Genomic DNA, 52990 nt, shown 5'->3' on the forward strand with positions numbered 1-52990 from the left:
TGACTATGAAAAATTATATGCAAACTACAAGAAAAAGGCAGCTTTGATTGCTGGATAACTGATTGATAGAAACCTCAATTTAATTTGTACTCAAACTTGACATAGGACCACTTCTTTGACCTCTTGGCATAGGGGGTCAGCTTTACTGCGTTCATCGAGTTCCATATAAATATCTTCAAGATTATCAGAGGATGTACGGATGTCCACCTTGGAAATCACGCTTGATAACCCTAGTTTTTCAATAAACCCACTCATTGCAGAAATCTTCTTGCCATGCTTGTCCCCATTAGGGATTGCTGCACAGCTTGCACCCGCACCGAGAATCACAACATGAGGTCTGTTTTTCATATATCTTTCGTAATCTTCATACTCATTTTTCATTCGTTTCACCCCAATCTCTGTTTGTCCAGTATCATTAAATTATCTGTCCAAATATTTTCAATATTCCGCTGTCACATAGTCCTCATAGGCTCCCGCAATTTTGGCGATCCGCTTATGGACTGCGCTGGCGGTCTTGTAGCCAACCTTGTCTGCAATCTCCTGTTCAGTCAAGCCGTCCATGCGCAGCTTCAATATTTCCCGGTCTTTCTCGCTAATGCTCTGCTCGGCAAAGGCGGCAATCTGCATTTCAGAAATAACCTTCTGCTCAAACTCGCTCCGTGGATCGGCTACCTCGAAAATATCGCCGTCCTCGCTCTCCATCATCTCGTCAAGAGAAATTGGCTTGCCGGAGCGGTTGTGATGCCACTTCCGCATGAAATCCGTCTTGACGGTGCTGCTTGTGGTTTCGTAGTCCTCCACGGTGCGGTTCTCCCAGATCGCATCGATCATCGGCTGCCAGTTCTGTTCCGCAATCACCATGTCGGTGACATTGCCGACCAGATTGCTGAACTGCTGATAGGTCAGCCACGGCACTTCCACGCCCTGCGGGATGTTGTATAGGTTCTGGAAACCCAATCCGTTCTGTTCAAACTTCATGCGGATGTAGGGGATGATGCTGTACGACAGCCGCCACAAAGGGAAATATCCTGCATACTGATTCCAGCTGCCGGGAATGTCGCGGTAATTGCCCTTGCGGTCTTTGACTTGGAAGAACTGCCATGCGCTCCATGCGTAGCAGTCCCACACAAGCAACTTGAACATATCATCACATACGATGTGGTCATATTTATCCGTCCGCAAGACCTCATACGGGCAGCGGGGCAGCTCATAGGCTGGCTTCCACTTCTCCGCAAGCTTTCGCGGCAGACTGTAAAACAGTGTCAGCCATGATTTGTCGCTATCCTGTGGTATCTCGATGATCTCACCGGGCAGCACCACAAGAAAGCCTTTCGGGTCTTTTTGCTTGTCCATCAGCGTCACCTCCAATCGCTTCTGTATTCAGCCCTCCACCATATATGGCATGAGAAGGGCTGAATTGTTCCAATGCTTTCAAACTTTTTTGAGATTTTTTGAAAAAATCTCGGAATGGATGGGATAGGATTGATTTAAGACAATTATACCTGAAAGCTGTGAATAAATCTATTGCTTTTCATGGCGGCAAAAAAATAACGGGTATCCGATTTTCACCGGATACCCGTTATTTCGTTGCCAATCCCGCCTGACAGATGCCATAATCGTAATTTCTGGAATTACTTTCTTATGAGCACCCGTGTAATGCGACAGGCCTTTTTTACACTGTAGGGATCGCCACGTGCAAGCCCCTACACCGATGTACGTCTTACAACGAACGACGGACGATCACTTCGTTCCGAAGATGCGGTCCCCGGCATCGCCTAAGCCGGGGACGATATAGCCTTTGTCGTTGAGTTTGTCATCGAGAGCAGCGACGTAGATGCGGACGTCGGGATGGTCGGCGTTGACTTTCTGGACGCCCTGGGGCGCTGCGACAAGGCACATGAGCTTGATGTTCTTGATGCCTTTTTCTTTGAGCAGCGTAATGGCAGCCGATGCACTGCCGCCAGTAGCCAGCATAGGGTCGACGATGATGAAATCACGGTCTTCTACATCGGGCAGCTTGCAGTAGTATTCGACCGGTTCCAGCGTCTGCGGATCACGGTAGAGGCCGATGTGGCCGACTTTGGCCGTCGGGATAAGGTTGAGCATGCCCTGTACCATGCCCAGGCCGGCGCGCAGGACCGGGACGATGCCCAGTTTCTTGCCGCTGATCTGTTTGCCTATCATCTTGGCGACAGGCGTTTCGATTTCGACGTCTTCCAAGGGCAGGTCCCGTGTGATTTCATAGCCCATGAGCATGGTGATTTCTTCCAGGAGGTTGCGGAAATCCTTCGAGCCCGTTTCCTTTTTCCGCATGAGTGTGACTTTGTGCTGAATGAGCGGATGATCCATTACTTGTACGTGCATGTGTGAAATCCCCTTTCCTATTTATCCATTTCTGCAATCTTGGCGACGCGGACAGCGTGGCGGCCGCCATCAAAACCAGTGGAGAGGAAGATACGGACGATTTCTCTGGCCAGGCCCGGGCCGATGACGCGGCCGCCCATGGTCAGGATGTTGGCGTCATTGTGGCGGCGGCAGTATTCTGCCGAGAAGCAGTCGTGGCAGAGAGCGGCCCGGATGCCGTGGACTTTGTTGGCAGCAATGCCGATGCCGATACCTGTGCCGCAGACAAGGATGCCCCGGTCGAAAGTGCCGTCAGCGACGGCTTCAGCGACTTTCTTGGCAATGTCCGGATAATCGCAGCGTTCGCCCGTCAGGGTGCCGTAATCGGTGAATTCAATGCCTTGTTCCTTCAAATATTCTTTGATGTTTTCTTTCAGGTCAAATCCGCCGTGATCGGCGCCGAGTACTAATTTCATAATCAATTCCTCCCATATATGCTGATAAATTCAGTTTTATTATACCCCTTTCGGAGTCATGTGAAAAGGTTTAACCGACAATGACCACGTGGCCGCCGGCAGCTTTCTTCATGCGGTTCATGATAGCCAGGCCCAATCCCTCATCGTCGATGCCTTCGGCCAGGATGATATCGACCTGGTCGCTGTCGAAGGACAAGAGGCCCGTGTAGAGCTGGTTGGCCAGGGCTTCCTTGTCGCCATGGCGGCCCCAGATATACATATCTTTATGCGGGAACGAGGCCCCTACTTCTTCGCTGACCAAAAAGCCGACGGTCTTGCCTTCGCCCTTGGCCTGGTCGTATAAGGCCTGCAGTTTTTCCGTCACCTTGTCGACAGGGCCGACGACGACGGTCATCGGTGCCGACGGCGCATAGTGGCGGTATTTCATGCCCGGCGCCTTGGGGACGCCTTTACCCGTGACCAGCGTCGTATCGAGCTGGACGTGGGGTACGACTTCCTGAAGCATCTCGACAGTGACGCCGCCGGGACGCAGGATGGTGACGCCGTCGTCGCCGTTACATTCGACGATCGTCGATTCGACGCCGATGTGGCAGGGACCGCCGTCGATGACCATGTCGACGCGGCCGTCCATGTCGTGCATGACTTCTTCGGCCGTCGTCGGACTGGGCCGGGTCGACAGGTTGGCGCTGGGACCGGCTACGGGGACGCCGGCACAGCGCAGGAAGGCCCGGCAGATATCGTGGTCCGGGCAGCGCAGGGCTACCGTATCGAGGCCGCCCGTCGCCGCATCAGGCACGATGGGCTTGCGCGGCAGGACGATGGTCAGCGGTCCCGGCCAGAAGCGGTCCATGAGCTTCTGTGCCGTCGGCGGGATGACAGCCGCTGCCTGGCGGGCCCCTTCTTCGTCGGGTACGGTCAGGATGAGCGGGTTATCGCTGGGCCGGCCTTTGGCGACGTAAATACTGCGGCACGCGTCGGCGTCGAGGCCATTGGCACCGATACCGTAGACCGTTTCCGTCGGAAAGACGACCAGGCCGCCGTCGCGGATGATCTGGCCCGCTTCTTCGAGGATGGCTTTCTGTTTCTCTATATCCGTAATTTCTACAAGTTTCGTCTGTTTCATCGTCTCTACTCTTTTCTGGAAAATACGAGGACCCTGTCGATGCCGCCGTAATCCTTGACGGTCTGTTCGTGGTCATAGGCGCCATGGCGGCAGAAAACAGCCGTCACGGCGTCGGCCTGGCCGGCGCCGATTTCGACGGCACAGTGGCCGCCGGCTTTGACGTAAGCCGGGCTTTCTGCGGCGATGCGACGATAGAATTCCAACCCATCGTCGCCGCCGTACAGGGCCAGGGCCGGGTCATGGCGCACTTCCGGCTGAAGCTGTTCCATATCGCCCTTGGTCAGGTACGGCGGATTGGACACCAGCCAGTCACAAGCGCCTTGCGGAACCTTGGTGAATAAATCGCTTTCGATCCAGGTCACGCGGCCGTCGAGGCCCAGGGTACGGCCATTTTCAGCGGCTATGGCCAGGGCCTTGGGCGAGATGTCGACGCCCGTCCCCGTGGCCTGCGGCAGATAGTGGAGCAGGCTGAGGATGATGGCTCCGCTGCCCGTACCGATATCGATGATAGCCGGCGCCGTCCCTTCGGCAGCGGCGACGACAGTCTCGACGAGCATTTCCGTTTCCGGCCTGGGAATGAGGACGTCTTCACTGACCTTGAACTCGAGGCCCATGAAGGCCTTGGTACCCAGGATATGGGCCACGGACAGGCGGTCAGCCCGCTGTTTGACCATCGCCCGGTAGGCTGCCAGTTCTTCACCGTTCATGGGTTCGTCATAATGGGCGTACAGGTAGATGCGCTCTTTATGCAGGACGTGGGCCAGGAGGATTTCCGCATCGAGGCGCGGCGAATCGATGCCTTTGCCGGCAAAGTACTGTTGCGTCCATTGCAGCAAGGCACCGATAGTCCAAATCTTATTCATCTTCGGCTTCTTTCATCAATTCCGCCCGGCGGGCTTCGGCCAGGGCCTGGATGAATTCGTCGATATCGCCGTTGAGGATGTTATCCAGCTTGTACAGGGTCAGGTTGATGCGATGGTCCGTCACGCGGCCCTGCGGGAAGTTATACGTGCGGATACGTTCACTGCGGTCGCCCGTACCGACCTGGCTGCGCCGTTCTTCCGTCAATTCGGCATCGGCCTTCTGCTGAGCCTGGTCGAGGAGGCGGGCTTTCAGGACGCGCAGGGCCTTGGCACGGTTTTCCAGCTGGGACCGTTCATCCTGACATTCGACGACCATCCCCGTCGGGATATGGGTCATGCGGACGGCAGAACTCGTCTTATTGACGTGCTGGCCGCCGGCACCGGAGGCGCGGAAATAGTCGACGCGGACGTCGTCCATGTTGAGGTCGATTTCGACGTCTTCCGCTTCCGGCAGGACGGCAACGGTTGCCGTCGACGTGTGGATACGGCCGCCGGCTTCGGTGACTGGCACGCGCTGGACGCGGTGGACGCCCGATTCATATTTCAACTTGCCATAGACGCCAGAGCCTTCGACGGAGAAGACGACTTCCTTGAAGCCGCCCAGTTCCGGTGCGTTGGAACTGATGATGCTCGTCTTCCAGCCCGGCTGTTTTTCGATGTATTTCATGTACATGCGGAACAAGTCGCCGGCAAAGAGGGCTGCTTCGTCGCCGCCGGCACCGGCGCGGATTTCCATGATGACGTTCTTGTCATCCCGCGGGTCCTTGGGCAGCATGAGGACGTGCAGCTGGTCTTCCAGATCGGCCTGTTCCTTAGTGAGGCCGTTCATTTCTTCCTTGGCCATGGCGATGAGGTCGTCGTCGCTGTCGGGATCATCGATGATTTCCTTGTCGCCGTCGATGGTGCTGGTAATGTCTTTGTATTTGCGGAACGTTTCGACAATCGGCATCAGCGAAGCGTGTTCCTTAGTCAGTTTCTGCCATTCGTCCTGACGGGCGATGACAGACGGGTCGCTGATCTGCTGTTCCAGGTCCATGAATTTATTTTCTACGGCCTGGACTTTATCCATAAAAGAGCTCATAAGGTCCTCCTCATTTCAATTCGTTCGATTCATTTTCTTCATCAGCCGGCTTGGCGGCGTTGAGGGCTTCGATAGCCACTTCGATCTGGTCGGCATGGGGTTCCCGCGTCGTCAGATACTGGAGCCACAGGCCCGGACGGAATAAGGCTTGAATGACCGGATTCTGGGTGCGGCCGGCGAGGCGTATCATTTCATAACTGATGCCGGCGACGACGGGCATGAGCAGCACGCGGGATGCAATGCGTTCGACGAGATTCGGCCAGCCCAGGAAGGCAAAGACGAAAATCGACACGACCATGACGATGAGCAGGAAATTCGTACCACACCGCGGATGGAGGCGGCTGTGGCGCTTGACGTTCTCGACGGTCAGCTCTTCTCCCGATTCATACGTCCAAATGGTCTTGTGTTCAGCACCATGGTATTCAAAGACGCGGCGGATATCCGACGTCAGGGAAATCCCCCATATATATAATAGAAATATAGCGAGGCGCAGGACCCCTTCGACGATGTTCAGGCGAAAGGCACTGTCGGCCACGCCGGGAATGAACTTGGCTGCATACGTCGGGATGGCCAGGAAAAAGACGATGGCCAGGACGACGGACACGGCCATGGTCAGGGCCATCTGCGTGTTCGACAGCTGCTCATCTTCTTCACCGGCAGCCTGGGCCGAATAGGACAGGCTCTTCATGCCGTATACCAGGGACTCGCACAAGGCAACACTGCCCCGCAAAAAAGGCTTCTTCAAAATCGGATACCGTTCGGTAATGGAGTGAACGGCGTCTTTCTTTACAGTAATTTCACCGGACGGCGTCCGCACTGCTGTGGCAATGCTGACAGGACCGCGCATCATAACCCCTTCGATGACGGCCTGGCCGCCGACGTACGTCTTCGGTTTCTTCAAAGAGTTGCCTCCATTTCTGTACATACAAATAGAGCAGAGCATTTCTGCTCTGCTGCCCACTTGTACTGCTGCTTATTTAGCTGTTTTACCATAACGTTTATTGAACTGTTCGATACGGCCGCGAGCCTGCTGAGCGCGCTGCTGACCCGTAAAGAACGGATGGCATTTGGAGCAAATTTCAACACGCAGTTCCGGTTTCGTAGAACCTGTTTCAAACGTATTGCCGCATGCGCAAGTAACTTTCGCATTCGGGTAGTACTTCGGATGAATACCTTCTTTCACCACTTACACCTCTTTCTGTATCAATCATTCAAAACCTATGCTAGAATAGTTTAGCACATTGGCCCTTGAAATGCAAGGATTTTTTTCCCGCAAAAGGCGATACCGTATTTCCATACACGCTGAATTCCCCGCTGGCGGAATTCCGTCACATATTCCCGCTCTTCAATCTGCTGCAACGCCTCTTTGGCCTTCGCCGCCATGTCCGCTTCACTCGAAGCCACCTTGAACTCCATGATGACGCCGGCTTTAGACACGTCCTTGGGAATAATCGCCAGGTCGAAGCGGCCGTACCCGCTTTCCCGGTTCGACTCGACCGTATAATCCTTGCCCAGGAACAATGCTGTCATGCCCAGCATGAAACCGTGGTAAAAGCTCTCCTTATTGGCCGCATCATAGACACTGACGAGCTGCAGGATAAATTGCTGCAATTCTTCCGAAAAAATATCCGCCTGTCCCTGCAGCAAATGCCCCATCATGATATATAAGCGGGAAACATCCCCATCCACGCAAAAGCGGTCAAGGATTTCACTCTGAAACACATGGCGCACTTCTTCATTGGGAATCTTTAATTGGCAAAGCATCCCATTGGGAATATCCTGCCGCCAGACAGCCGTCAAATAGCCCGTTGTCAGCAACAGTGTATACAGGGCATCTTTATCCATGCGTATATCCTGATAAATCAAGCCTTCGCGAATGACAGCCGACACGGTGTTTCCTTGTAACAAAGCTAATAGCCGTTCTTCCTGCCTGTTAGAGGATCCCTGAAGCAGAGTCGCAATGATTTCATTGGCCGACGTATTGACCCAGTAGTCCCCGATCCGTCTTTTGGCAAAACAAGAAATGACCGACCAGGGATTATAAATCTCATGATGGCCGAAACGATAGCCGTCATACCAAGCCTTCAATTGCGGCAATAAGGCATCGGCCTGTAAATCGCCAGCCATTTTTTCGACTTCCGCTGGCGTGAACCCCATGACAGTACTATATTCGTCATCCATCACGGAATAGACATCGAGATTATTCAAACCACTAAAGATACTTTCCTTAGCAATGCGCAAGACGCCCGTCAAAATCGCAAAATTCAAAAACTCATTGCCCTTCAGGGTATTATTAAAAAACGTCCGGAAATAAGCGATAGTCTGATCATAAAATTGATGACTATAAGCCGTTTGCAAAGGCGTGTCGTATTCATCAATCAATATAATCGGTTTTACCCGATAATAGCGAAACAAATATTCTGATAAATTCAACAAACTGAGCTGATATTCTTCAGGAGTCGCCTGCTGCCAGATAACGCGATGAAATGCATTTTTCTCTACTTCGTTTAAAAGACTGCCTTGCAATAGAAATTCATGTTTATTAAACTCCCGCTGAATCCAAAGCCGAAACGACTGGAACATGCCTTGCCACGTATCCTGCTGCATCCCTTTAAAAGACATGAAAATAACCGGATACTGGCCGCGATGGGCCATGTAGGCAGCGCCGGCCCCTTCGATTGCCAGTCCGTCGAAGAGACGGCGGCTCTGTGCTTCTTTTTCGATAGAAAAGAAATACTCCAGCATACTCAGGGTCAAGGTCTTGCCGAACCGCCGCGGCCGCGTAATCAGCGTCACCGCACTGTGCCCGTCGATGAGCTGGCGGATAAAATCCGTCTTGTCGACGAAATAATAATGCTTGCTCCGTATATCAAAAAAATTATCGACACCAATCGGCATCTGCCACTTCATACCATCACCTGCTTTCCTAGGCGGGGCTCTTCTCCTGTTCTTTGTCTTTTATTATAACAAGAATCACGAGAAACAAAAAGAGGAGCCACGCCATGAAGGGCTCCCTCTCAGGCATGACTCCTAACGCCTTACACTTCTACGATTTTGACGTCTTTGACATATTTCCCCTGGCTCCGCAGCCACATTTCGATGCCCTTCCCGTAGACTTCCGCTTCCAGCTGGTACGTCCCGTTATCTTCACTCAGTATCTTCGCCGTCGGCAAACGGTCCAAGATGGCGTCGATATCATAGCCCGTATAGGTGAAGGTGACGCGCTGCAGCCGTCCGCCGTACATGAACTGGACGCGCTTGCGGAACTCGCCTTCCTGGAAACGCCGGTTATAAGGAATGTGGAAGGTCTCTTTTTCGACATCCAAGGTCTTGATCCGGTCCAAGCGGTAAATCGTCGGCGTAATGTCCCGGGCACTTTCATAAATCTTTTCGATATCCTTGTCGTCGATGAAGGCGATGAGATAAAAATAGTATTCCGAAAAGAGCAGGGCCAAGGGCTTCAGCCGCCGCTGAACGATTTTCCGGTCCTTCAGCCGGCCATAAGCCACATCGACATAACGGTGCTGCTGGATGGCCTCGCCGAGATGCCACATGGTGTCGAGGAAACTCGTCCGGTGCCGCGGTTCGACGTAGTGGAAGGCCTCATTATTGACCAGGCGGGTCACCATGGCCTGATTCGACGCCGGCACACAGCAGGAAATCACCTTGCGCAGCATCTCTTCCATTTCCGTCTTGACGAAAGCCCGGCTGTCAAGCAAAATCTTGCATAATGCCAAAATCTCACTATTCGACAACTTCTGGACCTGGCCGCCTTCCATGCGGTAGCCCTTTTCCACATAATCATAGACAATATCACAAGGCGTCCCGTCGCCGACAGCCATGCCATTGCGGCAAAACGCCCGGATATCTTCAATATCCCGCTGGATACTGCGCTCATTCACACCATACTGCTGGGCCGCCGCCGGCTTCTGAATCGTCTGGCCAGCCAACAGCTGCGAATACAGCGCCAGTACCCGCGAAACCTTATCTTCCTTCAAACAATCACCTTCTCCTCAAATCGTAATCGTCATCGTAAGGGGCTGGGCCAACCCATACCACCGGGCGATGATATAAAGAACCAGCACGTATAACAGCACATTGACAATCACACAGCGGACACGATGCCGATTTTCCTGGGCCTCCTTCTTGGGGGCAAAAATACCGACGAGCAGTCCTAAAAAGCCAAGGGTAATAAAAATCAGCACTCCTCTCGTAAGCCAATCGCCGCTGTTCCACCCCGTCTCATAGACAGCCAAGAAATTGACACCCAGACCGTAAATAAAAGGCCATAAAACCTGTATTAAAATATAAAATAAAGGTCGTAAAATAAACCATTTAATCAGCCAGGCAACGCCTTGAGCCACAGCCGTCCCCATCGTTTACGTCCTCACGCCCTTTTCAAATCTTACAGACAAACTGATTACACGATTGTACGCCCCGGGTCTTCATGTTCCGCACCATACACTGGTTCTCAGCCAGCGGATCATACTCCCAAAAACCGACAATCGGCGCCTTCGGCCGGATGGCCTGGTTCATCGGGTCATACCAGTGCTTACAAAAAGCACACTTATGTGAAGCGGGATGATTCAAATTCATGAGTTCCATCGTATATGACCTCCTTAATCCGCATCATCATGCGATACATTGATGACTTCGACAGCCACTTCCCCATTTTCCATGTGCCGGGCTTCCAGAATGAACATCTCTTTGGCCTTATCGCCGATAATCTGCGTAGAATAGGCATCGAAGCCGCCGCCAATCAGACCGCCAACGAGGGGAATGGCCTTCCCTAAATTAATGGCGCTCTTCGTCCCGAAACGCGACAACAAACGCATCGTAACCGTCCGATTAATGCGATTGAAGAGCACTGCCGACAACCGTTGAATCGCCTTAGCCGTCAACGTCGTCCCCACCTTGATGCCAGCCTGTTTCAATACTTCCTTGAGCTGGTTGCCGCAAAGACAGGCAATGACCAGCGTCCGCACCCGGTCGCTCTGCAAATCATAGCCGCCCATATGGGCAATGGCCGCAATCATCTGCAGCTGCATATACAGCACACTGAGGACATTGGCAGGCAGGGCCACGGGCAGCGTAATGGCGCCGCCTAAACTCGTCAAAAAGCCCGAAGCCCCGCACTTGATGACCTGATTGCGGATCAGCATATCCACCTGTTTCTCCAAATCATCGCCAGTCGCCATATATTCCGCCGCCAGCGCCTCGGCGCCCTTCATGCCGACAATGCCACTGAGGGCCTTATCATAAGACAACGACAAAGCTTTTCCCATAGCCGTTACATCCATAATATCACCTTACCCTACATATAAATTCTTCCTTTACCTACATCATAGCAGATGACAACGACAAATTCTGTCATTTTAAGAATTTATTCTACCGTAGCATCAATGGTTACTACAGGCGACTCATTTTGTCCCAAGATAAACAATTCCTTCGCTTTATTGCCAATGACTTTCGTAGAATAAGCATCTACGCCTCCTCCAATAAGTCCGCCAATGACCGGAATAGCCTTACTCAGATTGATGGCCCCTTTCGTCCCGAATTTAGTGAGCAGGCGGAAACCAACGGCCCGGTTGATGCGGACGATAAGTGCCGAAGATATTTTCTGAACGGCTCTTTCCGTCAGCTTTTTACCGATTTGGATGCCAGCCTGCTTCAAGATTTCTTTCACTTCATTTACCACACAAGCAGGCAATGACCAAGGTTTTAACGCGGTCATCATGTAAATTATAACCGCCCATACGGGCGATAGCCGCAATCATCTGCATCTGCATATAAATCACGCTGGCCACATTGGCCGGTAAAGCAACCGGCAGGGTAATAAAACCGCCTAAGCTAGTCAAAAAACCAGAAGTTCCACACTTAATAATCTGATTATTGATCAAAGCATCAACTTGTACTTCTAAATCTCCGCCATGAGCCATATAATCAGCAGCTAAATCAACTGCGCCCTTCATGCCCGCTACGCCATTTAGGGCTTTATCATAAGTGGTGCTAGCATATAAATAGGACAAGTCAAACTGAGGTTTTCCATAAAGTGATACAATAAAAGTATATATAGGGGGCCTTAGTATGACGAAGTTCGACAAACAATTTAAAATGGATGCTGTCCAATATTACCATGATCATCGTGACTTAGGACTGATTGGGTGTGCCCATAATTTAGGAATTTCCCAACAGACACTGTCCCGATGGCAAAAGCAATTACGGGATAATGGGGAAATGCCATATCGCGGATCCGGAAACTATGCATCTGATGAAGCCAAGGAAATCGCTCGTTTGAAACGTGAATTACGAGATGCCAAGGATGCCATCAATGTCTTAAAAAAAGCTATCAGCATTCTAGACAAATAATCCCCGCCATTTACCATAGCGTCAAACAGGAAGCCGAAAAAGCCCATCAGGGGAAACGCCATTTTTCGCTATCTGGAGTGCTGGCAGAATTGGGCGTTTCTACATCAGGTTACTATGGATGGAGTCATCGCAAATTATCCAAACAAGCTACGCACCGTAAGGAGGTAAAAAAACAGATTCAAACCCTTTACGAAGATTCAAAGCAAATCTATGGAGCACCCAAAATTACTAAATTGCTTCCACAGAAAGGTGAATGTATTTCCGAAAGGACAGTGGGCCTTTACATGCGGCAAATGGGGATTCGTGCTTGTTGGGTCAAGCATTATACCGTTACGACCCAGAGCCGTTGGTTTGATGCCATATTAGTTAATATTCTGCAAGAACCATTTAATCCGTCAAGACCAGACACGATCTGGTGCAGCGATATTACTTATATTTGGACTACTGAAGGCTTTGTGTATTTGGCCAGTATCATGGATTTGTTTTCTCGAAAAATCATTGCCTGGAATTTATCCCGGAAGTTGGATGCATCTGGCATTGTTAGGATGCTTCAAACGGCAAAGCAAACAAGGAATCCAGGCCGTCTGGTAGTAATTCATACTGACCGCGGTTATCAATATCTTTCGCAATCCTATATCAAGGAAACCGCACAGATGTGCCGCAGCTATTCGAAGAAAGGCTATCCATGGGATAATGCCTGCATAGAATCATTCCATGCCTTGATTAAGCGAGAATGGCTGAATCGATTTAAGATTGAAAATTATCAACAAGCCTATATGCTGGTGTTTGAATACATTAACACGTTTTATAATACCGTTCGAATTCACAGTCACTGTAACTATATGTCACCAAATGACTATGAGAAATTATATGCAAACTACAAGAAAAAGGCAGCTTTGATTGCTGGATAACTGATTGATAAAAACCTCAATTTAACTTGTACTCAAACTTGACATAGGACCAATCGCTTTGAGTGACCCTCGGCTCGTGAAAAAATAGTGGCTCGTGATTCGTGGCTCGTAAAAACCTGCCATCTGCGACCGACAAACTGCATTTATTTCATGAATTTGTTGCGGCGAAGCCACATCTGAGCCGAAAAAAGCCATGCATGATAGCTTAGTGATGTGACCCCAAAAAGTTAGACCTTGGTAACGAGACAGTTTTTACTGTCTCGTTACTTTTTTATGCTGTCTGTCGGAAAATTCTGTATTGTACAGGACTTTTCCAACCTAGTTTTTCTTTGATTCTTTGCTCATTATAGTATTTGATATATCGTTCGATAGCGGCTTTTAGTTCCTCATAGCTGTAGTAAATCACCCCATAATACATTTCTTGCTTCATTAAGCCGAAGAAGTTCTCCATGACAGCGTTATCATGACAGTTGCCCTTTCGAGACATGCTCTGAAAAATTCGTTCTTCTTTAAGATTCTGGGTATAGGCTTTCATTTGATATGCCCAGCCCTGATCGGAGTGAAACGTTCTTCGATACGGACAATCAGCCGTGATTTTGATTGCTTCAGCCTGCGCTTCCAGTATGCTTTTAGCTGAAGGATATTTCGCTATTCCATAACTGATGATTTCATTGTTGAACATGTCCAGGAAAGGATCCAGATAAAGCTTGTGCAGGGTCAGATGTCCCTGTGTATCTACTTCATAATATTTGAATTCTGACGTGTCGGTTGTAATCTTCTGGTGCGGAATAGTCGTGTTAAAACGACGTCGTATCCGATTCGGAGCCACGTTTCCTACCTTGCCTCTATAAGAGCTGTATTTACGGCTTTTTCGAGTAAAGGATGTTACCTGAAGGCCTAGTTTCTGCATGATACGTTGGACTTTCTTCTTGTTCACGCAATACCCTTGATTCTTTAATTCACCGGTCATGCGCCGATAGCCATAATCTTTATGCTGGCTACGGATTTCCTGTATTTTGTCTTCTAGTTCTTGATTGGGATTCTCACGGTCAAATCGTTTCTGCCAGTACATATAGGTTGCCTTGGGTATCTGCGTATAGGAGAGAAGATCGTTTAATTTGAATGATCCTCGGAGACTGCAGATGATTTTTGCAACCCTCTCGTTTTTGCTTCGTCCTCTAAACGCAGTCTCCTCAGTTCTTTAAAAAAAGCATTCTCTATCCGGAGTTTGAGATTTTCATCCTCTAACTCCTGGACATGTTCCACACTGGTGTCGACTACTGGCTTCTGCTCCTGAGTATCTGGTTTGCTGGTTCGTGATTTGCTCAAAGTTCTTTTCCTGCCTTTCCTATGTGGCCGTAATGCATCCGGCCCAGCTATTTTAAATTCATTGACCCATCTGGCAATCATTGTCGGATTGTTGATTCCTACTTGAAGGGCGAGTTCCTGATATGAAAATTCGCTTGTTAAGTAAGACTGTACCACAGAAAGTTTCTCTTTGAAAGAGTATATTTTTCGAGAGCGGGATCTTTTCAATCCATCATCTCCAAATGCTTTGTAGGCTGCAGTCCACTTTAGCAATTGGCTGCTACTTGCCATTCCATATTTACGTGAAATAGAAGTACACCCTTCGTCACTGCTCAAGTATTCCAGTACTATTTTTTTCTTAAATTCATAACTGTGTTTTGCCATAAAAAAACTGACCCCCAATCGTTAGATTTTTGGTCTAACTATTGGGGGGGCAGCTCATAGGCTTCCATGCATGGCCTCTTTATTTAGCGGTTCCCGTAAGGTACCCGATATGGACGAAAGGAAGGACAAAAATCGAGTTAGCCGGTAATCTCATCGAGAAGGTGATGCCCTTACGGAAAGACCGGCAGGTACTGCTTTAACTACCAACTGGGTTCTACACTGCTAACGGTTATTTTTGTATTTGGCCCTAAATCAATTTATTCTGCTTTGCAATGTCAGCAATAGCTTCTAAGGATAACTTAGTATACTGAGCAATCTTTTCAAAAGGTACACCATCTTTCAGCATTTCCAGTACGTCGTCTTGCTTCCCTAAATTCCAACCACGTTTTTCGCCTACTTCTTCACCTAGTTTACGTCCGCGTTTTTCCCCACGTCGTTCAATACCTTCACTCAAGTTACACATGGCTGCCACTCCTTTCTCCAAGTGCGGTGTCATTGTTACATTAAACTCTTTCGACAATAATTCCTGCTTTTCTTGGGAACTGATGTTGTCCAAGAGTAGCATATTCAGCAATCGTAGGATGCCTTTTAGCTGTTTATGGCTCTTGCTTCCCAGACAGACCAAGACAATATTGATTAAATCGTAATGGCTCCGTTCGGCCTGCGTATAGCCGATTAGATGTTTTTCTGTCAGTTGGTAACTGGAAATATTGTACTCCCATTTTCTCGTTGGCATCGTACAAATCCAGATGGAATAGACCTTCTGGATTTTTTCGTAATGGGATTTCACAAAAACCGTGCCATACTGACTGGAAATCATGCGACCGCAATAGTAAACGGCCCGCTTTAGCAGCGGATAACCCGGATTGAAATCGTTCTGCGCTTCCAGGTTAATGATGATTGGAATAAAGCGGCTCGTTGTTTGTGACTAGTGGTTCGTAAAAACCTGCCATTATGCTTGAATAGGCTATGGTCGAATCTCACAAGCGGGACGCCCAGCCACAGCTGTCCGTTTTGGCAGCCGTCCTGCACCTCCCGACGGTCGGCACCTGACGGGCCAAAAAGGCTTGGGACAGCCCCTACGCACAAGGCCGTTGGCCGTGATTTTTTTGCGGTCTGCCATCTGCGACCGGCGAACTGCGTTCATTTCATGAATTTGTCGCGACGAAGCCGCATCCGTAGGGGCCGTCCCAAAGCTTTCTGATTCGTCAGATACAGGGCAGTTACCCGGACGATTGGTAGCGGCGGGCGGCCCGCTACGCGCTGAGGGTTTCCCGAAGCGTCGTTGTCAGTTTGAGTTTATCGCGGCGAAGCCGCATCTGATTCCGAGGCGGCCTGCGCTCACTTATTTCCCACGGGGTGCATAACCGTTTATGGCGGCCAGATGTATCAGTTTTTCGCCTTTTTCGCAATCTTTCGAGACACCAATGCCTTCTTTATACATCTGGCCCAGCCAATATTGGGCCACGGCGGCTTCGACGTTGAGTTCACCGCCTTGCAAGGCTTGTTCAAAGTAATGGCGGGCTTTGGCGTAATTCCGTGTGACGCCGCGTCCCAGGAGATAGAGCATCCCCAGCATGGCCTGGGCTTCTGGCAGTCCCTGTTCGGCGGCTTTGGTGTACCAAAAGGCAGCTTTTTCATCTTTTTTGTAACTGTAAAAATAGGCATCGCTTAAATAGTTCTGAGCGTCCCAGTCACCCTGGGTGGCTGCATTTTCTATCAGCATCCAGCCCACTTTATCGGCATCTCGGACGTGACCGCCGTCAGAGAGGAGTTCTAAGCCCCACGTATACAAATTGATGGCCTGATTTTTCTTGGTCTGTTCGCTTATGTCCATGATGATCCCTCCTGTGAAATGCAAGTTCTATCTTCACTATAGCATCTGAGGAGGACAGGTTTTGTCAAAATGTACCATGCAGTATCTTTCCTTTCTCTGTATCTTCTGTCTTTGTGTTCTTTTTACTATCCCAGGGATACTTCAGGGACGGAAGGGTGCCGAATTCTTTCAGCCGGGCTTTGAGTTGTTTTTGAAGTCCATGTTGCCAGAGATAACGGTCGATCATTTCTTTTTGGGCATACAACACGCTGTCTTCGACTTGATGGCGCGTGAAGGTATTCAGGCCATCGATTTCTAAGAGGCATGTATTCAGGCGTCCCACCAGTTCCCAACAGGCCATCTTATCTTCCGTGACGGCCTGGTACTGTTCTTTCAACTCTTCGCGCATGCGGTAATAGTCCGTCAGCGAATGGACGTTGGAAAGTCTGTCTTTTTCCAGGACGGCTTCTGCTTTTTCGGCGACGCCAGTCCGTTCGAAGTCGTAGAAGTGGCAGTCGTCCAAGAGGTAGCCATGGATGTATTTTCCCAGTTGTTCGTTGAAATTCAGGGCAAAGACGGCATGGCAGCGTTCACATTCAACGGTCTGTACCATATTCGGCAGATTATGGATCAGCAGGTTCCCCCGTTCATCGCGGTGATGGCAGACGGGCTCCCAGGCGTAACGGCGCCGGCTTTCCTGCAAGGTCGTGCCAGCCTTTTTGAAACAGTCTTCGATAAGCGTGAGCGCTTCGTCCATATTGAGGCCCGGGATGTCGTCGAGGAGATTGACCGTACGGTCATAATAATCGAGGTTGCTAAAGATGGGCACAGAAAAGTTCAGTACCCAAAAGGTCCTGAATGTCATCTGCTTGTACAGGGGAAAGAGAATGCTGCGGATGTGTTTGGCTGAAAAGTCATCGTAATAGGGCAGGTCCAGGGTGATGTAATCCAATTTCTCTAAGATAGCCGTTTGTCGACGGATTTCACGCTGGAGCAGTTCGGCCTGGATTTTAAGATTGTTGTGGAAAAAGGTGACATCTTTGGGCGTGAACTGCTGCATCTTGTCCAAAATATGATTGGATTTTTCGAGGTGTGCTATGAAATCCGGCTTGAGAAGGTCATCCAGGCTGTTATATCTCAAGACTTCATTGTAGCTGTATTCGTGCGTATCCGGGTCAATTTTCAGCGAAAAAACAGTATGGCATTTTTTGCAGATATACGTATCATGACAATTCTTGGCGCTATCTATCATCGTCAGGGAGCTGGCATCCTCAAAGAGCAGATGACCGTCACTGTCGCGGTGTTCGCAGCAGTCGCGTTCTTTAAGGACGGCCCGGCATTCGTCCACGTCAAGGCCAAATCTCTTATAGCAGTCATAGATGAACTGGATATCTTGCTGTGCTTGTACTACATCAATCTTTTTCATTCCTATCGCCTCCTTGGACATATTATTATACATCAATAGGAGGACAAAATGTGTCTTGGCATAAAAAAAAACTTGTCGCCGTGCGACAAGTTTTTTTAGTGGTTAGTGATTAGTGGTTAGTGGCTAGCAATGGGTAAAAATTTTAAGCCATCTTCTACAAACTCCGTACTACAAACTATGTAAAAAGAGCAACCTCTCAGTCAGCTTCGCTGACAGCTCTCCTATGAGGAGAGCCAGGCCGTCGTGAATCCTGTTAACGAATGACTCGTGGTTTGAAAAAGCCTGCCATCATCCAGAATAGGTTATGCCCAAATCTCACAGCGGGCCGCCCAAGGCTCCCTTTATAGGGGAGCTGGCCGCCAAAGGCGGTCTGAGAGGTTAAAGGCCGGCCCCTACACACAAGGCCGCTGGCTGTGTTTTTTATTTCACTTTCATCGCCTGTATGCGATTTCGTAGGGGACGTCCTGTTAAGGCGTCCCGCCGTGACTCCTGGATACAGCCGGAATTTATGTCCACTGGTATACGGTCGTAATACCACCATGAGTCCGATGCGGCCGGCGGCCGGCGAACTGCGGCCTGCGGGCGGCCCATAGGCGGCCTTACGCGATTTTATATTTCTTTTCCAGGCGGTCCAGGAGTTCCATGTAGCCTTTTACGAATTCCGGGCCTTCTTCTTGTTCCATGTCTTTTACGGTCTGGTCGATTTTAGCTTTGATATCATCGGACAGGCCGCGGTCGGCTAAGGGGTAGACGACATTGTTTTCTTTTTCTACGTGCTGCTGCAGGCGGTTGGCATAGGCCATGGCTTCGGTCAGGACCTGGAGTTTATATTCCGTCTTCGGTTCCTGGGCGTAGAGTTTGAGGGCTTCGTCGAGGGCCCGGACATGGGCACGGATGAGGTCGTGTTCGACGAGCATGCCGTGCTTGATGATGATAGAGGCGACTTCTTCCAGGTGGTCGACCATTTCAGGGAAGAGGACGAGTTCTTCCCGGCGGTGATGGTGGCCATCGGCATAACGGCGGATGAAATCGAGGATTTCGGCAAATTCCTGCTGGTCGATTTCAGCCCCTTCCAGAATAGCGCAACATGATTCTTTGATGACTTTCAGCATCCGTGAAATATTGGCATGTTGTTTAACCATGACTTCCGTGCAATACATAAGGCTCCCTCTCTTTCGTTTAGGCAGATTTCTTGACGATTTCATACTGGCCTTCGGCCGGGCTGGTGAAGGCGTAATCCGTAGCCGACAACAGGCCGTCGACCAAGGCCTGGCGCAGGGCGTAGTAGCGGTCGCCGTGGCCCTGCCAGAATTCGCTGTGCAGGTCCATGGTCCGGTCCCAGGTGATGCGGCTGTCATCGCTTTCGCGGACGCGGTTGACCTGGTCGCAGGGCATCCCGTCCAGGAGCAGGTCGTCCAGGCGGTGGAAGGCTTCCGGGGCCGTAGCGGCATTGAGATGCTGGCTGGCACCGAAGTCATAAGCGGCCTGTTTCAGTGCCGTCAAGCGGTCTTCCTGGTCGCCGGCGACATCGAGTACCAAGGCGGCATAACGGCCTTCGGCATCGTGGATACGCGACTGGAGCCAGCCGTGGATGTTCGATTCGTCGATGACTTCATCGAGTTTGCGGCGGTCTTTGCTGCCGTATTTGTCGGCCAAATCGCTGTCGGACCAGCCCTGGCTGGATGCGTAGCGGATGAGTTCGTCGATCAGGCTTTCCTGGAACTGGATTTTATTGTATAACCAAAAATGGATGGGTCCTAAAAATGCGCTCATGATATGTCCTCCTCTTACTGTTTGTTCGCTTCAATGGCAACGTTGACGGCTTTGGTGACGATTTCCGGGTCCAGGCCGTGGACAAAGCAGGCATTGGCCAGGCTTTCCTGCTGCGACGACGGGCAGCCCAGGCAGTGCATCCCCTGAGAAATGAGGGTATCGACGACTTCCGGATGAAGGCGGATGATATCGCCCATGATCATATCAGACGTAACTTTTTCATTCATTGCGAATTTATTCAAAACAGATTTCAACATAGTACCTACCTCCTAAGTAAGTGGATGAATTATATCTTATCTCTAAGTGAGGTTCTCTCAACTTCTGAACGTAGTATACCATGGATAAACAGGACAATCGGTTGTTATTACAACGGTTTAGAAATTTTGGGGTTAAGGGCTAGGGGTTAGGGGTTAGGGGTTAGGGGTTAGGGGCTAGTGGCTCGTGGCTCGTAGCTCGTGGCTAGTAAAAAAGCGCTGTCTTTGCGACAGCGCCTTTTTAGGTTTGCAGCTTGTAGTTTGTAGTGAATGGTTCTAAATTTAAAGCCATTTACTAACCACTGACAACTAGTCACTAACCACTCTTATTCTTCTTCTTCCGGAAGTTCTGCGTTGTGGTATACGTCCTGGACGTCGTCGAGTTCGTCGAGGGCGTCTACGAAGCGTTCCATTTTTTCAGCGTCTTCTCCCGTGAGTTTGATTGTGTTTTCCGGAACCATGGTGATCGATGCGTGTTCCGTTTCGATGTTGTTGTCAGCCAGGGCTTTTTCGACAGCATCGAAGGCTTCCGGCGTGGTGATGATTTCGTAGTCTTCGTCGGAAACTTTTACGTCATCAGCACCGGCATCGAGGGCGACTTCCATGATCTGGTCTTCATCGGCCTGGTCGCGGTTGACGACGAAGATGCCCGTGTTGTGGAACATCCAGCTGACACAGCCCGTAGCGCCGAGGTTGCCGCCGGATTTGGAGAATTCGTGACGGACAGCAGCAGCTGCGCGGTTGCGGTTATCCGTGAGGACGTTGACCGTAACGGCAACGCCTGCCGGGCCGTAGCCTTCGTATACGATTTCTTCGTAGTTCTGGCCTTCTGTAGCGCCAGCGCCTTTCTGGATAGCCCGTTTGATGTTATCTTTCGGGATATTATTTTCCTTTGCTTTCTGAAGGGCCAGCTTCAGACGCATGTTGCCGACCGGGTCCGGACCGCCCATGCGGACAGCAATCGTGATTTCACGGCCGATCTTGGTCGTGATCTTACCGCGGATTGCGTCGTTTTTCCCTTTTTTACGTTTAATATTCGCCCATTTAGAATGTCCAGACATTCAAATGCCTCCCTTTATTTCCACCAATCTTCGCCGGCCAGGCGATCTAAGATGATAGCTGCTGCCGAACGGACAGATAAGTGATTATATTCCCCGGCCCCGTAAATCGGTTCCAGGATGAAATCAAATTTTTCCATCGTTTCTTTCGTCATCCCGTAGCCCGTGCCAAAGAGCAGGAGGATCGGCGTATCGTCTTCTTCCCGCTTCTGCCGCAACTCCTTATAGGAAATGGTGTTGGCATAGGTCCGCGCGTCCGTCGTGACGACGTAAGGGCGCTTCCCTTCTGCGGCGGTGACGGCTTCGACAGCCGCTTCGATGGACGGGCGGATGTCTACGATATCGAAAGCCTGGGTGCGGTAGCCGTTATAGTTGCGGCCCACCGGGCTTTCCCAGAAATCCATGATTTTATGCACCATATCGAGCTGCCCCGGAATATGGTGGATGATGAAATATTTCTTGACGCCATAGGTCTTGGCCGACCGCGAAATGTCATGCAGATCGTAGTTGGTAATGGCCGTGGCAATGACGTTGAAGTTCTTATCATATATGGGATAATGAACCAATCCGACATACAAAGGGGATTTCATCATTTCTTCGCCCCTTTCAGTTTAGCCAGTATCTTTTGGTCAGCTGGCGACAAATCGCAATGCTGCAAAAGGTCCGGCCGTAATTCCAAGGTCCGCGCCAGCGACGCTTCCCGGCGCCAGGCATCGATCTTGGCGTGGTCGCCGTTCCGCAGGACCTCCGGTACGGCCATGCCGCGAAAGACGGCAGGCTTGGTGTACTGCGGATATTCCAGGAGCGACGAATAGAAAGAATCGTCAGCGGCCCCGGCAGCTGCGCCGAGGACTCCGGGAATCATGCGGGCTACGGCATCGGTAACGGTCATAGCCGGCAGTTCACCGCCAGTGAGGACGTAGTCGCCGACGGAAATGGTCTCATCGGCCAAATCCTGTTCGACGCGGTAATCGACGCCTTCGTAATGGCCGCATAATAAAATAAGCTGGTCGTATGTCGCCAGCTCGCGTGCCTTGGCCTGCGTAAAGGTCTGACCTGCGGGCCCCATGAAGATGATGCGCCGCCGCGGCACCTGACGCCGCACGGCTTCGACAGCGGCATAGAGGGGCGCTGCCTTCATGAGCATGCCGCAACCGCCGCCATAGATGGTATCATCGACCATGTGATGACGGTCGTACGTGAAATTACGGGGATTGGTCACATCCAGATCCAACAGGCCGGCTGCCCGTGCCCGCCCGATGATGCTGTGTTGGAAGAACGCTTCGATGAGCTCCGGAAAGAGTGAGATAATGTCGATTCTCATTCGTCCACCCACTCCGGCGGATCGACGACGATCTTCTTGGCACTTTCATCAATGGACTTGATGACATCGGGAATGGCGGCCAGGAGTGTTTCCTTGCCGTCATCGGCAGTGACGACATAGACGTCGTTGCTGCCCGTGCGCAGTACGTCTGTAAGTTTTCCCAGTTCATGGCCCTGAAGGTCGTATACGGCCGAGCCGAGGATGTCGTAGATGTAGTGCTGGCCTTTCTGCAGGGGCACTAAATCTTCGCGCGGCACTTGCAGGTCTTTTTTGACCAACAGTTCCGCCGCATTGCGATCATCGACGCCGACAAATTTCATGAGGACGACCCGCTTATGAAGACGTGCGGATTCTACTTCATATTTCTTGCCGTCAATGTAACCGTATTTCATTTTCAGGAATCGTTTCGGAAAATCCGTATCGGGATAAATACGAACATCACCCCGCACGCCGTGCGGGGCAACGATTTGACCGATTGTGAAAAGATCTAATTCAGCCATCGTATTCTATTGGCGGATAGAAACGATCTTGCCGTCTTCAAGCAGGATTTCCGTTCCCATCAATTTTTCTAAATCATCGCCGACATTGACAACGACAGTCTGTTCAAGCGTGCCTTGTCTGATTTCGGAACCGATTGTCAACTGTTCAGCTTCTTCTCTGTCGTGCTGTGCCTTAGCCTTAGCTGCGGCGAGACGCTGTTTCTGTTCTTCTACTTTAGCACGCAAGGAAATCAACCCTTGTGCATCGATTTTAGCTTGTTCGGTCATCATGCGTTTGGCCTGGAATTCCAGGTTCTGCATTTCCCGATCGATGTCACTCAGGGCCTGGTCAGCACCTTTGAGGATACGATCCTTGAGGGCCTGCGTAACCTTTGCTTTGACAGCGACAGGAACGCGCAATGTAATCTGATCCATGGTTCCTCCTATACGATATCCACTGATACTTTCTTGTTAGCCTTCACTGCCGCAGCCTTGACAACAAGGCGCAATGCTTTCGCAATTTTACCCTGTTTGCCAATGACTTTACCCATATCTTCGGGTGCGACATGAAGCTGATAGACTTCGAGGCCTTTTTTTTGAATCTTGGTAACTGTAACCGCATCCGGGTTCTTGACGAGGGACCGGGCGATACATGCAATCAATTCTTCCATAGTATCCAGCCTCACTTACTTTTTGGATGCTTCAAACTGAGCCATGATGCCAGCTTTTTTGAAGATAGAACGGATCGTATCTGTCGGCTGTGCGCCTTTGCCGAGCCATGCTACAGCTGCTTCAGCATCGACGGTCAGACGATTGTCCATGTCTTTGGACGGATCGTACATGCCCAACGTAGCAACCGGGCGACCGTTGTTACGAGCATCGCGGGAATCAGCGACGACGACGCGGTAGATCGGTTTCTTTTTAGCACCTAAACGAGCCAAACGAATTTTAATCATTGAAAATCACCTCCTTGATATAGTATCTTATTTCCACAAAAAAGGGAAATCCATTTAAAAAGGCAGACGCGGCATGAAACCCCGTCGTTTATTCTTCTGTGCTTTCTTGGCCTGCTTCATCATCTTCTGCATTTCTGCGAACTGCTTGATGAGGCGGTTGACATCCTGGACGCGCGTGCCGCTGCCCTTGGCGATACGGCGCTTGCGGCTGTCCTTGATGAGCATTTTCGGATTGGCACTCGACCGTTCCTGAGCCGTCATGGATGTGATGATGGCTTCGATTCGTTTGAATTCTTTGCCGTCCATGTCGACTTTGTCGAGTTCTTTCTTATATTTCCCGATGCCCGGGATGAGGCTCAGGAGACTGCCCATATTGCCCATCTTCTTGATCATATGGAGCTGGGACAGGAAGTCATCGAAGGTGAAGGTACCACTTTTCATGGTCTTCTTCATGTTTTCCATCGATTCTTCATCGAAAGCCGCCTGGGCTTTTTCGATGATCGTTTCGACGTCGCCTAAGTCGAGGATACGCGATGCGTAGCGGTTCGGATGGAATTCTTCCAAGCCGTCGAGCTTTTCGCTGACGCCGATGAACTTAATCGGTTTGCCCGTGACGGCCTTGATGGACAAGGCGGCACCGCCGCGGGCATCGCCATCGAGCTTGGTCATGATGATACCGTCGATGCCGAGGGCTTTATCGAAGGCCGATGCAGCCGTAACGGCATCCTGACCGGTCATGGCGTCGACGACGAGCAGGATTTCATGGGGATGAACTTCATTCTTGATGTTGATGAGTTCGTCCATGAGGGTTTCATTGATATGTAAACGGCCGGCCGTATCGATGATAACGACATCGCGTAAATGGCTGGTCGCATAGGGAATAGCGTGCTGAGCAATGGCGACAGGGTCCTTGCTGCCCTCTTCGGTGTAGACAGGCATGTCCAGTTCCTGGCCGAGGACCTGCAGCTGCGTGATAGCCGCCGGACGGTAGACGTCGGCTGCGACCATGAGCGGGCTCTTGCCCTGGGACTTCAGCTTCTTGGCCAGTTTGGCGGCTGTCGTCGTCTTACCAGCCCCCTGGAGGCCGACGAGCATGATGATGGTCGGTGGCTTGGGAGAAATGGTGATCCGGCTCTGTGTCCCGCCGAGGAGTTCCGTCAGTTCATCGCGGACGATTTTGATGACCGTCTGTGACGCATTGAGGCTGCCGAAGACTTCTTCGCCGACGGCCTTTTCTTTGACTTTCTTTATGAAATCTTTGGTGACGGCAAAGTTGACGTCCGCTTCCAGAAGGGCGCGGCGCATCTCTTTCAGCGCTTCGCTGACATCCTCTTCAGAAAGCTTCCCTTTGCCGCGGAGTTTTTTAAATGCCGCCTGGAATCGTTCGGACAGACTTTCAAATGGCATAAGGGGCCTCCTTCTATAACTCTATTTCATGCAAAAGCTGTTTCGCTCTTTCAAGGGTTTGCGGTTCTTCCCGGTCGAGAAGCCGCTCTACTTCATCGATCTTATCCCGGACCGCATCGTAGCGGGCCAGCAGATGAAGGCGCTGTTCGTAACTTTCCAGCGAATGGGAAGCGCGCTTGAGCATATCATAGGCACCTTGGCGGGAAATGTGCAGTTCCTCCCCGATTTCGCTCAGGGACAGGTCCATATCGAAATACATTTCCATGCAGCGCCGTTGTTTCTCCGTAAGCAAAGGCCCGTACAAATCGAGGAGCCGTCCCTTGCGGACTACATCTTCAAGCATGGCTTCACCGCCTTTCAAACAGCGTACTTTGGTATTATAACGGAAAGCAGCCTATCTGTCAAGTATTTTTACTTGTCAGGAGTTAGCGGATGGAATAATGGATACACGGACGTCGTAGAAAGTGCTGCCGGCGCCTTCGTCGGTCAGGCGCTGGGACGTGAGGACGTTGACTGAGGCTCCCTGCCCTTTGACCCGTTCCCGCCACCAGACGCCTTCGCTGACGACCTGGCCCGGCACGGTCCGTTTAGAGATGACGACGGTGAAATCGGCCTGGCCCCGTTCATTGGCCAAGGTCACGGTCTGGCCGTCCTGCAGGCCATAGCGTGCCGCATCGTCGGGATGGACGAAGAGGTCCATCGTATGGCTGGCCGTCAGTTCGTCCCGTTCATTGAAGGACGAATCGAGGATGCGCATGTCCGGCCCATTGACGAAAGCCAGCGTGCCGTCATCTTCTGCAAGGGGCAGATAGTCCGGCAGGGCCGGCGTCAGGGCCGCGTTGTATATCTCGATTTTCCCCGACGGCGTGGCAAATCGCGTCTGGTAATCGTCCGGCATGGGCAGCGGCGTCGGCAGGCCCTGACTAAGGCGCTGCTGATCCACAGGCAGGGGCCATTTCGTCGTCGACGCAGCCAGGGCTTCGACGAGGTCCCGTTCCGAGCGATTGTAGAAATCATCGTCTATACCCATAGCATGGGCCAGGTCACAGGCGACGCGCCAGTTGGAACGGCTCTGGCCGACAGGAGGGATGGCTGCATAGCCGCACTGGATCGTGTAGTTGCCATAGGAATAATAGGCGTCGTCGTGTTCCAGCGACGTCGTCGCCGGCAGGACGATGTCGGCATAACGGGCCGTATCGGTCATAAAGCGTTCGTGGACGACGGTAAATAAATCGTCCCGACAGAGGCCCTTCAGGACCTGGTTCTGGTCCGGCGCCGTGCAGGCCGGATTGGACGAATAGACGAAGAGGCTGCGGATGCGGTCGTCACCCGTCAGTGCCTGGCCCAGGCAGCACATGTTGACGACGCGCTTGCCAGGCTGTTTCCAATCGGAATGGGTGACGATTTCTTTATCATAGGCTTTCGACGCCGACGCCGAAGTCAAGAGGCCGGCTCCCTGCTTCCCCCAGGCGCCGACGACAGCCGGCAGGCAGGTGATGAGGCGCGTCGTCATGGCGCCGTTGCGATAGCGGGACTGGCCGCTGCCGAGGCGGATGAACGGCGCCCGGGCCCGGCCGTAGGCGTGGGCCAATGCGACGATGATGTCGGCCGGCACGCCGGTGATGCCCTGCGTTTCTTCCGGCGTATACTTGGACAGGACTGTCTTTTTCAAGTCCTCCCAGCCGAGGACGTTCCGGGCCAGGAAGGTTTCGTCAGCCAGGCCGTCACGGTCGAGGACGTACATCATGCCCAGGGCCAGGGCCCCGTCCGTACCGGGGCGGACGGCGACGAAGTGGTCGGCCAGGTCGGCCGTCTTGTTGCGATAGGCATCGATACACCAGACGACGGCCCCTTTGGCCCGGGCCGCTTCGACGTCGTGGTGGAAGTGGATATTTGTGGCCAGCATATGGATGCTCCAGAGGAAGATGCAGTCGCTGTCCTGGGCTGCCTGCGGCGCCGTCGGCATGGTATTGCCCATGACATCCTTGAAGCCCCGCCCTTTGGCCGGAGCGCAGATGGTCCGGTCCAGTTCCGAAGCACCCAGGCGGTAGAACAGGCCGTGCAGGGCGTCGTGCTGGACGATGCCCATGGTACCGGCATAAGAATAGGGCAGGATGGCTTCGGCACCAACTTCGGCGATGATGGCCTTCCAGGTCCCGGCGATTTCTGCCAGGGCCTGGTCCCAGGAAATGGGCGCGAACTGGCCGCTTCCCTTGGGGCCAATCCGCTTCAGCGGCGTCGTCAGGCGGCGCGGCGAATGGACGGTCCGCTCATAATGGGCCATCTTCGGGCACAACGTCCCACGCGTAAAGGGATGGGACTTGTCGCCGGCAACGGATACGACGCGGCCGCCGTCGACCGTCACGACAAGCCCACAGGCATCGGGGCAGTCGTAAGGACAGACAGATGTACAGGTTTTCATAATATCACCTCTTGTTTCGTGGAAAAAAGGAGCTGTCGCATCGCGACAGCTCCTTTTAAGCAGTTAGCAGATGGCATAACCCTTCGTGCGACAGCGCCTTTTCTTGTAGGTGCGCCACGTGGGGCGCCCGCTCTGGGATAGGTACGATTTCCCGACCCGTTTGCTAGAAGAATCATCCAAATTCCTAACGGGTCGCCCACGTGGCCCCTACAAACTCTATACTACAAACTATAGGGCATAGGAACCCCGTGAGCGGTCCTTCTTCTTCCCAGGGGAAGCCTTAATGATGGAACAGGCGCAGGCCGGTCATGGCCATGGCGATGTTGTATTTATCGCACGTTTCGATGACATTGTCGTCGCGGATGGAGCCGCCGGCCTGGGCGATGTAGTCGACGCCGCTGCGATGGGCCCGTTCAATGTTGTCGCCAAAGGGGAAGAAGGCATCGCTGCCCAGGGCTACGCCGTGGAGCTGGGCAATCCAGGCTTTCTTTTCTTCCCGTGTGAGCGGTTCCGGTTTTTCCGTGAACAGGTCCTGCCAGATGCCGTCGGCCAGGACGTCTTCGTAGTCATCGGAGATGTAGACGTCGATGGCGTTGTCGCGGTTCGGACGGCGGACATCGTCGCGGAAAGGCAGGTTCAGGACTTTCGGGTTCTGGCGGAGCCACCAGATATCGGCCTTGTTGCCGGCCAGGCGCGTGCAGTGGACGCGGGACTGCTGGCCAGCGCCGACGCCGATGGTCATGCCGTCTTTGACGTAGCAGACCGAATTGGACTGGGTATATTTCAAAGTGATGAGGGCGATCATCAAATCGCGCTGAGCCGCTGCCGGGATATCCTTGTTCTTCGTCGGGATATTTTTGAAGAGGTCCGTCGTAATCTTGGCTTCATTGCGTTCCTGTTCAAAGGTGACGCCATAGACTTCCTTCGATTCGACGAGGCGCGGCTTGTAGTCCGGGTTTATCTGGAGGACGCAGTAATTCCCCTTCTTCTTGGTCTTCAAAATAGCCAGGGCTTCGTCGCTGTAGCCCGGAGCGATGACGCCGTCCGAGACTTCCCGCTTGAGGAGCGTTGCCGTTTCGACATCGCAGACGTCGGACAGGGCAACAAAATCGCCGTACGAGCTCATGCGGTCAGCACCGCGGGCGCAGGCATAGGCCGAAGCCAGGGGGGACAATCTCAAATCGTCGACCCAGTATATCTTTTTCAGGGTATCACTCATGTCCGTAGCGACGGCGGCCCCAGCCGGGCTGACGTGCTTGAAGGAAGCCGCTGCCGGAAGGCCTGTCGCTTCTTTCAATTCTTTGACCAGCTGATAGCTGTTGAAGGCGTCGAGCAAATTAATATAACCGGGACGGCCGTTGAGGACCGTAAAGGGCAGGTCGCTTCCATCTTTCATATAAACCCGGGCCGACGACTGGTTGGGATTGCAGCCGTATTTTAATTGCAGTTCTTTCATGGTGATTCCTCCTGAATAGTTAAGCAAAAATAAAAAATACCGACACTTCTGGAACGTTTCGCCCAGACGGTCGGCTCGTACGAATCATGCTCCCCGTGGTAACTCCACTTCCGTCAGTCACATGTTTCAGATTTATTATACCGTCCGCAGACGGGAGATGTCAAGAAAAAGGACCGCCCTTCGGACGGTCCCTTTTTCTGTAGGGGCGCCACGTGGGGCGCCCGCTCCAGGATGATGTGATTTCCATTTTCCATTCGGTTTACTAGGAGAAACATCCAATCCCTAACGGTTCACCCACGTGCGCCACTACAGTGTCACGAGCCACTAATCACTATCCACTAACCCGCCTGTTGTTCAAAGATGTCCTGGGCCAGGCCCATGGGTTCATCGCGGAAGAGGCGTTCGTCCATGGTCTTCAGATTTTCGGCGATGTGCGGTACGAATTCCATCTGGTCGAGGATGTCCTTTTGCAGATCCACGCCCGGTGCGATTTCCGTGAGGACTAAGCCCTTATCGGTGAGGACGAAGACACAGCGTTCGGTGATGAACATGACCTGCTGGTTGTGTTTATGGGCATATTCAGCACTGAAGGTAATCTGGCCGACCTTATCGATGAATTTCTGGACAGCCCCTTCATGGGTGATGACCAGTTTGCCGTCCCGGATTTCTTCGCGCAGGCCCTTGGCCGTAAAGGTGCCACAGAAGACGACTTTATGCGTATTCTGGGTGATGTTGATGAAGCCGCCGCAGCCGGCGATGCGGTCTTTGAACTTGCTGACGTTGACGTCGCCTTTGGCATTACATTCTGCCATGCCCAGGAAAGCCATATCCAGGCCGCCGCCATCGTAAAAGTCGAACTGATACGGATGGTCGACGATGGCATCGGCGTTGGCCGAACCGCCAAAGTCCGCGCCGCTGGCCGGTACGCCGCCGATAGGCCCAGACCAGGACGGGGAAAGGTGAAAGCCGCGACCAGGCCATCCATTTCTACGCCGGCCGCGCTGACTGCCACACGGCCCTGCGCCAGCTGCTCCACCAATACCTGGAAGGTCTCCAGTCCCAGGGGATGCTGATCATGACCGGCCAGTTCCACGTCCTCGACCAGAACGGCATCTGGCAGCTCCTGGAAGAATGTCACAACGACCGCTGGTCCTGCGACGTCCACTTAGGCCTGAAGATGGACGTCTTTGCCGATCATATGCCCCAGGCCGCCAGCAGCCTCTATCAGTGTCTGGACCACTTATTGACCTATAATTTCACCATGCACGAAATCGACTACGAATCGTACCGCAACATCATCGTCCTCAAAGACGCCTTTGCCTACCTCTACTACGTCGACGGCGACGACTACATCGACATGTGCCTGACCATCACCGACCCGGCCCAGGTCCGGGAAATCTATAAGAAGTGCTGCGCCTACATGATGGTCCAGCCCGTCCTCATGGAGCCCCGCCAGTCCCTGGGCATGGAAAAATTCGGCTACCGCGACATCTTCTTTACATCCAACAACTACCTCTTCTTCCTGACCAACGGCCTGGAATTCCTCCTCCCCGACGAAGTCTATACGTCGCTGTGCCAGCTCATCGACGAAGGAAAATATCCCAATGCCACCAAAGAATGGGTCCGGCGCATCCAGTACATCTGGTACCGCATCATCGAACAGGGGCGCATGAAAATCATCATGCCCAAGAATTCCATCATCCGCTACCTGGAAACGGGCTGCTTCTACCTGACCGACATGAACTACCAGATGACGCCAGACGAAAGAAAGGCCCAGCTCAACCTCATCGTCGAAAAGATGAAGCAGAACCCGGCCATTACTTACGGGATCCTCCTCCCGGCATCGGGAGAAAGCAGTTATACGAATTTTTCTAATCTCGCCTTTTACGGCAATTACACGTCAGCTTTCTTCAAAAAGAACACGCATCACATATTGCCCCAGACCAAGCCCATTTACTTGCTCAATAATTCCCAGCTCATCGGCTGTATGCATGATTTCTTCGACGGCCTGAGCCATTCTCCTCAGTACAAGGGCTTCTCGGCGGAAAATGTCGACGCCCTGCGGGGCCTGATTACGCCGCTCATGATGGTCCTGACCGAAGAAAACGGCGACGCCTAGTCTTCAGGCTGGGAAATGCTGCGGACTGTGATTTTGAGGATTTCGACGGACATGCCCGTCGTGTATTCCACTTCCTGCTGGATGTCCCGGCGGATACGGCTCATGAGCTTCTTGATGTTCTGGCCATAGGCGATGGTCAGGGACAGGATGATGGCCAGGCCATTGCGCGTCGAGTTGTAATTGATGGCCACCCGCAGGCGGTTAATCTTAGTGACGCCGTCGTTCTTGGCCAGGGCATGGCGCACCAGGGCTTCCAGGACGTCGTTAGAAAAGGTCAGTTTCCCGTAATAACTGAAGACGGGCCGGACGACGGACCGTTCAAAAGGCGATATCTTCTTGCCGTTGCGGCCATAGAAGAAGGAACGGATTGGGTCCAGGAGATAGCCCTGGAAATGGGGCTTCAGTTCCATCGTCGGCACGGGGATGATGTGCTTACCCTCTTTGATGCGGATGGCCCGGGCCTTGGCGATTTCCGACGGGCACGACACATCTTCGATGCGGATGAACTGCGACGCTTCCGGCAGGTGCAGGGACTCACAGATGCGGTGTATCATGTGCTTCGACGTGCCCAAGATTAGCAATTTATCAGGATGTATCTTCTCCAGCGCCGCCCGCATGGCCGCTGCGTCTTCGGGCTTGTTGAAGATGGCCCGGCGCACGGCTTTCAGGCGGTTCGTCTCTTCTTTGGCCGACCGGCCGGCGACGATGCGGTTGTGGTCGATGAGCAGGCCGTCGTCGATGATGGCCTGGATATCGTGGTCATAGGCGACGACCAGGGCGTGATGGCTCTTGCCCGTGCCGCTGGCGCCGATAAAACCGAAAACCTCCATAATCTCACCTGCTTTTCTTTAGGTTCCCTTCTACATGGTCGAGCAGAGCTTTTACCGCCTTGGCATCGACGGTAAAGACGCCGACCTTTTCGGGGAAACGGCCTGTCGTGCCGTGGAAATCCGAGCCGCCGCTGACGTACCCATGGCGGTCCTCAGCCAGTTTCAAGAATTCTTTATAGCGGCCGCGGTTCTTGGGATGATAGACTTCGATGCCGTCAAAGTCATGGGCCAGGACCTGGTCCAGCGTCCACTTGAGCAGGCCCGGGTGGGCCAGGATGGCCGTACCGCCGGCCTGGCGGATGAGGGCCACGCAGTCGTCGATGCTGCGGCGGTGATAAGGGACGTAAGCCGGACCACCGCGGTAGAGCAGTTTATCGAAGACCGTCTTGACGTCGGGGAAATAGCCCTTGGCCACGAGCAGGCGGGCAATGTGGGGCCGGCCGACAGTCCCGCCCTGGCGCAGTGTCGCTTCGATGCCACTGCGATCGATATCATAGCCTAAACTGCGGCAGCGGTCGACGATTTCCAGGGCCCTATTGAAGCGCCGTTCCTTGAATTGCGCGCAGTAAGCCTGCAAGCCGGCGTCAGCCGTGTCGATGCCGTAGCCCAGGATGTGCACATCTTCGCCGTCACATTCCGAGCTGATTTCAATAGCCGGGATGACGCGGACGCCTGCGGCGAAACGATGGCTGCCGTCATAAGCCGCTACCGTATCGTGGTCGGAAATAGCCATGACGCTGAGCCCGGCGTCGACGGCCATCTGTGTCAGTTGTTCCGGTGTATATACGCCGTCTGAACAAGTCGTATGCATATGTAAATCAACGATCATGGGATGCCACGCCTCCCTGCAATAAGTGAAGAATGGATTTGATGCCGACGCCGGTCGCCCCGATGAGGCCCGTTTCGTCGGCCTTTTCATTGAAGGCCGGGCCGGCGATGTCCAAGTGAATCCACGGCGTGCCGTCGTGGACGAACTGCTTGAGGAAGAGGCCTGCCGTGATGGCTCCCGCTTCGGAGCCGCCGACGTTCTTCAAATCGGCGATATCGCTTTCCAGGAGCTTTTCATATTCCTCATCAGCCGGCAGCTGCCATATCTTTTCGTGAACTTCCGTCGCAGCGCTGAAGAAACGGTTCATCCATTCCTGGTCGTTGCCGATCATGCCCGTCCGCACGGTCCCCAGGGCCGTCACACAGGCACCGGTCAAAGTCGCCAGGTCGATGAGGCGCGTCGCCCCCTTTTCCTGGGCATACGTCAGGGCATCGGCCAGGATGAGCCGACCTTCGGCATCGGTATTCTTGACTTCAACCGTCTTGCCGTTGTACATGGTCAGGATGTCGTCAACGTGATAAGCCATGCCGGAGGGAATATTTTCGACCAGTGGGATGACGGCCAGAACGTTGACGGGATATTTGAGCAGCATCAAAGCCCGCATGACGCCGACAGCCGCTGCGGCACCGGCCATGTCGTCCTTCATGAATTCCAGATTGGCATGGCTCTTGAGGGACAGGCCGCCGCTGTCATAAGTGACGCCCTTGCCGACGATGCCCAGGACTTCCCGGCTGTTAGGGTCGCCCTGGTAGGCAATGGACAGGAGCTGGGGCGGGTTCATGCTGCCCTTGCCGACGGCGACGATGCCGCCCATATGGCGCTTTTCCAGGGCCCATTTATTGAGGTTCTCTATGAGGATGTTGTCGCCTTTGAGCATAGCCCCGACGATGTCGGCAAACTTGCGCGGCATCAAATCATTGGACGGCATGTTGACCAGGTCCCGCGCCGCGTAGATGCCTTCATAGATGGACGTATACATGTAGCACATGGAATTGAATTCCTTCGGGCGCAGGCTGTGGGTCAGGATATTGATATTCCCGATAGTCCGGCTCTTGGCCTGGCGTTTATAGTGATTGAATTCGTAATTACGGTAGAGCAGGCCATCGATGAGAGACCCCAGGTCCATATCCAGGGTATCGGCCATGACAGCCAGTTCGCTGACGCCTTCCTTCATGGCTGCGGCCATGAGGCGCCGGGCCATGCGGAAATCTTCATACGTCGAATAGCGGATGGGCTTCCCTTCCAGGCCGATGAGGAAATAGGTCTTGGCCCGGCCGTCAGACAGGCAGTGGAAGACGTGAAGGGACGTATGCTGCAAAATCTCCGGGTGCTGTCCGGCATAGGCCCGGATGAGCTGGACATCCCCTTCGGGCAGCTGGCGCAGCGTCGACCCCCGTTCATTCAGGCCGACAGCGACAGTGTCCATGCCGCCATTGCCATTATAAGTAATCATACACATCGCTCACTTTCAATCTATCAACAAACGAGTAGTTTTTTGTAAAATATCACTTCTTTCATTATACATTCGCCGTGTCGCCAAAATCAAGAATCGGGGGAAATTCAAGATTCTGTAAATTTTCTTAAAAAAACGCTTGCATTTCTCCAAGGTTTAGTGTATTATATTACATGTGCTCAGGAAACAGCGAGTACGAAGGACAACAAAACATGGACCATTAGCTCAGCTGGCAGAGCACCTGACTCTTAATCAGGGTGTCCAGGGTTCGATCCCCTGATGGTCCACCAGAATGAAAAAAGGCTTGTCGCATGTGCGGCTAGCCTTTTTAAGTTGTAGGGGCTCGCACGTGGCGAGCCCGCTCTAGAAATATATACGATTTACCGCCCAGTTTGCTAGAATAATCATCCAAATCCAACGGGTCGCCCACGCGGCGACCCCTACGAACTATAAAACAACAGGGACCACCCATGATAACCGAAAGGTTCATGGGTGGTCCCTGTTTTCGCCTACAAATGATAGGGTTCGTGACGGTCGATTTTGATGGCGCGGTAGATTTGTTCTAATAAGAGGAGGCGTATCATCTGATGGGTCAGGGTGATGCGGCCAAAGGAAATGCAGCTGTCGGCTCTGCGGCGGACGAGGTCGCTCAGGCCGAAGGGGCCGCCGATGATGAAGGAGATTTCGCTGCAGCCGTACAGGGCCAGTTTGGCAAAGGACGCCGCCAGGTCTTCAGACGACACGAGCTTGCCCTGCACGTCCAGGGCGAAGAGGTGCGAGCCCTGGCGGACGTGGCGCAGCATCTTCTCCCCTTCCCTGTCGAGGACCTGGGTCTTCTGGGCCGGCGACGGGTTGTCGGGCATCTTCTCTTCGGGCAGGACGGTGAGCTCGACCTGGCCGTACGGGCGCAGGCGCTTCAAGAACTCATCGATGCCGGCCGTGAGGTATTTCTCCTTGATTTTGCCGATGGTAATGACGTGGTACTTCATCAGTTGGTCCCGTCTTCCTGGTCAGACGAATCATTCTGCGGGCTTTCCTGGAGGACGACGGTGACTTCGTGGTCCGAGCCGTTGCGCGTGTAGTCGAGGCTGACCGAATCGCCAACGTTGTGTTTATCCATGACGCTCTGGAGAGCGCTGAAGTCTTTGACATCCGTGCCGTCGAGTTTCAGGATGACGTCGCCATGGCGGAGGCCTGCCTGGTCGAGAGGACCGCCGGCAGCGACTTTATAGACATAGATGCCGGCTACGTTCAGCTTCATGCCGAAACGGGCTGCCATCTGCTGGTCCAGGCCGTATAAGCCGAGGTACGGGCGGACGACTTTGCCGTTCTTGATGAGGTCCTGCAAAATCGGACGGGCTGCATTGATAGGAATGGCAAAGCCCAGGCCTTCGACGCCTTCCTTGGAAATCTTGGCGCTGTTGATGCCGATGACTTTGCCGTCGGCGTCGACGAGGGCGCCGCCGGAATTGCCCGGATTGATGGCTGCGTCGGTCTGGATGAGCTTCATGCTCTGGCCTTCAGCCCCGATGGTCCGATTGAGGGAGCTGATGACGCCGACTGTGACCGTACCCTGGAATTCCAGGCCCAGAGGGTTGCCGATAGCGATGGCCGGTTCGCCGACCTGGAGGGAATCGCTGTCGCCGAATTCAGCGACGGGCAGGTTGTCCATCTTGATCTTGACGACGGCCAGGTCCGTCTTTTCATCGCGGCCGACGACAGTCCCTTCGGTACTCTGGCCATCGGCCAAAGAAACGATGACCGTCTTGGCCGTGCCGACGACGTGGTTATTAGTGACGATATAGCCGGCCTTGTCGAAGATGACGCCAGAGCCGACGCCTTCACCGACCAGGACTTTGCGGTTGAACATATCGCGGTTATAGACTTTCGTCGTAATGCCGACGACAGCCGGGCTGACTTTCTTGGCAGCCTGGACGACGGCCGTATTGCGGGCATCGGAAATGGAATCCGATTTCGACGGTTCCTGGAGCTGGTTCACCGTCCCGTTATAGGTACCGCTCGGCGTAAAAAAGGCATCGTGGATCTTGAAACCGCCGAAGACGCCGACGGCGATGAGGACGACGGCGGCTGCCGCCGTAATGACATGTTTGCGTTGCATCATAATTCATGACTCCTTTCCTGGAAGCGGACGCTGCCCTTCTGGCAGGCCAACCGCAATAAAATATCCTGGCCGATGACCCGTCCAGCCTGAGACAGGATAGTGCGCATCGTGTGCAGCGCCAGGGCCGGCGTGTTATTCTTTTCGCTGCGGTGTGCCAGGAGGACCCGCATGACGCCCTTCGTCGGCAGACCGGCCAGGAAAGCGGCTGCCGTCTTGTTGGACAGATGGCCCCAGCGGCCGAGGATGCGCTGCTGGAGCGGATAGGGATAGGGCCCGTTGCGGACCATGCCTTCGTCGTGATTGGCTTCTAAAATGAGGATGTCCGCATAAGCCGCTGCCGCCGCGACGTCAGGGCTGACACAGCCTAAATCTGTCGCCAGGGTGATCTTCGATTCGCCGTGGCAGACCGTATAGCCAACGGGCCGCACGGCATCGTGGGATATGGCAAAGGGAATGACCTGGATGTCCTTCAGGCCGACGCGGCGTGTCAGGCGGACGAAGCGGTCCTGGAAGCCTTCCACTTTCCGGCCTATGGCCTGCCAGGTCTCGGCTGTCGTATAGACGGGCATGTCCGTCCGCTTGAGGAGCGTCGCCAGGCCGTTGACGTGGTCCGAATGTTCATGGGTGATGAAGACGGCATCGAGGTCGCCTAAAGCGCAGCCGTAGCGCTTCAATCCCTGTTCGATGCGGCGGCAGCTGATGCCGGCATCGATGAGGATATTCGTCTTGCCACAACGGATATAAGCGGCATTGCCCTTGCTGCCGCTGGCCAGCATGCTGACCAGGCAGTCTCCTGCCCGGGCTTCACCGCCAAGATTGGGAATCGTATCGGCCGCTGCCGGTGGTGCCGTGACGGCCGCCCTGTACCCGCCCTGCTGCCGGGCTGCCTGGATAGACAGGGCCATTTCCTGGAGCTGCCTTTCACTTTCCGTCATGGTCTTCCCTCCTTCTGTTGAAAAAAAAACCATCGTTCCGGAATAATCCAAACGATGGTCTGTGTGGTGGGCCTAGGTGGACTCGAACCACCGACCTCACGCTTATCAGGCGTGCGCTCTAACCAGCTGAGCTATAGGCCCATGTCATGGGACTTGATTAGTATAACATACCGCAGGAAATTGTCAAGTGAAAAATTGGTGGGCCTAGGTGGACTTGAACCACCGACCTCACGCTTATCAGGCGTGCGCTCTAACCAGCTGAGCTATAGGCCCATTTCCTAACGACTCGTTTAGTATACCACAGATACAGGACGTGTCAAGGAAATTTTTCCAATTTCTTACATCTTTTTACTTATACTGTTCCATCAGTTTCTTAAAGGCAGCAAAGGACCGCTTAATCATATCCGGATCGACGCAGTACGATACGCGGACATAGCCAGGGCAGCCAAAGCTGTCGGCCGGTACGATGAGCAGATTCAGCTTCTTGGCCTTGTCGGAGAAAACCTTGGCATCGGCTTCAGGCGATTTGACGAAGAGGTAGAAAGCGCCGCTCGGATAGACGCAGTCGTAGCCCATTTCTCTTAAACCATTATATAAGAGCTTGCGGTTTTCGTCGTAAATGTTCATGTCGCCAGTCTGGCCCAGGCATTTGAGGACGACGTCCTGGAAAAGATGAGGTGCGCAGACAAAGCCCATGGAACGGCCGGCACCGCAGACAGCCGTATAGACTTCCTGGGCATCGGCAGCGCAGTCCGGAACCAGGACATAGCCGATACGTTCGCCCGGCAGGCTCAGGGATTTACTGTACGAATAGCAGATGATCGTATCTTTGTAGAATTTCGGGACATAGAGGATGGGAAGGCCATCGTAAATGATTTCCCGGTACGGTTCATCTGAAATGATATAGATAGGATGGCCGATTTCCTGGGACTTCCGCGTCAGCAGGGCCGCCAATTTTTCATAGGTATCAGCCGAGTAGACGACGCCAGACGGGTTATTCGGCGAATTGATGATGATTGCCCGCGTATGCGGTGTAATGGCCTTTTCCAGGGCGTCCAGAGAAATCTGGAAGTGTTCCGTATCCGGCGGCAGGACGACGGCTTTGGCATTGGCATTGTGGACAAAGACCGTATATTCCGGGAAGAACGGCGCAATGAGGATGATTTCGTCATATGGGCCTTCGACGAGGGCTTTGAGGCTGATGGTCAGCGAAGCTGCAGCCCCGCAGGTCATGTAGAAATTATCGGCCCGTACCTGGGCGTCATAAGTCTGGTTCATGTAATCGGCCAGGCCTTGGCGGACAGCCGCATCACCGGAAGCTGCCGTATAGCCGTGGATGGCCACGGATTCCCGCGTTTCCAAGATGTCTTCAATAGCTTCTTTGACACAGGCCGGGGCCGGGACGGTCGGATTGCCGATGCTGAAATCGAAGACATTTTCCTTACCGACGATAGCCGCTTGTTCCTGTCCATAAGCGAAAAGGTCACGGATGACCGAAGCCTGGGAGCCCAAGGCGTACATTTCTTTTGATGCCATAATAACAACTCCTTTTAATATATATTGATTAGTTTGTTATTATTATAACACCAATGTGAAAAGGAAAACAGCCTATGCTATAATAGATATGATTTCAACTTCCTGAAAGGAGAATTTGCATGAAGAAACTGAGTCCTTATGTATACCTATTCGCTACGGGCCATTTTTCCGTAGACTGGGCGCAAGGCGCCATTCCGGCCCTCCTGCCCTATTTCATCTCGTCGTGCAACCTGAACTATCAGGACGCAGCGACGCTCATCTTTGCCAACATGCTCTTATCATCGGTTTCCCAGCCTATTTTCGGTTATTATTCCGACAAGGTGTCCAAGCCCTGGTTCGCTCCGCTCGGCCCCATCCTCTGCGGCCTCTGCCTGACGATGCTGGCCTTTACGCAGAACTACTGGCTCATCTTCCTCTGCTCCATGTTCAGCGGCTTCGGCTCTTCCATCTATCATCCCGAAGCAGCCCGCATGGTCAATAACATCGCCGGCGACCGCAAGGGACAGGCTATGGGGACCTTTTCCGTCGGCGGCAATGCCGGCTTCGCCATCGGCCCCATGGTTGCCGGAGCCTGTGCCTATGCCTTCGACATCCACGGTCTGGTCGTCTTCGGCATCGTCAACGCCCTCATCGCCTTCGTCCTCTACCATCAGATGCCGCACATCTTATCTCTGGTCAGCGAAGCGGCGACCGCCGAAAAGAAAGCCCATCCCGGGGAAGTCCGGACCAACGACTGGAGTGCCTTCGCCCGCCTGTCCGTCGTCATCTTCGTCCGTTCCATCGGCTTTACGGTCTGCAATACCTTCATTCCCCTCTACTGGATCCACGTCCTCCATGCCTCGCCGGCAGCGGGCAGTCTGGCCCTGTCCATCCTCTTTTCCATGGGCGTCGTCATCACCTTCATCGGCGGCGTCCTGGCAGACCGCTTCGGCTTCCTCCGCGTCCTCCGCGGCTCTATGGTGATCATGATTCCGTCCATGTTCTTCCTGGTCAACAGTACGGACATCGTCACGGCGACGCTGCTGCTCCTTCCCGTCGCCTTCTCGCTCTTCGCCGCCTACAGCCCCATCGTCGTCCTCGGCCAGACTTACCTCGGCAAGAACGTCGGCTTCGCTTCTGGCGTCACCCTGGGCCTGACGACGACCATCGGCGGCCTCATCTCGCCCATCGTCGGCTGGGGTGCCGACCAGTGGGGCATCTCCCCTGCCCTGCAATGCCTCTGGATCAGCGCCATCATCGGCGCCATCTTCGCCTTCTTCATCCCCGTGCCCAAAGCCTGGCGGCATTGATTGTAGGGGTCGCCACGTGGGCGACCCGCTGGGTATTTGGCGACGCTCCCCCCCGAGTTGGCAAATCGTTCATATTCAAGAACGGGCTTGCCACGTGCAAGCCCCTACAGATAAAAAATCCCCTGCAGGATGGTGGAAACCTTCATGCAGGGGATTTTATTTGCATAGATTACTGTGCTTTTGCGACTTCTACGAGTTTTGCGAAAGCAGCTGCGTCGTTGACAGCGAGGTCAGCGAGCATTTTGCGGTTTACGATGACGCCAGCTTTGGTCAGGCCGCAGATGAAGCGGCTGTAGCTGAGGCCATTAGCGCGGGTTGCGGCGTTGATACGGGCAATCCACAATTTACGGAATTCGCGTTTCTTGGCGCGGCGGTCACGACGAGCGTAGTAGAGCGCTTTCATGACGCTTTCGTTAGCTTTTTTGAAGAGACGGCTGCGGGTGCCGCGGTAGCCTTTAGCCATTTTTAAGATTTTTTTATGACGAGCGTGTGCTGTAACGCCAACTTTAATTCTTGCCATTAGTCTATTCCTCCGAATCTATATCAAAAAGTATATTACGCTATTAGATGAACGGGCACATCTTGCGGACGGCTTCGGTCATGGTCTTAGAAACGAGCGTAGCTTTTCTCAGGTTACGTTTACGTTTCGGGCTCTTGCTTTCCAGGATGTGGCTCTTATACGGTTTCATGCGTTTGATTTTACCTGTACCAGTTGTGTTAAAGCGTTTTGCCGCAGCACGGCGAGTTTTCAATTTCGGCATAATAATTGTCCTCCTGTTACTTCTTGTTGACAGCAATGACCATGGTCATATTTCTGCCTTCAATTTTAGGTTCTTTTTCTACATGGGCGGTGTCTTTCAATTCATCAGCGAATCGAACCAGCAAATCACGGCCCAGTTCCGGATGGCTCATTTCGCGGCCGCGGAACATGATCGTAACTTTGACTTTGCTGCCTTCACCCAGGAAACGCTGCGCAGCTTTCATCTTAACGTAGAAGTCATGGTCTTCGATATTGGGACGAAGTTTTACTTCTTTCAATGTCAAGACTTTCTGTTTTTTCTTGGCTTCCTTTTCACGCTTCTGCTGTTCATAACGGTATTTACCGTAGTTCATGATGCGGCAGACAGGCGGTTTGCCATTCGGTGCGACTTCTACCAGGTCTAAATGCCGTTCTTCCGCAATCTGGCGGGCCGAACGGAGAGACATAACACCGAGCTGTTCGTTAGAATCACTGACCACGCGTACTTCACGGGCTCTGATTTGATCGTTGATACGTAATTCCTTACTAATCGTCTTTCACCTCCGAAATAAAAAAAGAACGGATAGCATCGCTATCCGCTCTACGTTTCCGTCATAGACCTTAGTGACTCCAGCGCCTTGTAAGGTGAGAAGCGGATAGCTTCTGCTTTATTTTCAACAGTACATATTATATCAGCCTTCACAGGCCTTGTCAAGATTATTTAACTTTGACGAAGCGGTAATCCTGTTCGGCACGGGGATATTTTTCCTTATCGACTTCGCTCATGAAATCCTTCAGCGGACGGGCATAGGTCTTCATCGTGTCGTGCAAGGCTTTGTAAATGACGAATTTTTCACCTGTCTCCGTATGTTCGGCAATGGTAATAATTTCATAGGTATTCTTCTTGAAGTGGCGCCAAATTTCATGTGCTTTCGGTAATTCTCTCATCGATAACCCTCCTAATAATCTACATTACTAACCTGGTGTAATTATACCATAGTTTCTCTTTATTTCAATGGCTTCATGATGGGAGCCGCCGGCCTTTTCTGCCGCAGCTGGTCCAAAGCAGCCTGTACGGCCGGCACATCGATGCAGTCGCTTTCCTTTTCAGCGACGTCGATGCCCAGGCGCAGCTTGGCTTCCTTCTTGATGGCCTTATAGAGGCCTTTGGGGAAATCGGCCAGCGTCGTCGTCACGCCCCGCGGGAAGACGGCTTCCCGTTCCAGCGTATAGCCGTCGGGATAACGGCGGGAACAGCGGGGATGATACATGTCGACATACAGGCGGTCGACGAACTTGCCACTGACATTGGTCAATTCAAAGACGTCCAGGTTCCCGACCTGACCGGCCTTGTGGAAAAAGACCATGGAACCCGTCCGGCGCAGGCGCAGGCGCGACAAATAGACGAATTCACCGCTCGGTCCGTTGACGGGGATGGGATTGGTCGCATCATGGCCAAAACGGCCGTAAGCTCCGGGAAGGACATCGCAGTCTTCCCCATGCCGCACCTTGTCGGCCAGCTCTCCCGTTAAAGCCTGGTTCTGCAATTCCGGTGAATTAAAGATCCGCAAGGCATTGTCATAGATCTCCTCGCTCTTCGTCCGCTGATGTTCTTTAAAAAAGGCATCAAAAAATCCCATGGTCTTCCTCCTAATATATATAATACATTAATAATAGCATCTTTAATGGATATCATCCGTCAAACACTCAACCTGTCATCTGGCAGATATACTTATTATAAGGCATTTCACGCCATGCCGCTAGTGTCGAGAAAAGCGTCTTTTACTAAGTTTTAAGTTTCTCCTTTATTTAAACGTAAATTTTAATATTTTTCTGTTATGAATAAATATCTATTTTATAGTGCTTTACACTTCTTGTTTTTTACCTCATCTTTCTTCTTTTTTAAAAATCGGCTCCCCCATTTTCTTGATTTTATATCGTTATTTAGCCATTCATTGCCTTTAAATCATTTATCCGCCCTGTCGTTGCATTTTTCAGCCATTGATTTTATTTACTCGTATGTTATTATATTTATAGATAAAGAGTTCTCCTACAGGTAGGACGAATATCTGGGAATCATTTAAAATTATTAAGTATCGTCATATAATAAGGAAGAAAAGAGGTAAGAACTATGAACTTAAGTGCCAATGCAAAAATCATCATCTCCATGAGTGCTTTACTTTCATACAGTTTCATCGCTCATCTTCTTTAAGAGGGATAGGAAAAGGGCTTGCCGCGACGCGGCAAGCCCTTTTTTAGTGGCTAGTGGCTAGGGGCTAGGGGTTCGTAGGGGCCGTCCCAAAGGGCGGCCCGCTTAGGAAATGTGCGATTTCCCACTCCGTTTGCTGAGAGAATTTCCAAAATTCATAACGGGCGCCCCACGTGGCGCCCCTACAAACTCCGTACTACAAACTATGTTGAAAGAGCAACCTCTCAGTCAGCTTCGCTGACAGCTCTCCTATGAGGAGAGCCGGGCCGCCCGCCGGAACGGGCCCTACATAATCATACGCATAGCGAATTATTCGTCCACTTTATTCTTTTCGCATCTGCTTCTTTCTTTAGCATGAGTATCTAGCATAAGAAAAATTCATTTTCCTCTTGCATTTCATTGTGAAAAAATGTACTATATAGGCATGGAGATTGTGAAATTTAGAACTCAAGTTCTTCATTTCAGCGTAACCCCCAAGGAGCTGCGTAAGCGGCGGCTCCGTCAAAAAAGTCTTATATACTATATTATTCTATACTCTGTTCCACATCAGAAAGGATGGTTTTTCTAATGAGAGATGCTGTTATCGTAAGTGCTTGCCGTACGGCCATCGGCAGTTTCAATGGCCAGTTCGCAGACGTCACCGCTGTAGACCTCGGTGTCGCTGCTGTTACTGAAGCAATCAAACGCGCAGGTATTCCTGTAGATCAGATCGACGAAGTCATCATGGGCCACGTACTCCAGGCTGGCTGCGGCGAAAACACGGCCCGTCAGGTAGCCCTCCATTCGGGTATTCCTCAGGAAGTTCCTGCTTTCACATTGAATAAACTCTGCGGTTCCGGTATGCGTGCCATTTCCCTCGCATCCCAGCAGATCAAACTCGGCGATGCCGACATCATCGTAGCCGGCGGTATGGAATCCATGTCCAACGCCCCCTACTCCATCGCTAAAGGCCGCCGCGGCTATCGTATGGGTAACGGCGTCCTCGAAGACTTGCTCATGCGCGATGGCCTGTTCTGCACAGAAAACAATTACCACATGGGCGTAACGGCTGAAAACGTCGCTGCCCGCTTTGGCGTAACCCGTGAAGATCAGGATAAATTGGCTTGCCGTTCTGAAAACCTGGCTTACAAAGCTCAGCAGGAAGGCAAATTCGACAGCCAGATCGTTCCGGTAACGGTTCATAAGAGAAAAGGCGATGTCATCGTCGACAAAGACGAATTCATCCGCCCGAACTGCACCATGGAAACCTTGGCTAAACTCCGTCCGGCCTTCATCAAAAACGGCACGGTTACCGCTGGTAACGCTTCCAGCATCAACGACGGCGCAGCTGCTGTTGTCGTAATGTCCGCTGAAAAAGCTAAAGAACTCGGCATCAAACCGCTGGCTCGCATCATCGACTGGGCTTCGGCTGGTGTTGAACCGGCTATCATGGGTACCGGCCCGGTTCCGGCAGTCCGCAAAGTCATGAAGAAGACCGGCATGAACGTCGACCAGATGGACCTCATCGAATTGAACGAAGCTTTCGCAGCTCAGTCCGTATACTGCTGCCGCGAACTCGGCCTCAACATGGACAAAGTCAACATCCACGGTGGCGCTATCGCCCTCGGCCATCCGATCGGCTGCTCCGGCGCTCGTATCGTCGTCACCTTGCTCTACGCATTGGCTGAACCGGAAATCAACGGTAAATATGGTCTGGCTTCCCTCTGCATCGGCGGCGGCCAGGGCACGGCTATCATCGTAGAACGTCTGTAATTTAACAAAATTCCCTATTCCCTAGCAATAAGTAATGGAGATGTATAGAGTACGTAATTTTTGGAACGTTCTCTATACATTTTCTTTAAAATGGTGTATGATAGCAATATCAGAGTGTCATTTATAATATGACGCTTTCGCACGGTGCATCCTCTCATACTGATACACCGGCATCTATTTCAATACGTAAAAATTTTCAAGGAGTGATTCCAATGAAAGAAGTAGTTATCGTAAGTGCTTGCCGTACGGCAATTGGTAAATTCGGCGGCGGTTTCAAAAACACACCGGCTGTAGAACTCGGTGCTGTCGTCATTAAAGAAGCGCTCAAACGCGCTGGTATCGAAGGCAAAGATGTCGACGAAGTCGTAATGGGCAATGTCCTCCAGGCTGCTCAGGGTCAGAACCCGGCTCGTCAGGCTATGATCAAAGCTGGTATGCCGATTGAAGTCCCGGCTCTTACGGTCAATAAAGTTTGCGGTTCCGGTCTCCGCTGCGTATCCTTGGCAGCTCAGATGATCAAAGCCGGCGACGCTGACGTCATCGTAGCAGGCGGCATGGAAAACATGTCCATGGCTCCCTTCGCTGTTCCGAAAGCTCGTTATGGCTATCGCATGGGCAACGGTGTCCTCGTCGATACGATGATCAAAGATGGCCTCTGGGACGCATTCAACGACTATCATATGGGCATCACGGCTGAAAACGTTGCTGAACGTTTCGGCATCACTCGTGAAGACCAGGACGCACTCGGTGTCCGTTCTCAGGTCAAAGCTTGCGAAGCTATCAAGAGCGGCGCATTCAAATCCCAGATCGTTCCGGTAACGGTTCATCAGAAGAAACAGGACGTTGTCATCGACACGGACGAATTCCCGCGTGAAGGCACGACCATGGAAGGCCTTGCTAAATTGAAACCGGCCTTCAAAAAAGGCGGCACAGTTACGGCTGGTAACGCTTCCGGCATCAACGACGGCGCAGCTGCTTTCGTAGTTATGTCCGCTGATAAAGCTAAAGAACTCGGCCTCAAACCGATGGCTAAGATCGTAAGCTATGCTTCTGCTGGCGTAGATCCCGCTATCATGGGTACCGGCCCTGTTCCTTCTTCCCGTAAAGCATTGGCTAAAGCAGGCCTGGAAGTCAAAGACCTCGACCTCGTCGAAGCTAACGAAGCATTCGCAGCTCAGGCTGTATACTGCTGCCGTGAACTCGGTTTCGATATGGACAAAGTCAACATCCATGGCGGCGCTATCGCCCTCGGCCATCCGATTGGTGCATCGGGCGCTCGTATCCTCGTAACCCTGCTCTATGGCTTGAAAGAAGTCGGCGGCAAATACGGTTTGGCTACACTGTGCATCGGTGGCGGCCAGGGTACGGCTTGCGTCGTAGAAAACATCGACTAATTTCATCTCTCATGTGTAAAAAGCTTGTCGCTTCGGCGGCAAGCTTTTTTTAGCAGTCAGCTGATATTTTTAAATTTCTGTAGGGGCGACCACGTAGGGCGCCCGCTTCAGGATTATGCAATCTTCCATTCAGATTGCTGGGAAACTCATTCAAATTTCCAACGGGTCCCCACGTACGATTCCTACAGTGCTACGAGCCACGAAACACGAACCACTAAACTCTATTCCCATTTGGAATATAGAGCGTGAAAAGTGGCCCAAATACATATAACGTTTTTTCAAAAAGTATTTAATTTTCCCGGCAAAAATGATAGAATTAATTTGCTAAAAATTTCAAGACATGCTTATACGCATCACTAACGAAAGAAGGACTGATAATGAAAACTACATGTCGTAAAATGTCTGTGGTACAGTTGACCTTTGTCACTGCTGCCAACATGCTTGGCGCCGGTATCATCATGCTGCCGACCAAGCTCGCCGAAGTCGGTACGATCTCGATTATTTCCTGGATTATTACCTCACTAGGCTCTTTAGCCCTGGCCATGGCTTTTGCCCGATGTGGCATGTTCACGACAAAGCCAGGTGGTATGGGCGGTTACTCCGAATACGCTTTCGGGCGTGTAGGACATTTTATGGCTAATTACGCCTACTCTGTTTCCATCGTAATTGCAAACGTCGCTATCGCCATTACGGCGGTCGGCTACGGCGCCGGTTTCCTTGAGACAACCTTTACGCCGTTACAGACGTGTTTATATACGATCGCTTTATTGTGGATTGCGGCAGCCCTCAACTTCAGCGGCTCCCGTTATTCCGGCAAGCTCAGTACCATCACCATCTGGGGTGCCATCATCCCGGTCCTGGGCATTTCCATCATCGGCTGGCATTGGTTCAGCCCGGCTACCTGGCTGGCTTCGTGGAACCCCAATAACCTGGGACTCAGCGATGCCGTCGGCAATTCCATCGCCCTGACCTTGTGGTCCTTCTTGGGACTCGAATCGGCAGCGGTCAACATGGATGCCGTTGAAAATCCGAAGAAATCCGTTCCTATTGCCACTTTCGTCAGCACCCTCGGCGTCGCCATCATCTACGTCGCCTCGACGAACGTCATTGCAGGTATCGTCCCCAATGCGGAAATCCTGGCATCGAGCGCTCCCTTCGGCCTGGCCTTCTCGTACATGCTCGGCGATACGGCCGGCAAAGCCGTCATGGGCCTGATGGTATTCTCCTGTGCCGGTTCCCTCTTGTCCTGGCAGTTCACCCTGGCCCGCGTCTTCAAGACCAGCGCTCAGCGCGGCCTGTTCCCCAAGATTTTCGCCAAAGTCACCAGCGCTGACGTCCCGGTCAAAGGCATGTTGTGCATCCTCTGCATGCAGAGCTTCCTGGCCCTCATGACCATCAGCCCGACCCTGGCCGCCCAGTTCGAACTCCTGGCCAACCTGGCCGTCGTCACCAACGTCATCCCCTACATGCTCTGTGCCGGGGCCCTGACGACGATCCTCACCAAGGAACATATCCCCAATGAAGTCTGTAACAGAAATACGTCGATATTCCTGGCAGGCGTATCCATTATCTATTGCGTATATGCATTGACCACCACCGATGCCACGACCTTCCTCAGCGGCTGTTTCGCCGCCTTCCTGGGATGGCTGGTATACGTCATCCGCTTCACCATCATGAAGCAGACCATCGTGGAAATTAAATAAAAAAAAGGCTTGTCGCCGTGCGACAAGCCTTTTTTACTGTAGGGGTCGCCACGTGGGCGACCCGCTGGATATCAGGCGACGTTCTCCTTGAACCGGAAAATCATTCATATTCTGAGGCGGGCTTGCCACGGCAAGCCCCTACAATTTCTACAAACTACAAACTCCTCTTCCCCTCAAAGGCCGCCAGGACGACGTTGCGCATGGCTACGCAGCCGATGATGGTCAGGGCGGCTACGACGAAGGGCGTGACGAAGACCAGGGGATTGTTCTGGAGGATCGGCATGGCCTTGAAGATGTACGTAAAGACGTGTATCTGGCTGTCGAAGAGGATGTGCTGGACCAGGGCCCACATGAGGACCATGACGACGATGGCGGCAATGTGGACCAGCCGCTGTTTTCCCTGATAACCATAGCGCTTATACGGGAAGAAATAGAGGGCGAAGGTGGCAATGACGAAGATGCTCATGCCGATGAAGCAGAAGCCCATGATGGCCATGATGCCGACGACCAGGCTCTGCGTCACGGACGAGTCGCTGACGGCCGGGAAGAGGAACATGCCCAGCACGGCACACGGCAGGGGCAGGCTGTAGACGATGGGATCGATGAACTGGGAGTACCAGTATTTCCGCCGGCGCCCTTTCCAGAAATCGACGGCCCGTGCCGCCAGATACTGTATGGCGACGGTCAGGAACATCCACAGGGCGAATAATCCGACCCGGACGGGATAAGAATGCCAGCAGTCCAGGCCGGTCAGGCCGTTGAGCAGGCCGACAGCGACGAGCAGGACGACGGCGCCGCCATACAGGGTCGCCCCGGATGACGCATAATCGCCGTCCCTGCCCGCACGACGGCGTCGATAGCCCAGCCACAGGGGAACGGCAAAGGATAAGATAAAAAAGGCCAGAATCGACGCTGAGGCGATATATGGCCTATCTGAAGCAAAGGCACCAAAGGGCAGCGGCAGGATGCCGCACGACGACCAGACGACGGCCAGCAGCCGGTCGTGCCATGTCTGTTTTTGTAAGTTGTCCATTAACCTACTTCCTTTCGGCCCGGCAGGAGCTGGGATATGGCGTAAGCCAGGAGCATGGTCAGGCTGATTTCTGCGTACATGCCAACGATGAATACGATATCACGGCCAATGGTCGGCCATTCCCAGAAAGGCGCAGCCTTCCAATAGACACCCATGAAGGCCGTAAAGGCCCCGATAGCCGCAAAGACGATGAACCACATGAGGGCCATGACCCAGCGGCAGATACGCCCGCCCTTGGGGCCAAACGTCGCATCGTGGCAGCCCACGTAGGCTACGGGGATGACCAGCGATAAAAAGACATAACTTACCATGGCTACGACGGCACTGGAGCCGCTGTGGATCGTATAGGCACCGATGGGAATGGGAATGATAAAGAAACACATGAAGACACATTGCCGCAAGATATCGCGCCACCAACTCATTTTCTGCAAGACCTCCTAAAATAATGCAAACGAAATCACTTTAGTATACCATATCCCTAAAAGAAAGAAAAGTTTGCGCAAGGCCTGGCTTTTGTGTACAATAGAAATTATAGCAAGTGATTTTAGTCCGCACAGAAAGGAACATACATGACAAAGAATTTTGAATCCCTCGGCATTACGCCGAAGATTTGTGAACTCCTCCATAAGCAGGGCGTCGACGAACCGACGGCCATCCAGGCCCAGGCCATCCCGCCGCTGTTCAAGGGCCGCGACATCCTGGCCCAGGCCCAGACTGGCACGGGCAAGACCTTTGCCTTCCTCCTGCCGTCGCTGCAGCAGATCAAGACGGATATCCACGCCGAACAGGTCCTGGTCATGGCACCGACACGGGAATTGGCCCGTCAGATTGCCGACGTCGCCGATACGCTGGCACCGGAACTGGGCATCGACGTCCTCAGCCTCATCGGCGGCAAGACCATCGAGAATCAGCTGCAGAAACTGCACCGCCATCCGCACGTCATCATCGGCACACCAGGCCGGCTCCTCGACCACTGCCGCCGCCATTCCCTCGACCTCAGCGGCGTCCGCCGGGTCATCGTCGACGAAGCGGACCAGATGCTCCAGGCCGGCTTCCTGGAAGACGTCGATACACTCATCGGCCTGACGCCGAAACGACGGCAGCTCCTCTTCTTCTCGGCCACCGTCCCGGATAAGATTAAAGGCCTGGCCAAGAAGCACATGCAGAGCCCGCTGGTCCTGAATATTCTCGAAGGCCAGACCATCGCCCTGGAAAACATCGAACAGCGCATCTACATGATGACAGAAGAACAGAAACTGCCGAAGCTCTGCCAGATGCTGACCGACATGAACCCCTACCTGGCCATCGTCTTCTGCAACACCAAGGAACGGACTTCCCTCCTGGCAGGCAAACTCATCGCCAAGGGCTTCAACATCGGCGAACTCCACGGCGACATGTCCCAGGGCCGCCGTAACCAGGTCCTGCGCGACTTTGCCAAAGCCAAGACGCAGATTCTGGTCGCCACGGACATCGCCGCCCGCGGCATCGATATCGAAGGCATTACCCACGTCTTCAACTTCGATGTTCCCCACGACGTCGACTACTACATCCACCGCATCGGCCGCACGGGCCGGGCCGGCAGTGAAGGCTTGTCCATCATGTTCGCCACGGCAGCCGATGAAAACTGGGTCCGCCGCATCGAACACAACATCCACGCGACAATCACCAAATATACCCTGACCGGTCAGGTGAAGGTCAAGGCCAGCAGCCGTCCGCCGAAAAAGAAAAAGACCTACAAGGACAAGCTGCCTGCCAGCACCTACCAGACGACCAAGGAAAAACGCCATAAACAGCGCCATAAGGGCGGAGACAACCGCCGGCGCCGCTAAGGAGGTCTTACTCATGAAACGTTATCTCACGATAGTCCTCATGCTCTTCACGCTCATAGCCGCAGGTTGTACGCCGGCGACGCCGACCAATTCCCAGCCGCAGAAACAGCAGACCCAGACTCAGCAGCAACAGCCTGGCGAAAGCAAGCAGGGTCAGGATACGAAGAGCCAGGCCGACACGAAAGAAACGCCGGTCGCCAACTTGCCGACCATCGGCGATACCCAGGCCGATTGGGAAAATGAATGGGGCCATCCCTACTCCCAGGGCGACACGATCCGCGTCTTCCATAATGGCCGCTACCAGGTCGTCTTCCAGAACGGCCGGGCCGTTACAGTGACTATCAAAGTCCAAGACGGTGAAAACGTCAATATCAGTGACCTCCTGCCGGAAGATGCCCAGAAACAATCGGCATCGTCGAAAAATATCGGCGGTTCCCAGATGGGCGTCGAAAAATGGCACAGCAAGACCCTGGAAAAAGCCTTATCCTCGACAAAAGGCAACTTCACGGTCATGAAACAACCGGGCAGCATCATCATCGACTGCACACCGGATTTAAAAAAATAATCAATGTAGGGGCGCCACGTGGGGCGCCCGCCTCTGAAAGATAGTGTAAAAAAAGCTGTCGCCTCAAGGTGCGGCAGCTTTTTTTATGCTGTAAGGATCGCCACGTGGACCCCATTAGGAATGTGAATGACTTTCTTAGCAATCTGGCTGGGAAATCCTACAACTTCTGAAACGGGCTCGCCACGTGCGAGCCCCTACGAGCCACGAACAACGGGCCACAACAAAAAAGCTCACGCAAAATGCGTGAGCTTTTTTCTATGGTGAACCGTTTAAATGTTCACTCTAACCTTCTCACGTTTTTTATAAATCATTTTGTATGTTCAAAATATGTAGCTTAATTTTTCGGCTCCGGTCCATACAGTCGTTCCATGCCTGTTTTTGTGACGAGCCATATTCTCCCAGCCTTCCGGGCCTCTTTGTCCAAAAACCTAGGCTTCCCTCCCTTATACCCAGTACAGGCTTGCTGTATGGATCTCGGATTCATTCCCCATTTTTCTGCGGCTTCTGCCGCAGTCATTACTTCAAATAAAGCTTTCTCACTAAATGTTCCATCCATAATCCTGCTACACCTCCTGTAATAAATGCTTTCCCCGTTTCTATATCCCATTGTATAGCAATCATCATTCCTATGATTCCGCATAATATTGCTATCATCTTCATTTTTCAGTCCTCCTATGCTATAATAGAAGCAAGAAGGGAAGTTTGCGGCTTCCCTTCCCGCTCAGCTCCTAACGTTTTTGCTTGCGACGGCGTTTACGTTTGGGGGCTTTTTCTTTTGGCTTTCTAACCGCTAACCATATAGTAACAATCAGCGATATCAACCACTCTATATCGTCTTTATCCATAAGCATCACCACCTCCTTATGATTATATTATACACGCTTTAACGAATATTGTCAAGCGTTTAAGCGTGTGTAACGGTGAAAAAATAAACCCGTCAAGCCAGTTATTATCTGACTCGGCGGGTTTTCTTTGTTTTTAACTGTTATTCCGTTTGCTGCTCTTCAGTCGTGCTCTTGTTCAGTACAAATTTCACGGCCCAGATAGTGCCATTAATAACTAATGGCAAAATAATACGGTCTCGGATCATATTCCATCCTGTTTCCGATTTACTCTGTTCCTGGATTTGTGTCGTGAATTTGTCGGCAACAGCTTCGACAGCCGGGATGGCATTCGTTACGATGTTTTGCGTCAGCTCATTCTTCATATCTTCTGTGACAATATCTACGTTCAAAGCTTCTACAACACTGTCTCTAATATCGGTCCATTTACTCATTGTTCATTCCTCTACATATTAATGATTTTAATTAAAAAACAGCAGTTTACAACTTTTTGAACAAATAAATATCGCGTAACCACACTTTGAAGTATAATGAATCTGCTAAAACACATCATCTCAAAGGAGTTACGCGATGAATTCATTA

At 52.5% G+C, this 52990-nt stretch carries 61 protein-coding genes, 3 tRNA genes, 1 riboswitch and 1 other annotated feature; of the genes, 10 read left to right on the forward strand and 54 right to left on the reverse strand.

Features of this window, described 5'->3' with window-relative positions; genetic code table 11:
- Window positions 1-90: 90 nt before the first annotated feature.
- The 16 genes from ACFCTO_RS09635 to ACFCTO_RS09710 form a co-directional block, all read right to left on the reverse strand.
- A complete protein-coding gene (locus ACFCTO_RS09635; RefSeq protein WP_302755404.1) occupies window positions 91-381 on the reverse strand; it encodes a hypothetical protein in 291 nt (96 codons plus the stop codon).
- A gap of 57 nt (window positions 382-438) precedes the next feature.
- A complete protein-coding gene (locus tag ACFCTO_RS09640) occupies window positions 439-1353 on the reverse strand; it encodes an RNA polymerase sigma factor (RefSeq protein ID WP_499876794.1) in 915 nt (304 codons plus the stop codon).
- A gap of 387 nt (window positions 1354-1740) precedes the next feature.
- Window positions 1741-2364: a uracil phosphoribosyltransferase gene (gene upp, locus ACFCTO_RS09645; RefSeq protein WP_270401473.1), complete on the reverse strand. Its 624-nt coding sequence runs from the start codon at window positions 2362-2364 to the stop codon at window positions 1741-1743.
- Between the two features lie 17 nt (window positions 2365-2381).
- Window positions 2382-2819 carry a ribose 5-phosphate isomerase B gene (gene rpiB, locus ACFCTO_RS09650; protein ID WP_014017127.1) on the reverse strand — a complete coding sequence of 146 codons (438 nt, stop codon included), beginning with the start codon at window positions 2817-2819 and terminating at the stop codon, window positions 2382-2384.
- A gap of 70 nt (window positions 2820-2889) precedes the next feature.
- Window positions 2890-3942, reverse strand: a complete 1053-nt coding sequence (locus ACFCTO_RS09655) for an L-threonylcarbamoyladenylate synthase (protein WP_020310570.1) — start codon at window positions 3940-3942, stop codon at window positions 2890-2892.
- A 5-nt stretch (window positions 3943-3947) separates the two neighbouring features.
- Entirely contained in the window at window positions 3948-4805 is an 858-nt protein-coding gene (gene prmC / locus ACFCTO_RS09660; RefSeq protein ID WP_492001229.1) for a peptide chain release factor N(5)-glutamine methyltransferase, read from the reverse strand.
- Entirely contained in the window at window positions 4798-5886 is a 1089-nt protein-coding gene (gene prfA, locus ACFCTO_RS09665; RefSeq protein WP_287046320.1) for a peptide chain release factor 1, read from the reverse strand. The genes prmC and prfA overlap by 8 nt, the downstream gene beginning before the upstream one ends.
- Before the next feature lie 10 nt (window positions 5887-5896).
- The gene (locus tag ACFCTO_RS09670) at window positions 5897-6787 is read right to left on the reverse strand and encodes a DUF1385 domain-containing protein (RefSeq protein WP_299721282.1); all 891 of its coding nucleotides are present in this window, start codon (window positions 6785-6787) and stop codon (window positions 5897-5899) included.
- A 72-nt stretch (window positions 6788-6859) separates the two neighbouring features.
- Window positions 6860-7069, reverse strand: a complete 210-nt coding sequence (gene rpmE, locus ACFCTO_RS09675; protein WP_014017132.1) for a 50S ribosomal protein L31 — start codon at window positions 7067-7069, stop codon at window positions 6860-6862.
- Window positions 7070-7119: 50 nt separating this feature from the next.
- Window positions 7120-8796 carry an AAA family ATPase gene (locus ACFCTO_RS09680; RefSeq protein ID WP_499876795.1) on the reverse strand — a complete coding sequence of 559 codons (1677 nt, stop codon included), beginning with the start codon at window positions 8794-8796 and terminating at the stop codon, window positions 7120-7122.
- 128 nt (window positions 8797-8924) lie between these two features.
- Complete coding sequence (locus tag ACFCTO_RS09685; RefSeq protein WP_370836053.1) at window positions 8925-9884, reverse strand: helix-turn-helix transcriptional regulator; 960 nt, start codon at window positions 9882-9884, stop codon at window positions 8925-8927.
- Window positions 9885-9899: 15 nt separating this feature from the next.
- Window positions 9900-10262 carry a hypothetical protein gene (locus ACFCTO_RS09690; RefSeq protein WP_370842405.1) on the reverse strand — a complete coding sequence of 121 codons (363 nt, stop codon included), beginning with the start codon at window positions 10260-10262 and terminating at the stop codon, window positions 9900-9902.
- A 22-nt stretch (window positions 10263-10284) separates the two neighbouring features.
- A complete protein-coding gene (locus tag ACFCTO_RS09695) occupies window positions 10285-10491 on the reverse strand; it encodes a hypothetical protein (RefSeq protein WP_014016014.1) in 207 nt (68 codons plus the stop codon).
- Window positions 10492-10505: 14 nt separating this feature from the next.
- On the reverse strand, window positions 10506-11171 hold the full coding sequence (locus tag ACFCTO_RS09700; RefSeq protein WP_499876796.1) for an EcsC family protein: 666 nt from the start codon (window positions 11169-11171) through the stop codon (window positions 10506-10508).
- Window positions 11172-11269: 98 nt separating this feature from the next.
- Complete coding sequence (locus ACFCTO_RS09705; RefSeq protein ID WP_481325586.1) at window positions 11270-11623, reverse strand: hypothetical protein; 354 nt, start codon at window positions 11621-11623, stop codon at window positions 11270-11272.
- Entirely contained in the window at window positions 11574-11858 is a 285-nt protein-coding gene (locus tag ACFCTO_RS09710; RefSeq protein WP_481325585.1) for a hypothetical protein, read from the reverse strand. The genes ACFCTO_RS09705 and ACFCTO_RS09710 overlap by 50 nt, the downstream gene beginning before the upstream one ends.
- A gap of 115 nt (window positions 11859-11973) precedes the next feature.
- Here ACFCTO_RS09710 and ACFCTO_RS09715 point away from each other — a divergent pair, with 115 nt between their 5' ends.
- Together ACFCTO_RS09715 and ACFCTO_RS09720 are read left to right on the forward strand one after the other, a co-directional pair.
- Window positions 11974-12255 (forward strand): transposase, encoded by a 282-nt coding sequence (locus ACFCTO_RS09715; RefSeq protein WP_072983483.1) that lies wholly within the window; start codon window positions 11974-11976, stop codon window positions 12253-12255.
- Window positions 12256-12263: 8 nt separating this feature from the next.
- A complete protein-coding gene (locus ACFCTO_RS09720) occupies window positions 12264-13166 on the forward strand; it encodes an IS3 family transposase (RefSeq protein ID WP_499876810.1) in 903 nt (300 codons plus the stop codon).
- 271 nt (window positions 13167-13437) lie between these two features.
- Here the strand turns inward: ACFCTO_RS09720 and ACFCTO_RS09725 are convergent.
- The 19 genes from ACFCTO_RS09725 to ACFCTO_RS09815 all read right to left on the reverse strand — a co-directional run bounded on the left by ACFCTO_RS09725 (window position 13438) and on the right by ACFCTO_RS09815 (window position 30056).
- Window positions 13438-14858, reverse strand: a protein-coding gene (locus ACFCTO_RS09725; RefSeq protein ID WP_499876797.1) for an IS3 family transposase whose coding sequence is annotated in 2 segments (ribosomal slippage) — window positions 13438-14291 and window positions 14291-14858 — 1422 coding nt in all. Because the reading frame shifts where the segments join, the coding sequence is not laid out codon by codon here.
- A gap of 247 nt (window positions 14859-15105) precedes the next feature.
- On the reverse strand, window positions 15106-15594 hold the full coding sequence (locus ACFCTO_RS09730; RefSeq protein ID WP_418518648.1) for a hypothetical protein: 489 nt from the start codon (window positions 15592-15594) through the stop codon (window positions 15106-15108).
- 609 nt (window positions 15595-16203) lie between these two features.
- Window positions 16204-16695 carry a tetratricopeptide repeat protein gene (locus tag ACFCTO_RS09735; protein ID WP_481325610.1) on the reverse strand — a complete coding sequence of 164 codons (492 nt, stop codon included), beginning with the start codon at window positions 16693-16695 and terminating at the stop codon, window positions 16204-16206.
- 64 nt (window positions 16696-16759) lie between these two features.
- Window positions 16760-18100, reverse strand: a complete 1341-nt coding sequence (locus tag ACFCTO_RS09740; protein ID WP_499876798.1) for a hypothetical protein — start codon at window positions 18098-18100, stop codon at window positions 16760-16762.
- 599 nt (window positions 18101-18699) lie between these two features.
- Window positions 18700-19260, reverse strand: a complete 561-nt coding sequence (locus tag ACFCTO_RS09745) for a hemerythrin domain-containing protein (protein ID WP_020310429.1) — start codon at window positions 19258-19260, stop codon at window positions 18700-18702.
- A gap of 19 nt (window positions 19261-19279) precedes the next feature.
- Complete coding sequence (locus ACFCTO_RS09750; protein ID WP_292260703.1) at window positions 19280-19873, reverse strand: hypothetical protein; 594 nt, start codon at window positions 19871-19873, stop codon at window positions 19280-19282.
- 14 nt (window positions 19874-19887) lie between these two features.
- The gene (locus ACFCTO_RS09755; protein WP_020310427.1) at window positions 19888-20130 is read right to left on the reverse strand and encodes a DUF1858 domain-containing protein; all 243 of its coding nucleotides are present in this window, start codon (window positions 20128-20130) and stop codon (window positions 19888-19890) included.
- Window positions 20131-20453: 323 nt separating this feature from the next.
- A complete protein-coding gene (locus ACFCTO_RS09760; protein WP_014016003.1) occupies window positions 20454-21188 on the reverse strand; it encodes a YebC/PmpR family DNA-binding transcriptional regulator in 735 nt (244 codons plus the stop codon).
- 14 nt (window positions 21189-21202) lie between these two features.
- Window positions 21203-21775, reverse strand: a complete 573-nt coding sequence (locus ACFCTO_RS09765) for an RNA methyltransferase (RefSeq protein ID WP_020310426.1) — start codon at window positions 21773-21775, stop codon at window positions 21203-21205.
- Entirely contained in the window at window positions 21775-22509 is a 735-nt protein-coding gene (gene trmD, locus ACFCTO_RS09770) for a tRNA (guanosine(37)-N1)-methyltransferase TrmD (protein ID WP_292260707.1), read from the reverse strand. The genes ACFCTO_RS09765 and trmD overlap by 1 nt, the downstream gene beginning before the upstream one ends.
- Window positions 22506-23009, reverse strand: a complete 504-nt coding sequence (gene rimM, locus ACFCTO_RS09775) for a ribosome maturation factor RimM (RefSeq protein ID WP_020310424.1) — start codon at window positions 23007-23009, stop codon at window positions 22506-22508. The genes trmD and rimM overlap by 4 nt, the downstream gene beginning before the upstream one ends.
- Before the next feature lie 6 nt (window positions 23010-23015).
- Window positions 23016-23423 (reverse strand): YlqD family protein, encoded by a 408-nt coding sequence (locus ACFCTO_RS09780; RefSeq protein WP_020310423.1) that lies wholly within the window; start codon window positions 23421-23423, stop codon window positions 23016-23018.
- Between the two features lie 8 nt (window positions 23424-23431).
- Window positions 23432-23659 (reverse strand): KH domain-containing protein, encoded by a 228-nt coding sequence (locus ACFCTO_RS09785; RefSeq protein ID WP_014015998.1) that lies wholly within the window; start codon window positions 23657-23659, stop codon window positions 23432-23434.
- 15 nt (window positions 23660-23674) lie between these two features.
- Window positions 23675-23944: a 30S ribosomal protein S16 gene (gene rpsP, locus ACFCTO_RS09790; RefSeq protein WP_020310421.1), complete on the reverse strand. Its 270-nt coding sequence runs from the start codon at window positions 23942-23944 to the stop codon at window positions 23675-23677.
- 54 nt (window positions 23945-23998) lie between these two features.
- Complete coding sequence (gene ffh / locus ACFCTO_RS09795) at window positions 23999-25351, reverse strand: signal recognition particle protein (RefSeq protein WP_072983238.1); 1353 nt, start codon at window positions 25349-25351, stop codon at window positions 23999-24001.
- A 13-nt stretch (window positions 25352-25364) separates the two neighbouring features.
- Window positions 25365-25694, reverse strand: coding sequence for a YlxM family DNA-binding protein (gene ylxM, locus ACFCTO_RS09800; RefSeq protein ID WP_071601829.1), 330 nt, complete (start codon window positions 25692-25694; stop codon window positions 25365-25367).
- Window positions 25695-25769: 75 nt separating this feature from the next.
- Entirely contained in the window at window positions 25770-27773 is a 2004-nt protein-coding gene (locus ACFCTO_RS09805; protein WP_481325575.1) for a molybdopterin-containing oxidoreductase family protein, read from the reverse strand.
- A 280-nt stretch (window positions 27774-28053) separates the two neighbouring features.
- Entirely contained in the window at window positions 28054-29229 is a 1176-nt protein-coding gene (locus tag ACFCTO_RS09810) for a phosphoribosylaminoimidazolecarboxamide formyltransferase (RefSeq protein WP_499876799.1), read from the reverse strand.
- A 53-nt stretch (window positions 29230-29282) separates the two neighbouring features.
- A riboswitch (ZMP/ZTP riboswitch) is annotated at window positions 29283-29360 on the reverse strand.
- A gap of 207 nt (window positions 29361-29567) precedes the next feature.
- Window positions 29568-30056, reverse strand: coding sequence for a hypothetical protein (locus ACFCTO_RS09815; RefSeq protein WP_302420796.1), 489 nt, complete (start codon window positions 30054-30056; stop codon window positions 29568-29570).
- A 248-nt stretch (window positions 30057-30304) separates the two neighbouring features.
- Between ACFCTO_RS09815 and ACFCTO_RS09820 the strand changes: the two genes are divergently transcribed.
- Window positions 30305-31348: a hypothetical protein gene (locus ACFCTO_RS09820; RefSeq protein WP_499876800.1), complete on the forward strand. Its 1044-nt coding sequence runs from the start codon at window positions 30305-30307 to the stop codon at window positions 31346-31348.
- Here the strand turns inward: ACFCTO_RS09820 and ACFCTO_RS09825 are convergent.
- The 3 genes from ACFCTO_RS09825 to ACFCTO_RS09835 are packed head-to-tail and all read right to left on the reverse strand — an operon-like array spanning window position 31345 to window position 34460.
- Window positions 31345-32178, reverse strand: coding sequence for an Asp23/Gls24 family envelope stress response protein (locus tag ACFCTO_RS09825; protein ID WP_020310412.1), 834 nt, complete (start codon window positions 32176-32178; stop codon window positions 31345-31347). The two genes, ACFCTO_RS09820 and ACFCTO_RS09825, sit on opposite strands and share 4 nt — an antisense overlap.
- Window positions 32179-32182: 4 nt before the next feature.
- On the reverse strand, window positions 32183-33007 hold the full coding sequence (locus ACFCTO_RS09830; RefSeq protein ID WP_292302273.1) for a PHP domain-containing protein: 825 nt from the start codon (window positions 33005-33007) through the stop codon (window positions 32183-32185).
- On the reverse strand, window positions 32997-34460 hold the full coding sequence (locus ACFCTO_RS09835; RefSeq protein WP_499876801.1) for a leucyl aminopeptidase: 1464 nt from the start codon (window positions 34458-34460) through the stop codon (window positions 32997-32999). The genes ACFCTO_RS09830 and ACFCTO_RS09835 overlap by 11 nt, the downstream gene beginning before the upstream one ends.
- Before the next feature lie 214 nt (window positions 34461-34674).
- Between ACFCTO_RS09835 and ACFCTO_RS09840 the strand changes: the two genes are divergently transcribed.
- Window positions 34675-34750: transfer RNA gene (locus ACFCTO_RS09840), tRNA-Lys, on the forward strand.
- Window positions 34751-34969: 219 nt separating this feature from the next.
- Here ACFCTO_RS09840 and rlmH read toward each other — a convergent pair.
- The 6 genes from rlmH to ACFCTO_RS09870 all read right to left on the reverse strand — a co-directional run bounded on the left by rlmH (window position 34970) and on the right by ACFCTO_RS09870 (window position 39053).
- Window positions 34970-35449 carry a 23S rRNA (pseudouridine(1915)-N(3))-methyltransferase RlmH gene (gene rlmH, locus ACFCTO_RS09845; RefSeq protein ID WP_020310409.1) on the reverse strand — a complete coding sequence of 160 codons (480 nt, stop codon included), beginning with the start codon at window positions 35447-35449 and terminating at the stop codon, window positions 34970-34972.
- On the reverse strand, window positions 35449-36582 hold the full coding sequence (locus ACFCTO_RS09850) for a S1C family serine protease (protein WP_292262646.1): 1134 nt from the start codon (window positions 36580-36582) through the stop codon (window positions 35449-35451). The genes rlmH and ACFCTO_RS09850 overlap by 1 nt, the downstream gene beginning before the upstream one ends.
- Window positions 36579-37517 (reverse strand): MBL fold metallo-hydrolase, encoded by a 939-nt coding sequence (locus tag ACFCTO_RS09855; protein WP_292302460.1) that lies wholly within the window; start codon window positions 37515-37517, stop codon window positions 36579-36581. The genes ACFCTO_RS09850 and ACFCTO_RS09855 overlap by 4 nt, the downstream gene beginning before the upstream one ends.
- Before the next feature lie 64 nt (window positions 37518-37581).
- A tRNA-Ile gene (locus ACFCTO_RS09860) sits at window positions 37582-37658 on the reverse strand.
- Window positions 37659-37713: 55 nt separating this feature from the next.
- Window positions 37714-37790, reverse strand: a tRNA-Ile gene (locus ACFCTO_RS09865).
- A gap of 75 nt (window positions 37791-37865) precedes the next feature.
- Window positions 37866-39053, reverse strand: a complete 1188-nt coding sequence (locus tag ACFCTO_RS09870) for a pyridoxal phosphate-dependent aminotransferase (protein ID WP_499876802.1) — start codon at window positions 39051-39053, stop codon at window positions 37866-37868.
- Between the two features lie 119 nt (window positions 39054-39172).
- On the opposite strand from ACFCTO_RS09870, the gene ACFCTO_RS09875 reads away from it, so the two are divergent.
- Complete coding sequence (locus ACFCTO_RS09875; RefSeq protein ID WP_499876803.1) at window positions 39173-40342, forward strand: MFS transporter; 1170 nt, start codon at window positions 39173-39175, stop codon at window positions 40340-40342.
- Between the two features lie 169 nt (window positions 40343-40511).
- Here ACFCTO_RS09875 and rplT read toward each other — a convergent pair whose 3' ends face one another.
- The 5 genes from rplT to ACFCTO_RS09900 all read right to left on the reverse strand — a co-directional run bounded on the left by rplT (window position 40512) and on the right by ACFCTO_RS09900 (window position 42721).
- Window positions 40512-40862 carry a 50S ribosomal protein L20 gene (gene rplT / locus ACFCTO_RS09880; RefSeq protein ID WP_014015987.1) on the reverse strand — a complete coding sequence of 117 codons (351 nt, stop codon included), beginning with the start codon at window positions 40860-40862 and terminating at the stop codon, window positions 40512-40514.
- 43 nt (window positions 40863-40905) lie between these two features.
- A complete protein-coding gene (gene rpmI / locus ACFCTO_RS09885) occupies window positions 40906-41103 on the reverse strand; it encodes a 50S ribosomal protein L35 (protein ID WP_014015986.1) in 198 nt (65 codons plus the stop codon).
- Window positions 41104-41119: 16 nt separating this feature from the next.
- Window positions 41120-41632 carry a translation initiation factor IF-3 gene (gene infC, locus ACFCTO_RS09890; RefSeq protein WP_071601828.1) on the reverse strand — a complete coding sequence of 171 codons (513 nt, stop codon included), beginning with the start codon at window positions 41630-41632 and terminating at the stop codon, window positions 41120-41122.
- 14 nt (window positions 41633-41646) lie between these two features.
- Window positions 41647-41756: a sequence feature (ribosomal protein L20 leader region), on the reverse strand.
- 42 nt (window positions 41757-41798) lie between these two features.
- The gene (locus ACFCTO_RS09895; RefSeq protein WP_020310403.1) at window positions 41799-42029 is read right to left on the reverse strand and encodes a DUF1653 domain-containing protein; all 231 of its coding nucleotides are present in this window, start codon (window positions 42027-42029) and stop codon (window positions 41799-41801) included.
- 59 nt (window positions 42030-42088) lie between these two features.
- Entirely contained in the window at window positions 42089-42721 is a 633-nt protein-coding gene (locus ACFCTO_RS09900; RefSeq protein WP_499876804.1) for a hypothetical protein, read from the reverse strand.
- 1136 nt (window positions 42722-43857) lie between these two features.
- Here ACFCTO_RS09900 and ACFCTO_RS09905 point away from each other — a divergent pair.
- The 3 genes from ACFCTO_RS09905 (at window position 43858) to potE (ending at window position 48139) form a co-directional block, all read left to right on the forward strand.
- Entirely contained in the window at window positions 43858-45042 is a 1185-nt protein-coding gene (locus tag ACFCTO_RS09905; RefSeq protein WP_499876805.1) for an acetyl-CoA C-acetyltransferase, read from the forward strand.
- Between the two features lie 212 nt (window positions 45043-45254).
- Window positions 45255-46436 carry an acetyl-CoA C-acetyltransferase gene (locus ACFCTO_RS09910; protein WP_292281721.1) on the forward strand — a complete coding sequence of 394 codons (1182 nt, stop codon included), beginning with the start codon at window positions 45255-45257 and terminating at the stop codon, window positions 46434-46436.
- A 377-nt stretch (window positions 46437-46813) separates the two neighbouring features.
- Window positions 46814-48139, forward strand: coding sequence for a putrescine-ornithine antiporter (gene potE, locus ACFCTO_RS09915; protein ID WP_292260220.1), 1326 nt, complete (start codon window positions 46814-46816; stop codon window positions 48137-48139).
- 154 nt (window positions 48140-48293) lie between these two features.
- Here potE and ACFCTO_RS09920 read toward each other — a convergent pair whose 3' ends face one another.
- Together ACFCTO_RS09920 and ACFCTO_RS09925 are read right to left on the reverse strand one after the other, a co-directional pair.
- Complete coding sequence (locus ACFCTO_RS09920) at window positions 48294-49172, reverse strand: hypothetical protein (RefSeq protein WP_499876806.1); 879 nt, start codon at window positions 49170-49172, stop codon at window positions 48294-48296.
- Window positions 49172-49594, reverse strand: coding sequence for a hypothetical protein (locus ACFCTO_RS09925; protein ID WP_499876807.1), 423 nt, complete (start codon window positions 49592-49594; stop codon window positions 49172-49174). Before ACFCTO_RS09925 ends, ACFCTO_RS09920 begins: the two co-directional genes overlap by 1 nt.
- A 147-nt stretch (window positions 49595-49741) precedes the next feature.
- Here ACFCTO_RS09925 and ACFCTO_RS09930 point away from each other — a divergent pair, with 147 nt between their 5' ends.
- Window positions 49742-51001: a DEAD/DEAH box helicase gene (locus ACFCTO_RS09930; protein WP_292260212.1), complete on the forward strand. Its 1260-nt coding sequence runs from the start codon at window positions 49742-49744 to the stop codon at window positions 50999-51001.
- A 13-nt stretch (window positions 51002-51014) separates the two neighbouring features.
- Entirely contained in the window at window positions 51015-51566 is a 552-nt protein-coding gene (locus ACFCTO_RS09935) for a hypothetical protein (protein ID WP_292260210.1), read from the forward strand.
- 334 nt (window positions 51567-51900) lie between these two features.
- Here the strand turns inward: ACFCTO_RS09935 and ACFCTO_RS09940 are convergent, their stop codons facing one another.
- From ACFCTO_RS09940 to ACFCTO_RS09950, 3 genes are all read right to left on the reverse strand, one after another.
- On the reverse strand, window positions 51901-52122 hold the full coding sequence (locus ACFCTO_RS09940; protein WP_499876808.1) for a helix-turn-helix domain-containing protein: 222 nt from the start codon (window positions 52120-52122) through the stop codon (window positions 51901-51903).
- A complete protein-coding gene (locus ACFCTO_RS09945; RefSeq protein WP_350635843.1) occupies window positions 52083-52226 on the reverse strand; it encodes a hypothetical protein in 144 nt (47 codons plus the stop codon). The genes ACFCTO_RS09940 and ACFCTO_RS09945 overlap by 40 nt, the downstream gene beginning before the upstream one ends.
- A gap of 325 nt (window positions 52227-52551) precedes the next feature.
- The gene (locus tag ACFCTO_RS09950) at window positions 52552-52842 is read right to left on the reverse strand and encodes a hypothetical protein (protein ID WP_499876809.1); all 291 of its coding nucleotides are present in this window, start codon (window positions 52840-52842) and stop codon (window positions 52552-52554) included.
- Window positions 52843-52990: the final 148 nt, after the last annotated feature.

This window comes from Megasphaera indica (assembly GCF_046614755.1).
Lineage (GTDB): Bacteria > Bacillota > Negativicutes > Veillonellales > Megasphaeraceae > Megasphaera > Megasphaera intestinihominis.

What these genes read in the sequence shown, in the direction of transcription:
- ACFCTO_RS09635 (WP_302755404.1), bottom strand. Translation starts at nt 381, where the DNA reads ATGAAAAATGAGTATGAAGATTACGAAAGATATATGAAAAACAGACCT.
- ACFCTO_RS09640 (WP_499876794.1), bottom strand. Translation starts at nt 1,353, where the DNA reads ATGGACAAGCAAAAAGACCCGAAAGGCTTTCTTGTGGTGCTGCCCGGT.
- upp (WP_270401473.1), bottom strand. Translation starts at nt 2,364, where the DNA reads ATGCACGTACAAGTAATGGATCATCCGCTCATTCAGCACAAAGTCACA.
- rpiB (WP_014017127.1), bottom strand. Translation starts at nt 2,819, where the DNA reads ATGAAATTAGTACTCGGCGCCGATCACGGCGGATTTGACCTGAAAGAA.
- ACFCTO_RS09655 (WP_020310570.1), bottom strand. Translation starts at nt 3,942, where the DNA reads ATGAAACAGACGAAACTTGTAGAAATTACGGATATAGAGAAACAGAAA.
- prmC (WP_492001229.1), bottom strand. Translation starts at nt 4,805, where the DNA reads ATGAATAAGATTTGGACTATCGGTGCCTTGCTGCAATGGACGCAACAG.
- prfA (WP_287046320.1), bottom strand. Translation starts at nt 5,886, where the DNA reads ATGAGCTCTTTTATGGATAAAGTCCAGGCCGTAGAAAATAAATTCATG.
- ACFCTO_RS09680 (WP_499876795.1), bottom strand. Translation starts at nt 8,796, where the DNA reads ATGAAGTGGCAGATGCCGATTGGTGTCGATAATTTTTTTGATATACGG.
- ACFCTO_RS09690 (WP_370842405.1), bottom strand. Translation starts at nt 10,262, where the DNA reads ATGGGGACGGCTGTGGCTCAAGGCGTTGCCTGGCTGATTAAATGGTTT.
- ACFCTO_RS09695 (WP_014016014.1), bottom strand. Translation starts at nt 10,491, where the DNA reads ATGGAACTCATGAATTTGAATCATCCCGCTTCACATAAGTGTGCTTTT.
- ACFCTO_RS09700 (WP_499876796.1), bottom strand. Translation starts at nt 11,171, where the DNA reads ATGGGAAAAGCTTTGTCGTTGTCTTATGATAAGGCCCTCAGTGGCATT.
- ACFCTO_RS09705 (WP_481325586.1), bottom strand. Translation starts at nt 11,623, where the DNA reads ATGATGACCGCGTTAAAACCTTGGTCATTGCCTGCTTGTGTGGTAAAT.
- ACFCTO_RS09710 (WP_481325585.1), bottom strand. Translation starts at nt 11,858, where the DNA reads ATGAAGGGCGCAGTTGATTTAGCTGCTGATTATATGGCTCATGGCGGA.
- ACFCTO_RS09715 (WP_072983483.1), top strand. Translation starts at nt 11,974, where the DNA reads ATGACGAAGTTCGACAAACAATTTAAAATGGATGCTGTCCAATATTAC.
- ACFCTO_RS09730 (WP_418518648.1), bottom strand. Translation starts at nt 15,594, where the DNA reads ATGCCAACGAGAAAATGGGAGTACAATATTTCCAGTTACCAACTGACA.
- ACFCTO_RS09735 (WP_481325610.1), bottom strand. Translation starts at nt 16,695, where the DNA reads ATGGACATAAGCGAACAGACCAAGAAAAATCAGGCCATCAATTTGTAT.
- ACFCTO_RS09740 (WP_499876798.1), bottom strand. Translation starts at nt 18,100, where the DNA reads ATGAAAAAGATTGATGTAGTACAAGCACAGCAAGATATCCAGTTCATC.
- ACFCTO_RS09745 (WP_020310429.1), bottom strand. Translation starts at nt 19,260, where the DNA reads ATGTATTGCACGGAAGTCATGGTTAAACAACATGCCAATATTTCACGG.
- ACFCTO_RS09750 (WP_292260703.1), bottom strand. Translation starts at nt 19,873, where the DNA reads ATGAGCGCATTTTTAGGACCCATCCATTTTTGGTTATACAATAAAATC.
- ACFCTO_RS09755 (WP_020310427.1), bottom strand. Translation starts at nt 20,130, where the DNA reads ATGTTGAAATCTGTTTTGAATAAATTCGCAATGAATGAAAAAGTTACG.
- ACFCTO_RS09760 (WP_014016003.1), bottom strand. Translation starts at nt 21,188, where the DNA reads ATGTCTGGACATTCTAAATGGGCGAATATTAAACGTAAAAAAGGGAAA.
- ACFCTO_RS09765 (WP_020310426.1), bottom strand. Translation starts at nt 21,775, where the DNA reads ATGAAATCCCCTTTGTATGTCGGATTGGTTCATTATCCCATATATGAT.
- trmD (WP_292260707.1), bottom strand. Translation starts at nt 22,509, where the DNA reads ATGAGAATCGACATTATCTCACTCTTTCCGGAGCTCATCGAAGCGTTC.
- rimM (WP_020310424.1), bottom strand. Translation starts at nt 23,009, where the DNA reads ATGGCTGAATTAGATCTTTTCACAATCGGTCAAATCGTTGCCCCGCAC.
- ACFCTO_RS09780 (WP_020310423.1), bottom strand. Translation starts at nt 23,423, where the DNA reads ATGGATCAGATTACATTGCGCGTTCCTGTCGCTGTCAAAGCAAAGGTT.
- ACFCTO_RS09785 (WP_014015998.1), bottom strand. Translation starts at nt 23,659, where the DNA reads ATGGAAGAATTGATTGCATGTATCGCCCGGTCCCTCGTCAAGAACCCG.
- rpsP (WP_020310421.1), bottom strand. Translation starts at nt 23,944, where the DNA reads ATGATTAAAATTCGTTTGGCTCGTTTAGGTGCTAAAAAGAAACCGATC.
- ffh (WP_072983238.1), bottom strand. Translation starts at nt 25,351, where the DNA reads ATGCCATTTGAAAGTCTGTCCGAACGATTCCAGGCGGCATTTAAAAAA.
- ylxM (WP_071601829.1), bottom strand. Translation starts at nt 25,694, where the DNA reads ATGCTTGAAGATGTAGTCCGCAAGGGACGGCTCCTCGATTTGTACGGG.
- ACFCTO_RS09805 (WP_481325575.1), bottom strand. Translation starts at nt 27,773, where the DNA reads ATGAAAACCTGTACATCTGTCTGTCCTTACGACTGCCCCGATGCCTGT.
- ACFCTO_RS09810 (WP_499876799.1), bottom strand. Translation starts at nt 29,229, where the DNA reads ATGAAAGAACTGCAATTAAAATACGGCTGCAATCCCAACCAGTCGTCG.
- ACFCTO_RS09815 (WP_302420796.1), bottom strand. Translation starts at nt 30,056, where the DNA reads ATGGCTTTCCTGGGCATGGCAGAATGTAATGCCAAAGGCGACGTCAAC.
- ACFCTO_RS09820 (WP_499876800.1), top strand. Translation starts at nt 30,305, where the DNA reads ATGACCGGCCAGTTCCACGTCCTCGACCAGAACGGCATCTGGCAGCTC.
- ACFCTO_RS09825 (WP_020310412.1), bottom strand. Translation starts at nt 32,178, where the DNA reads ATGGAGGTTTTCGGTTTTATCGGCGCCAGCGGCACGGGCAAGAGCCAT.
- ACFCTO_RS09830 (WP_292302273.1), bottom strand. Translation starts at nt 33,007, where the DNA reads ATGATCGTTGATTTACATATGCATACGACTTGTTCAGACGGCGTATAT.
- ACFCTO_RS09835 (WP_499876801.1), bottom strand. Translation starts at nt 34,460, where the DNA reads ATGATTACTTATAATGGCAATGGCGGCATGGACACTGTCGCTGTCGGC.
- rlmH (WP_020310409.1), bottom strand. Translation starts at nt 35,449, where the DNA reads ATGAAGTACCACGTCATTACCATCGGCAAAATCAAGGAGAAATACCTC.
- ACFCTO_RS09850 (WP_292262646.1), bottom strand. Translation starts at nt 36,582, where the DNA reads ATGATGCAACGCAAACATGTCATTACGGCGGCAGCCGCCGTCGTCCTC.
- ACFCTO_RS09855 (WP_292302460.1), bottom strand. Translation starts at nt 37,517, where the DNA reads ATGACGGAAAGTGAAAGGCAGCTCCAGGAAATGGCCCTGTCTATCCAG.
- ACFCTO_RS09870 (WP_499876802.1), bottom strand. Translation starts at nt 39,053, where the DNA reads ATGGCATCAAAAGAAATGTACGCCTTGGGCTCCCAGGCTTCGGTCATC.
- ACFCTO_RS09875 (WP_499876803.1), top strand. Translation starts at nt 39,173, where the DNA reads ATGAAGAAACTGAGTCCTTATGTATACCTATTCGCTACGGGCCATTTT.
- rplT (WP_014015987.1), bottom strand. Translation starts at nt 40,862, where the DNA reads ATGGCAAGAATTAAAGTTGGCGTTACAGCACACGCTCGTCATAAAAAA.
- rpmI (WP_014015986.1), bottom strand. Translation starts at nt 41,103, where the DNA reads ATGCCGAAATTGAAAACTCGCCGTGCTGCGGCAAAACGCTTTAACACA.
- ACFCTO_RS09895 (WP_020310403.1), bottom strand. Translation starts at nt 42,029, where the DNA reads ATGAGAGAATTACCGAAAGCACATGAAATTTGGCGCCACTTCAAGAAG.
- ACFCTO_RS09900 (WP_499876804.1), bottom strand. Translation starts at nt 42,721, where the DNA reads ATGGGATTTTTTGATGCCTTTTTTAAAGAACATCAGCGGACGAAGAGC.
- ACFCTO_RS09905 (WP_499876805.1), top strand. Translation starts at nt 43,858, where the DNA reads ATGAGAGATGCTGTTATCGTAAGTGCTTGCCGTACGGCCATCGGCAGT.
- ACFCTO_RS09910 (WP_292281721.1), top strand. Translation starts at nt 45,255, where the DNA reads ATGAAAGAAGTAGTTATCGTAAGTGCTTGCCGTACGGCAATTGGTAAA.
- potE (WP_292260220.1), top strand. Translation starts at nt 46,814, where the DNA reads ATGAAAACTACATGTCGTAAAATGTCTGTGGTACAGTTGACCTTTGTC.
- ACFCTO_RS09920 (WP_499876806.1), bottom strand. Translation starts at nt 49,172, where the DNA reads ATGGACAACTTACAAAAACAGACATGGCACGACCGGCTGCTGGCCGTC.
- ACFCTO_RS09925 (WP_499876807.1), bottom strand. Translation starts at nt 49,594, where the DNA reads ATGAGTTGGTGGCGCGATATCTTGCGGCAATGTGTCTTCATGTGTTTC.
- ACFCTO_RS09930 (WP_292260212.1), top strand. Translation starts at nt 49,742, where the DNA reads ATGACAAAGAATTTTGAATCCCTCGGCATTACGCCGAAGATTTGTGAA.
- ACFCTO_RS09935 (WP_292260210.1), top strand. Translation starts at nt 51,015, where the DNA reads ATGAAACGTTATCTCACGATAGTCCTCATGCTCTTCACGCTCATAGCC.
- ACFCTO_RS09940 (WP_499876808.1), bottom strand. Translation starts at nt 52,122, where the DNA reads ATGGATGGAACATTTAGTGAGAAAGCTTTATTTGAAGTAATGACTGCG.
- ACFCTO_RS09945 (WP_350635843.1), bottom strand. Translation starts at nt 52,226, where the DNA reads ATGAAGATGATAGCAATATTATGCGGAATCATAGGAATGATGATTGCT.
- ACFCTO_RS09950 (WP_499876809.1), bottom strand. Translation starts at nt 52,842, where the DNA reads ATGAGTAAATGGACCGATATTAGAGACAGTGTTGTAGAAGCTTTGAAC.